Origin of the sequence: Microbacterium sp. (genome assembly GCF_011620715.1) — a bacterium.
Classification (GTDB): domain Bacteria; phylum Actinomycetota; class Actinomycetes; order Actinomycetales; family Microbacteriaceae; genus Microbacterium.
The window spans coordinates 1-56,125 of sequence record NZ_WOYP01000123.1; the positions used below are offsets into that span (position 1 = coordinate 1).

The 56,125-nt window shown below is 67.3% G+C and carries 56 protein-coding genes, 1 pseudogene and 1 riboswitch (1 of these 58 cut by a window edge); of the genes and pseudogenes, 14 read left to right on the top strand and 43 right to left on the bottom strand.

Annotation, left to right across the window (positions count from 1 at the left end; genetic code table 11):
* From QZV84_RS11130 to QZV84_RS11185, 13 genes and pseudogenes are all read right to left on the bottom strand, one after another.
* Positions 1-225: pseudogene (locus QZV84_RS11130) on the bottom strand (hypothetical protein); the annotation flags it as partial.
* Positions 226-368: 143 nt separating this feature from the next.
* Positions 369-1,595: an acetyl-CoA C-acetyltransferase gene (locus QZV84_RS11135; RefSeq protein WP_292829422.1), complete on the bottom strand. Its 1,227-nt coding sequence runs from the start codon at positions 1,593-1,595 to the stop codon at positions 369-371.
* A gap of 89 nt (positions 1,596-1,684) precedes the next feature.
* A complete protein-coding gene (locus QZV84_RS11140; RefSeq protein WP_292829424.1) occupies positions 1,685-2,662 on the bottom strand; it encodes an LLM class flavin-dependent oxidoreductase in 978 nt (325 codons plus the stop codon).
* 208 nt (positions 2,663-2,870) lie between these two features.
* Entirely contained in the window at positions 2,871-3,041 is a 171-nt protein-coding gene (locus QZV84_RS11495) for a hypothetical protein (protein ID WP_363331910.1), read from the bottom strand.
* A 17-nt stretch (positions 3,042-3,058) separates the two neighbouring features.
* Positions 3,059-4,504 (bottom strand): amidohydrolase family protein, encoded by a 1,446-nt coding sequence (locus QZV84_RS11145; RefSeq protein ID WP_363331911.1) that lies wholly within the window; start codon positions 4,502-4,504, stop codon positions 3,059-3,061.
* Complete coding sequence (locus QZV84_RS11150; protein WP_292829428.1) at positions 4,491-6,038, bottom strand: class I adenylate-forming enzyme family protein; 1,548 nt, start codon at positions 6,036-6,038, stop codon at positions 4,491-4,493. The genes QZV84_RS11145 and QZV84_RS11150 overlap by 14 nt, the downstream gene beginning before the upstream one ends.
* 33 nt (positions 6,039-6,071) lie before the next feature.
* Positions 6,072-7,376 (bottom strand): CoA transferase, encoded by a 1,305-nt coding sequence (locus QZV84_RS11155; protein WP_292829430.1) that lies wholly within the window; start codon positions 7,374-7,376, stop codon positions 6,072-6,074.
* A gap of 27 nt (positions 7,377-7,403) precedes the next feature.
* Positions 7,404-8,570, bottom strand: coding sequence for a CoA transferase (locus tag QZV84_RS11160; protein WP_292829432.1), 1,167 nt, complete (start codon positions 8,568-8,570; stop codon positions 7,404-7,406).
* Between the two features lie 101 nt (positions 8,571-8,671).
* Positions 8,672-9,925, bottom strand: a complete 1,254-nt coding sequence (locus tag QZV84_RS11165; RefSeq protein WP_292829434.1) for an acyl-CoA dehydrogenase family protein — start codon at positions 9,923-9,925, stop codon at positions 8,672-8,674.
* A gap of 31 nt (positions 9,926-9,956) precedes the next feature.
* Positions 9,957-10,604, bottom strand: a complete 648-nt coding sequence (locus QZV84_RS11170) for a PHP domain-containing protein (protein ID WP_292829436.1) — start codon at positions 10,602-10,604, stop codon at positions 9,957-9,959.
* Positions 10,605-10,691: 87 nt separating this feature from the next.
* Entirely contained in the window at positions 10,692-11,102 is a 411-nt protein-coding gene (locus QZV84_RS11175) for a Zn-ribbon domain-containing OB-fold protein (protein ID WP_292829438.1), read from the bottom strand.
* Positions 11,103-11,134: 32 nt separating this feature from the next.
* Positions 11,135-12,319 carry a thiolase domain-containing protein gene (locus QZV84_RS11180; RefSeq protein WP_292829440.1) on the bottom strand — a complete coding sequence of 395 codons (1,185 nt, stop codon included), beginning with the start codon at positions 12,317-12,319 and terminating at the stop codon, positions 11,135-11,137.
* A gap of 44 nt (positions 12,320-12,363) precedes the next feature.
* Complete coding sequence (locus QZV84_RS11185; protein ID WP_292829442.1) at positions 12,364-13,254, bottom strand: SDR family NAD(P)-dependent oxidoreductase; 891 nt, start codon at positions 13,252-13,254, stop codon at positions 12,364-12,366.
* 267 nt (positions 13,255-13,521) lie between these two features.
* On the opposite strand from QZV84_RS11185, the gene QZV84_RS11190 reads away from it, so the two are divergent.
* Positions 13,522-14,220 (top strand): TetR/AcrR family transcriptional regulator, encoded by a 699-nt coding sequence (locus QZV84_RS11190; protein WP_292829444.1) that lies wholly within the window; start codon positions 13,522-13,524, stop codon positions 14,218-14,220.
* Between the two features lie 4 nt (positions 14,221-14,224).
* Positions 14,225-15,241, top strand: a complete 1,017-nt coding sequence (locus tag QZV84_RS11195; protein WP_292829447.1) for an MBL fold metallo-hydrolase — start codon at positions 14,225-14,227, stop codon at positions 15,239-15,241.
* Positions 15,242-15,260: 19 nt separating this feature from the next.
* On the opposite strand, the gene QZV84_RS11200 is transcribed toward QZV84_RS11195, so the two are convergent.
* The 12 genes from QZV84_RS11200 to QZV84_RS11255 form a co-directional block, all read right to left on the bottom strand.
* Positions 15,261-16,010 carry a 3-oxoacyl-ACP reductase family protein gene (locus tag QZV84_RS11200; RefSeq protein WP_292829449.1) on the bottom strand — a complete coding sequence of 250 codons (750 nt, stop codon included), beginning with the start codon at positions 16,008-16,010 and terminating at the stop codon, positions 15,261-15,263.
* Positions 16,011-16,017: 7 nt separating this feature from the next.
* Positions 16,018-16,842, bottom strand: a complete 825-nt coding sequence (locus QZV84_RS11205; RefSeq protein WP_292829451.1) for an acyl-CoA thioesterase domain-containing protein — start codon at positions 16,840-16,842, stop codon at positions 16,018-16,020.
* Between the two features lie 64 nt (positions 16,843-16,906).
* The gene (locus tag QZV84_RS11210; protein ID WP_292829453.1) at positions 16,907-18,019 is read right to left on the bottom strand and encodes an acyl-CoA dehydrogenase family protein; all 1,113 of its coding nucleotides are present in this window, start codon (positions 18,017-18,019) and stop codon (positions 16,907-16,909) included.
* A 49-nt stretch (positions 18,020-18,068) separates the two neighbouring features.
* Positions 18,069-18,509, bottom strand: coding sequence for a MaoC/PaaZ C-terminal domain-containing protein (locus tag QZV84_RS11215; protein WP_292829455.1), 441 nt, complete (start codon positions 18,507-18,509; stop codon positions 18,069-18,071).
* Entirely contained in the window at positions 18,506-18,979 is a 474-nt protein-coding gene (locus QZV84_RS11220; protein WP_292829457.1) for a MaoC family dehydratase N-terminal domain-containing protein, read from the bottom strand. The genes QZV84_RS11215 and QZV84_RS11220 overlap by 4 nt, the downstream gene beginning before the upstream one ends.
* A 35-nt stretch (positions 18,980-19,014) precedes the next feature.
* On the bottom strand, positions 19,015-19,752 hold the full coding sequence (locus tag QZV84_RS11225) for an enoyl-CoA hydratase/isomerase family protein (protein ID WP_292829459.1): 738 nt from the start codon (positions 19,750-19,752) through the stop codon (positions 19,015-19,017).
* A gap of 29 nt (positions 19,753-19,781) precedes the next feature.
* Positions 19,782-20,930, bottom strand: a complete 1,149-nt coding sequence (locus QZV84_RS11230; protein ID WP_292829461.1) for a CoA transferase — start codon at positions 20,928-20,930, stop codon at positions 19,782-19,784.
* A gap of 269 nt (positions 20,931-21,199) precedes the next feature.
* The gene (locus tag QZV84_RS11235; RefSeq protein ID WP_292829463.1) at positions 21,200-21,934 is read right to left on the bottom strand and encodes an enoyl-CoA hydratase/isomerase family protein; all 735 of its coding nucleotides are present in this window, start codon (positions 21,932-21,934) and stop codon (positions 21,200-21,202) included.
* Between the two features lie 63 nt (positions 21,935-21,997).
* A complete protein-coding gene (locus QZV84_RS11240) occupies positions 21,998-22,978 on the bottom strand; it encodes an electron transfer flavoprotein subunit alpha/FixB family protein (protein ID WP_292829465.1) in 981 nt (326 codons plus the stop codon).
* 9 nt (positions 22,979-22,987) lie between these two features.
* Positions 22,988-23,764, bottom strand: a complete 777-nt coding sequence (locus QZV84_RS11245; protein ID WP_292829467.1) for an electron transfer flavoprotein subunit beta/FixA family protein — start codon at positions 23,762-23,764, stop codon at positions 22,988-22,990.
* 161 nt (positions 23,765-23,925) lie between these two features.
* Entirely contained in the window at positions 23,926-24,714 is a 789-nt protein-coding gene (locus tag QZV84_RS11250; protein WP_292829469.1) for a thioesterase family protein, read from the bottom strand.
* A gap of 77 nt (positions 24,715-24,791) precedes the next feature.
* A complete protein-coding gene (locus QZV84_RS11255) occupies positions 24,792-25,217 on the bottom strand; it encodes a nitroreductase/quinone reductase family protein (protein WP_292829471.1) in 426 nt (141 codons plus the stop codon).
* 243 nt (positions 25,218-25,460) lie between these two features.
* Here QZV84_RS11255 and QZV84_RS11260 point away from each other — a divergent pair, with 243 nt between their 5' ends.
* From QZV84_RS11260 to QZV84_RS11280, 5 genes are all read left to right on the top strand, one after another.
* Entirely contained in the window at positions 25,461-26,624 is a 1,164-nt protein-coding gene (locus QZV84_RS11260) for a thiolase domain-containing protein (protein WP_292829473.1), read from the top strand.
* Positions 26,621-27,037, top strand: a complete 417-nt coding sequence (locus QZV84_RS11265; protein ID WP_292829475.1) for an OB-fold domain-containing protein — start codon at positions 26,621-26,623, stop codon at positions 27,035-27,037. The genes QZV84_RS11260 and QZV84_RS11265 overlap by 4 nt, the downstream gene beginning before the upstream one ends.
* 127 nt (positions 27,038-27,164) lie before the next feature.
* Positions 27,165-28,046 (top strand): MoxR family ATPase, encoded by an 882-nt coding sequence (locus QZV84_RS11270; protein ID WP_292829477.1) that lies wholly within the window; start codon positions 27,165-27,167, stop codon positions 28,044-28,046.
* Positions 28,043-29,434, top strand: a complete 1,392-nt coding sequence (locus QZV84_RS11275; RefSeq protein WP_292829479.1) for a VWA domain-containing protein — start codon at positions 28,043-28,045, stop codon at positions 29,432-29,434. The genes QZV84_RS11270 and QZV84_RS11275 overlap by 4 nt, the downstream gene beginning before the upstream one ends.
* Positions 29,435-29,579: 145 nt before the next feature.
* The gene (locus tag QZV84_RS11280) at positions 29,580-30,785 is read left to right on the top strand and encodes an MFS transporter (RefSeq protein WP_292829481.1); all 1,206 of its coding nucleotides are present in this window, start codon (positions 29,580-29,582) and stop codon (positions 30,783-30,785) included.
* A gap of 190 nt (positions 30,786-30,975) precedes the next feature.
* Here QZV84_RS11280 and QZV84_RS11285 read toward each other — a convergent pair whose 3' ends face one another.
* Positions 30,976-31,989: an NAD(P)-dependent alcohol dehydrogenase gene (locus QZV84_RS11285; protein WP_292829483.1), complete on the bottom strand. Its 1,014-nt coding sequence runs from the start codon at positions 31,987-31,989 to the stop codon at positions 30,976-30,978.
* Positions 31,990-32,168: 179 nt separating this feature from the next.
* Here QZV84_RS11285 and QZV84_RS11290 point away from each other — a divergent pair, with 179 nt between their 5' ends.
* Positions 32,169-32,675, top strand: coding sequence for a GNAT family N-acetyltransferase (locus QZV84_RS11290; RefSeq protein WP_292829485.1), 507 nt, complete (start codon positions 32,169-32,171; stop codon positions 32,673-32,675).
* Positions 32,676-32,683: 8 nt separating this feature from the next.
* Positions 32,684-33,460, top strand: coding sequence for a coenzyme F420-0:L-glutamate ligase (gene cofE / locus QZV84_RS11295; protein ID WP_292829487.1), 777 nt, complete (start codon positions 32,684-32,686; stop codon positions 33,458-33,460).
* Here cofE and QZV84_RS11300 read toward each other — a convergent pair.
* From QZV84_RS11300 to QZV84_RS11310, 3 genes are all read right to left on the bottom strand, one after another.
* Positions 33,447-34,889, bottom strand: a complete 1,443-nt coding sequence (locus QZV84_RS11300; RefSeq protein ID WP_363331912.1) for a cytochrome b/b6 domain-containing protein — start codon at positions 34,887-34,889, stop codon at positions 33,447-33,449. The two genes, cofE and QZV84_RS11300, sit on opposite strands and share 14 nt — an antisense overlap.
* A 118-nt stretch (positions 34,890-35,007) precedes the next feature.
* Positions 35,008-35,133, bottom strand: coding sequence for a hypothetical protein (locus QZV84_RS11305; RefSeq protein WP_292829491.1), 126 nt, complete (start codon positions 35,131-35,133; stop codon positions 35,008-35,010).
* Positions 35,134-35,223: 90 nt separating this feature from the next.
* Entirely contained in the window at positions 35,224-36,000 is a 777-nt protein-coding gene (locus tag QZV84_RS11310; protein WP_292829493.1) for an enoyl-CoA hydratase-related protein, read from the bottom strand.
* Positions 36,001-36,216: 216 nt separating this feature from the next.
* On the opposite strand from QZV84_RS11310, the gene QZV84_RS11315 reads away from it, so the two are divergent.
* Positions 36,217-36,618, top strand: coding sequence for a hypothetical protein (locus QZV84_RS11315; protein WP_292829495.1), 402 nt, complete (start codon positions 36,217-36,219; stop codon positions 36,616-36,618).
* Positions 36,619-36,867: 249 nt separating this feature from the next.
* Here the strand turns inward: QZV84_RS11315 and QZV84_RS11320 are convergent, their stop codons facing one another.
* From QZV84_RS11320 to QZV84_RS11335, 4 genes are read right to left on the bottom strand one after another with little or no spacing between them, the layout of a single operon-like run.
* Positions 36,868-38,049: a bifunctional 2-methylcitrate synthase/citrate synthase gene (locus QZV84_RS11320; protein ID WP_292829497.1), complete on the bottom strand. Its 1,182-nt coding sequence runs from the start codon at positions 38,047-38,049 to the stop codon at positions 36,868-36,870.
* A 22-nt stretch (positions 38,050-38,071) separates the two neighbouring features.
* The gene (gene prpB, locus QZV84_RS11325; protein ID WP_292829499.1) at positions 38,072-38,971 is read right to left on the bottom strand and encodes a methylisocitrate lyase; all 900 of its coding nucleotides are present in this window, start codon (positions 38,969-38,971) and stop codon (positions 38,072-38,074) included.
* A gap of 40 nt (positions 38,972-39,011) precedes the next feature.
* Positions 39,012-40,553, bottom strand: coding sequence for an MmgE/PrpD family protein (locus QZV84_RS11330; protein ID WP_292829501.1), 1,542 nt, complete (start codon positions 40,551-40,553; stop codon positions 39,012-39,014).
* A gap of 10 nt (positions 40,554-40,563) precedes the next feature.
* Positions 40,564-41,256 carry a GntR family transcriptional regulator gene (locus tag QZV84_RS11335; RefSeq protein ID WP_292829503.1) on the bottom strand — a complete coding sequence of 231 codons (693 nt, stop codon included), beginning with the start codon at positions 41,254-41,256 and terminating at the stop codon, positions 40,564-40,566.
* 158 nt (positions 41,257-41,414) lie between these two features.
* Between QZV84_RS11335 and QZV84_RS11340 the strand changes: the two genes are divergently transcribed.
* Complete coding sequence (locus tag QZV84_RS11340; RefSeq protein WP_292829505.1) at positions 41,415-42,356, top strand: ABC transporter ATP-binding protein; 942 nt, start codon at positions 41,415-41,417, stop codon at positions 42,354-42,356.
* The gene (locus QZV84_RS11345; protein WP_292829507.1) at positions 42,353-43,975 is read left to right on the top strand and encodes a polyketide antibiotic transporter; all 1,623 of its coding nucleotides are present in this window, start codon (positions 42,353-42,355) and stop codon (positions 43,973-43,975) included. Before QZV84_RS11340 ends, QZV84_RS11345 begins: the two co-directional genes overlap by 4 nt.
* A gap of 13 nt (positions 43,976-43,988) precedes the next feature.
* Here the strand turns inward: QZV84_RS11345 and QZV84_RS11350 are convergent, their stop codons facing one another.
* The 4 genes from QZV84_RS11350 to rlmN form a co-directional block, all read right to left on the bottom strand.
* Positions 43,989-44,468, bottom strand: a complete 480-nt coding sequence (locus QZV84_RS11350) for an NUDIX domain-containing protein (protein WP_292829509.1) — start codon at positions 44,466-44,468, stop codon at positions 43,989-43,991.
* A 21-nt stretch (positions 44,469-44,489) separates the two neighbouring features.
* Positions 44,490-45,518: an aldo/keto reductase family protein gene (locus tag QZV84_RS11355; protein WP_292829511.1), complete on the bottom strand. Its 1,029-nt coding sequence runs from the start codon at positions 45,516-45,518 to the stop codon at positions 44,490-44,492.
* Between the two features lie 76 nt (positions 45,519-45,594).
* On the bottom strand, positions 45,595-47,571 hold the full coding sequence (locus QZV84_RS11360; protein ID WP_292829513.1) for an AarF/UbiB family protein: 1,977 nt from the start codon (positions 47,569-47,571) through the stop codon (positions 45,595-45,597).
* Positions 47,572-47,610: 39 nt separating this feature from the next.
* Entirely contained in the window at positions 47,611-48,864 is a 1,254-nt protein-coding gene (rlmN, locus tag QZV84_RS11365) for a 23S rRNA (adenine(2503)-C(2))-methyltransferase RlmN (protein ID WP_292829515.1), read from the bottom strand.
* A 128-nt stretch (positions 48,865-48,992) separates the two neighbouring features.
* Between rlmN and QZV84_RS11370 the strand changes: the two genes are divergently transcribed.
* Complete coding sequence (locus QZV84_RS11370) at positions 48,993-49,631, top strand: LysE family translocator (RefSeq protein WP_292829517.1); 639 nt, start codon at positions 48,993-48,995, stop codon at positions 49,629-49,631.
* A 92-nt stretch (positions 49,632-49,723) separates the two neighbouring features.
* Here the strand turns inward: QZV84_RS11370 and QZV84_RS11375 are convergent, their stop codons facing one another.
* The 5 genes from QZV84_RS11375 to QZV84_RS11395 form a co-directional block, all read right to left on the bottom strand.
* A complete protein-coding gene (locus QZV84_RS11375) occupies positions 49,724-50,515 on the bottom strand; it encodes an enoyl-CoA hydratase/isomerase family protein (protein WP_292829519.1) in 792 nt (263 codons plus the stop codon).
* 37 nt (positions 50,516-50,552) lie between these two features.
* The gene (locus tag QZV84_RS11380) at positions 50,553-51,317 is read right to left on the bottom strand and encodes an SDR family NAD(P)-dependent oxidoreductase (protein ID WP_292829521.1); all 765 of its coding nucleotides are present in this window, start codon (positions 51,315-51,317) and stop codon (positions 50,553-50,555) included.
* A gap of 172 nt (positions 51,318-51,489) precedes the next feature.
* Positions 51,490-52,278: an energy-coupling factor transporter transmembrane component T gene (locus tag QZV84_RS11385; protein WP_292829533.1), complete on the bottom strand. Its 789-nt coding sequence runs from the start codon at positions 52,276-52,278 to the stop codon at positions 51,490-51,492.
* Positions 52,272-53,738 carry an ABC transporter ATP-binding protein gene (locus QZV84_RS11390; RefSeq protein WP_292829535.1) on the bottom strand — a complete coding sequence of 489 codons (1,467 nt, stop codon included), beginning with the start codon at positions 53,736-53,738 and terminating at the stop codon, positions 52,272-52,274. The genes QZV84_RS11385 and QZV84_RS11390 overlap by 7 nt, the downstream gene beginning before the upstream one ends.
* 27 nt (positions 53,739-53,765) lie before the next feature.
* The gene (locus QZV84_RS11395) at positions 53,766-54,398 is read right to left on the bottom strand and encodes an ECF transporter S component (protein ID WP_292829523.1); all 633 of its coding nucleotides are present in this window, start codon (positions 54,396-54,398) and stop codon (positions 53,766-53,768) included.
* A riboswitch (TPP riboswitch) is annotated at positions 54,393-54,501 on the bottom strand. It overlaps the preceding gene by 6 nt.
* Before the next feature lie 94 nt (positions 54,502-54,595).
* Between QZV84_RS11395 and QZV84_RS11400 the strand changes: the two genes are divergently transcribed.
* A complete protein-coding gene (locus QZV84_RS11400) occupies positions 54,596-56,062 on the top strand; it encodes a D-alanyl-D-alanine carboxypeptidase (RefSeq protein WP_292829525.1) in 1,467 nt (488 codons plus the stop codon).
* On the opposite strand, the gene QZV84_RS11405 is transcribed toward QZV84_RS11400, so the two are convergent.
* Positions 56,055-56,125: the 3' end of a hypothetical protein gene (locus tag QZV84_RS11405; protein ID WP_292829527.1), read on the bottom strand. The gene runs 151 nt beyond the window's last position; only the last 71 of its 222 coding nucleotides appear in the window; the start codon falls outside the window, past its right edge; it ends in the stop codon at positions 56,055-56,057. The genes QZV84_RS11400 and QZV84_RS11405 overlap by 8 nt on opposite strands.

Here is a 56,125-nt window from a genome sequence, read left to right on the forward strand (position 1 = left end):
CTCCTTGGGCCACGTGATCCCCGCCCAGCCGGCATCGAACTTCTTCGCCTGCCACGCTCGGGACGTCGCCAGGTACTCGGCATCGTCATCACGCTCGGAGAAGAGGCTTCCTTCGTCATCGCGCCGCGGCGCCGCGTTGGCCTCTAGCCACTCACGCACCTCGCGGCGGAATTGAGCTTCTTCGGGGGAATCTTGAAAGTCCACATTGACCTCTGCAATCACCAATCGGCAAAACTAACCGGCTGGTTCACCAGGCTAGCGACAGCTCCCGGGGGTGTCAATGGGGGTCGCCAACTTATCGAACCAGTACCGACGCAGAACGACTGTTGAGGTGGATGCTCATCGACCTCAACAGCCGTTCGTCTCGCTCAGGAAAGGCGCTCGATCACCATGGCCATGCCCATGCCGCCGGCCACGCACATCGACTCGACGCCGAACTGCTTGTCGTGCCACTGCAGGGAGTTGATCAGGGTCGTCGTGATGCGTGCCCCGGTCATGCCGAACGGATGCCCGACGGCGATCGCGCCGCCGTTCACGTTGAGCTTGTCGACCGGGATGCCGAGGCGCTGAGCGGAGCCGAGGGCCTGCACGGCGAATGCCTCATTGATCTCGAACAGGTCGATGTCGTCCAGCGACAACCCCGCGTTGCGCAACGCGGCCGGAATCGCGTCGACGGGCGCAAGTCCCATGATCTCGGGTGACATCGCCGTCACCGACGTGGACACGATCCGGGCGAGCGGAGTCAGGCCCAGCTCCTTCGCCTTGACATCGCTCATCACGACGACGGCTGCCGCGCCGTCGTTGAGCGCGCAGGCATTGGCCGCGGTGACGGTCCCGTCAGGACGGAACACGGGCTGCAGCTGGCTGACGCCCTCCAGGGTGACACCCGGCCGTGGACCGTCGTCCCGAGAGACAACCGTTCCATCGGGGAGAGTCGTCGGGGTGATCTCGCGAGCCCAGAAACCCGACGCGATCTGCGCTTCTGCCAGATTCTGGCTGCGCACGGCAAAGATGTCCTGCTCTTCGCGCGACATCCCCAGCAGCTGCTGGACGTTCTCTGCCGTCTGACCCATCGCGATGTACGCATCGGGAAGCTCGCCGTCCTCGCGGGGGTCCCGCCACACCGGGGCACCGGCCCCGCTGCGCGCGGTTGTGCGCGCTTGCGCGTCGGCGAAGATCGGATTGGTCAGGTCCTGTCCGGGAATGAAGTCGGATGTTCCTTTGAAGAAGCGGCTCACTGCCTCTACACCCGCGGAAATGTACGCATCACCCTCACCTGCGCGAATCGCGTGGAATGCCATTCGAGTGGTCTGGAGAGACGAAGCGCAGTACCTCGTCACCGTGGTGCCGGGAAGGTGGTCGTAGCCCAGCATCACGGCCACGGTGCGGCCGAGGTTTGACCCCTGCTCGCCCCCGGGCAGTCCGCACCCGAGCATCAGATCCGTGATGTCCTTCGGGTCCAACTCCGGCACTTTGTCCAATGCTGCACGAACCATCTGGACCGCGAGGTCGTCGGGACGCATCTCCTTGAGCGATCCCTTGCCTGCGCGTCCAATGGGTGAACGGGCTGTCGAAACGATTACTGCCTCGGGCATTTCTCACACCTGATCTTCTGTTGACGTATGGCCTGGGCGGCCTCCCCGTCAGCGTATGAGACGCGAACTGGTTGTGACAACCCCTCGCCTCACTCGGCAAGCGCCGCCCAGGTACCGAACAGTGACGCCGCCGAGTCCGCGCCCACAGTGACGGGCGCGACAACCGGCTCGTCGACTCCTGCTTCGCGAAGGCGATCGAGACCGGCTTTCACCTCGTCCGCACTTCCGATCAGAGCGACCGCCTCGATGAGGCTTGCGCTGACAGCGCGCGCTGCATCCCGCCCGCTCCGCCGAGCCGCCCGCACCGCCTCGACATCGTCGGCGTAGCCGTCTTCCGCGAGCAGATCTCCGTACGCCGAAAGCTGGAGATATGACGAAAGCTGGCTGGCGACCTCACGGTATGCGTCTTCACGCTCCTGCGGTCCGTCCACGACGCAGACGGGCACGTACGCGGCTGTCGTGAAGTGCCGTTCACCTGTTCCAGCGGCAGCGACCTCGCAGAGCCGCGCCGCACGCTGCGAGGTCACCCAGTTGAGGAGCATCCCGTCGGCGACGCGCGCCGCCACGGTCACCATTCTCTCGCGCAGAGCCCCCACGAACAGCTCGGGCGGCGTCTGCACGTGCTGACCGCGCAACTGGAGAACCAGCGGTTCCCCAGTCGCGCCGCGGTGATGCAGGGTTGCGCTGTGCAACGCATCGCGGATCGCCACGACGGCCTCCCCGACAGCTTCAGGTGTCGACGACCCGCGCCATCCGAACTGGCTCTCCGCCGTTTCTCGGTGACCGGCTCCCAGACCGACCGCAATCCGGCCCGGTGCGCATTCCGTCAGTGCAGCAGTCGCCATCTCGAGTGCAGGCAGTGGTCGCGACGGCAAAGGCACCACTCCCAAGCCGACACCGATCGATCGCGTCTGGGTCGCGAGCACAGCCGCGGATACAAAGGAATCACGACCGGATATCTCCGGCAACCAGATTCGGTCGTACCCCAAACCCTCAACGAGCTTCGCCTGCTCGATCAGTTGAGCCAAAGGCGCCCGAGCGATGAGGGCCGTCCCGATTCGCGCCACGATGCGCGTCTCAGACTAATCCGAAGAAGCGAGTTGCTTCGGCTCCTCGATGGTGATCGGCGCCCCATGGCACTGGGGGTCCGCCTCACCGCCGGGCTTCGTGATGAGCACCTGCGTGCCGCATGTCTCGCACGTGTACCGCTTTCCGACCTTCAGCATCGCTCTTTGTCCTCTTGTAGTTCCAGGAAATCAGAAGAAATAGGGGATCCTACTTCAGTACCATCTCGACGTCGTCGCACAGCAGTGTGCCGTCGCCGCCCTTGGTAACGACCAGTTCAGCGCCACATACTTCGCACTTCATTCGCTTACCCGCTTGGTTCATGGTCTTCTTTACCTGCCCTTCATGCCGGTGACCATTTGACGCTTCATTGTTGCACATCGCAACCCGTGATGTAGCTACTCAGCGGGGTCCTCACCACCCCAGATTGCCCGCCCGCCCACGAAGGTCCCGAGCACTTCGCACTCCTCGGACAGCAGTCGAGGGTCCTCGCTGAGCACGACGAGGTCGGCGCTCAGGTGCAGGTCAGGCCACGCTGCACCGCGCCCGCGACCACGATCGAGCGCCGGACCATCGACCTGAGCCCTGTCGGTGACAAGAGCAAGAGCCTCGTCCGGCGCCACCCGCTCATGCCGGCTCAACGGCTCACCCTCACCGCTGCGCGGACGGCGGTGTACCGCGTCTGCCATGGTGCTGAGCGGTGTTGCCGCGGTGACGGGGCGATCGCTTGCGGCGGCGAGAGGGATACCGTGCGCCAGCACGCTGCGCACCGGGTAGAGCCAATCCTGTTCGACCGGACTCAGCGACTCACGGTACTTCTGTCCGCGCTCTGACAGAAAGGCGGGATTGGTCGTCACAGCGATTCCCGCGTCACGGATGCGCTCAAGATGGCCAGGCAGCGGAAGGCCGAGGTGCTCGATGCGGTCACGCCCCCACGCGGGAGGACCGCATTCGCTGATCGCTGTCAGCGCAGCTTCGATCTCGTCGGGCTCGGTGGCGTGGATCGCGACCGGCCAGCCGCATCCACGCACGTGTCGCACGCGTTCGGCGATCCCGTCAGCGGGCGCGGCGACTTTTGCGCCGAGCACCCGCACTCCGTCGTCGCTCGCCGAATCGCCCCTGAGTCCGCCTGTCGACGACACCTGATCAAAGGCGACAAGAGCGTTGACGCGTTGACGCACCACGCCACGACGTACCCAGTCGCGAAGGTGCTGGATATCGTCCCACGTGTTGGTCGCCGTCGCGTCCGTCACGCTTGTCACGCCGGCGGCCGCCAACTCACGGGAAAGGTCAGCCAGGGCGGACTCGAGCGTTCCCTCCGGCTGACGCGGCATGTCACGGAGGAAAGCTGCGTCCGCGCGAACCACCTCGTCGAGCGGAACCGGCGTCTGAGCGGAACGCGCCAGAACCCGCCTGGCGGCCGAATTGAGGATGACGAGCTTCCCGGTCCGATGATGCAGTGCGCACGGCCGACTCGCGGTGACCGAATCGATTTCGGCGACCGTAGGTGCGCGGCGCTCCTGGAGAGTGCTCTCATCCCACCCCCAGCCTCGAATCCAGCGGCCCTCGAGGTCCCCCGCCCCGGTGCGCAAGGATTCGAGGAGTGCGGGCACCGTGCTTACGGCGCTCAGATCAACCGAAAGTCTTGCCGCAGCCGCTGCACGCAGGTGCAGATGAGAGTCATGGAACCCGGGCAGGACCACCGATTCAACGGCATCCCGCCCGGGTTCCATCAACGCTCGGATCTGTTGGATCCGTCCGCCGATGACAGTGAGTTCGGCTGGAGCTTGGCGAAACCAGCCTCCACGTCGATGATGCAGTGGGGCGGCTTCAGCCCGCCACATCTGCCATCTGTGTGGGACCGAACTCCTTGCTCAGCTGTCGACGAAGGACCTTGCCCGTCGCGGTGCGTGGGAAGTCCTCAACGACATAGATGCGGTCGGGCCGCTTGGCTCCGGACAGAGACTCCTTGCACATCTCGATGAGATCCGCCTCGGTCACCGTGGCACCCTCCACCAGACGAACCGCCGCCTCCACGCGCTCACCCCAGTGATCGTCGACCACTGCAAATGCCGTCGCTTCTTCGACTTCGTGGTGGCGCTCCAGCACTTCCTCGATCTCGTTGGGCGAGATGTTCTCGCCACCGCGAATGATCAGGTCACTGGCCCGGCCGGTGAGAAACAGGTAGCCGTCCTCATCGAGGTGGCCCAGGTCACCCGTGTGAACCCAGTGCTCGGAGTCCAGAAGGACCCTCGCTCCGCCACCTTTGCCCCAGTAGCCGGCCATCGCGCGGTCAGTGCGCAGATACACTTCTCCGGTCACATTGGGAGCTGCCTGGTTCCCGTCCTCATCGATGATGCGAATCTCGACATCGGGCAGCGGCCGGCCCACCGAACTCAACCGGCGCCGCTTCAGTTCGATCTCCTCCGGCGTTCCTTCGAGGCGGTGATCCTCGGCGCCGAGCACTGCCACAGTGGAGTTGGTCTCGGTCTGTCCGTAGGCGCAGGAGAACGCGATGCTCTTCGGGAAACGCTCGAGCATCGCCTCACGAACAGCGGGCGGCATCGGCGCGGCGCCGTAGGTCACCATCTCCAGGCTGGACAGATCGTACTGATCGAAGTCCGGGTGCCGAAGCACCAACGACACCATGGACGGCACCAGGAACGCGTGAGTGATCTTGCGCTTCTGCACGGTCTCGAGCCACTTACCGGGCTCGAAGTCGATCAGGTAGGTCTCACGTCCGGAGAACAGCGACACCGTCATGGCGGTCAAACCGGCAACGTGGTACAGCGGCGCGGCCAGTGCCACCCTGCCGTGGAACTCGCCGTCGGCCGCCTCACCCTGGCCCATCACGTACTGAGTGAACCCGCCGTGAGTAAGCAGCACGCCCTTCGGCAGCGACGTGGTGCCACTCGTGTAGAGCATGATGGCCACGTCGGTGTCCTCGACGTCGGCCGACTCGTCCTTCGGTTCGAGGTCAGCCGCTCGGGAACTCGCCTCTTCGAGAGTGAGCACCCGGTCACGACTGATCCCGGCGCTGACGATGCTGTCGATGTAGCGGTCCTCGGTGATCACCAGCGTCACACCCGAGTCGCTCAGCAGGTGGCTCAGTTCGTTTCCGCGCGCACGATAGTTCATCGGCACGACCGTCGCACCGCACATCAATGCGCCGAAGAACGCCAGGAGTGTCCCCTCCTTGTTCGTCGCGAGCAGTCCGATGCGATCCCCCGGGTTCACCCCCAGCGACTCGAACAGCGTTGCCTGACGCGCCGAGTTATCCCGGATTTCCTGATACGTCGATTCGTGGTCTTCCCCGAAGAGCGCCGGCTCATCGGGCACGATCATCGCGGGTATATCTACGACCATTGACAGATTCATACAACCTCCATTGCGCTTTACGCGGGTGAACGATTAGAGCGGGTTACCAGCCGCATCCAGGTACATCGTAGAGATGTGGCCGTCGCGGTCCGCCTGTGCGTACTGCTCGTCGCTGAACCCGAGAATCTCTTTGTAGACGTACTCGTTGTCCATGCCCAGGCCGCTGATCGGTGCCCACTTCATCTCGGGACCGCTCCACTTCCACTGGTGTCCGGGATACAGGTGAGTACCGGTTGCGTACCCGGTGTTCTCACGAAGGAATCCGCGGGCCTTGACATGGGGATCGGCGAAGACGTCGTCTTCCAGCATGATCGGCCCCGCGGGAACGCCGACGCTCTGCAGCGCGGTGAAGACGTCCTGACGAGTCCGCGAACGCGTCCACTCTGCGATCGCCGCGTCGATCTCGTCCTGCGCGGCGAGCCGGCCCGCCTGGGTGGAGAATCGCTCGTCGGCGGCCCACTCGGGGTCACCCATCACTCCTACCGCGCTGCGCCACTCGGCATCCGTGCGGATCGTGATGCTCACGAATCGATCCTCTTCGCTCGTCGGATACGCGCCCTGCACGAAGTTCCGGTCGCGGTTGGTCAGCGGCGGGTTATCGTAACCATTGGCCGCGGCGTCGATGAACATCTCACCGATGTGGTTCATCTCGTTCTCGACCTGAGGGAGGACGATGAGCTCACCCTGCCCGGTCTTCTCGCGGCGGCGCAGCGCCGCCATGACTGCGAAGGCTCCGATGGATCCTGCAGCGGGGTCCATCTGGAACACGCTGGTTGTCGTCGCCGGCGCGCTTTCCGCGTAGCCGCGGACGGCGGTGACCCCCGAGAACGCCTCGAAGTGTGCGCCGAACCCCAGGTACGAGGAGTACGGAGCTCCGATGCCCGCCGGGGGCATGCGCAGCAGGATGAGCTTGGGGTTTGCCTCGTGCAGGGTCTCCCAATCAATACCCAGGTTTCCCAGCACAGACACGTTGTTGTTCTCGACGAACACGTCCGCCGTCTTGGCCAGTTCGATGAAGATCTCGCGACCGGACTGCTGGCGAAGATCGAGCGTCATGAACTTCTTGCCACGCGCGTGCCAGTTGAACATCGCGTGCCGGTCCTGCGGGCGCTCGTCGGGCTCGCCGTCGGGGTAGGCGCGCCCCATCGTCCCCATCATCTCCATCTGGGGAGGAGTGGGACGGACCACCATTCCGCGGGTGCTGCTCGGGAACAGCCAGGGGTTGTCGACGCGGATGACCTCCGCGCCGAGGTCGGACAACAGCATTGTGACGGTCGGACCGGACCAGACGACGGTGATGTCGAGGACGCGAAGACCCTCGAGAGGAAGATGAGCCATGATACTCCTTCGTAGTAGCTCGGTCGGTTACAGCGAGTCGACGGGCAGGGTGGACAGAACGGCCTCAGTGTGCTCACCGAGACGGGGAGCTGCGCCGGGTTCCCAGCCGCCCTCGATGTCAAACGGCGCGCCGGGGTGAACGACCGTCCCGATCGGATGCGTCACCTCGGTGAAGAACCCACGCTGCTTGTAGTGCGCGTCGTCGAGCACCTCGGTCGGCGTCTTGATGGCCGTGAGGGGCCACTTGTGACGTTGGGCATCCTCCATGGCCTGCTGCTTGGTGCGCGAAAGCAACCAGGGATACAGTGCCGCATCGATGGCTTCCTTGGTCTCGATCGTCGCGAACATCGCGGGGTTCTCCGCCACCTTCATGAAGTAGGCATTCAGGTCATCGTCAGCGAGCGCGGCCATCATTCGGGGCAACCATGCCTGCGTCACCACAGTCTGGACATACCCGTCATCGGTGGGGAATGCGCCGTTGGGAAGGATGCCGCCGAGCACGTTGCCACGGCCGGTGACCTCGCCGTTGTAGGCATGAGCGAGAAGGAACGTGGTGCGCCGGTCGGACGAACTCAATCCGACCTCGAACCCCGAGATGTCGATGTGAACCGGCTCGCCCTGGCCCTCGGCCACAAGCACGGCGGCCATGGTCGCCGTCGCCGCGGTGTTGCCGGTCTGGTAGATCGACATGTATCCGCCCAGCTTGACCGGGACGTCATCCTCGGAGCCGTTTCCGGCCATCGGGCCGCCCATACCGTAGTAGATGAGCTCGGAACCCTCGTACTGCGCGTACGGGCCGTCCTGCCCGAACGGAGTGATGCTGGTCATCACGAGCTTCGGCTGAACCTTCACGAGGTCGTCGAAGCCGAGTCCCATATCGGCGAGTGCGCCGGGCTTGAGCGACTCGACGACGATGTCGGCGGTGGCGGCAAGCTTCAGAAGAGCATCGCGGGCCGACTGCTCCTCGAGGTCGAGCACGACAGATTTCTTACTCGTGTTCGTGTGCAGGAAAACGGCCGAGCCGTTCTCATCCGGAGCATTCCCGATGAACGGCACCATGCCGCGAACCGGATCGCCCGTCGGCGGCTCGATCTTGATCACCTCGGCGCCGTAATCGGCGAAGAGCCTCGTCGCATAGTCCGCAGCGATCCCGCCGCCGATCTCGAGGACCCGGATACCTTCAAAAAGCCTCATTGCTTCTCCTTCTCAAGCTGGTTTTCATGCGCCGGCCGAAAGGCCATGCAGTGATTGTATGGGGCCGCGGCTGAAATGCCGCGGCCCCGAGCAGACATTCGTCAGGTGTTGACGAGATCCCGGAACGGGCCCCCGTCCATCTTCGGCTCTTTCGGCAGTCCGAGCAACTGCTCGCCGATGATGTTGCGCTGAACCTGCGAGCTCCCGGCGTAGATGGTGGCAGCTCGTGCCGACAAGGCAGTCTCCACCCAGGCCATCGATGTGTTGGGCGTTCCCACATCCGCAGTCTGAAGAGCACTTCCCGCGCCCGCACCGGAAGGGGCGACGGCGTCCATCCCCAGGATCTCGAGTGCCAGCTCGGTGTAGCGCTGGAAGTACTCGCTCCACACCAGCTTCGCGATCGCCGCGTCCGCTCCCGGGTTCTCGCCCTTGAGGAACTTCGTCAGCGTCTGGTAGCCACGGGCCTGCATGATCGCGACACGGCTGTAGCACCAGGCGAGAAGCTCGCGGACCTTGGGGTCCTTGTTCTTGCCCGTCGTCTTCGCGATCTCGAACAACCGGTCCAGGTCGTTCTTGAAGCGAATCGCGTCAGTGGTCGCGCCGGAGCCACGCTCGAATCCGAGCAAGGTCATGGCGACCATCCACCCCTGGTTCACGGGCCCGACGATGTCCTCTTCGGCTGCCCGCGCATCGGTGAAGAACACCTGGTTGAAGATGTGGTCGCCGGCCATGTTGAGGATCGGCTGCACTTCAACGCCCGGCTGATCCATCGGGATGAGCAGAAGGCTGATCCCGCGGTGCTTCGGGGCATCGGGGTCGGTGCGAACCAGGGTGAAGATGTGGTCCGCGAGGTGACCGGCCGAGGTCCAGATCTTCGAACCGTTGACGACCCATTCACCGTTCTCCAGCACAGCGCTCGTGCGCAGGCCGGCGAGGTCGGAACCCGCACCGGGCTCGGAGTATCCCTGGCACCACCTGTCCTCACCGGAGAGGATACGGGGCAGATAGTGCGCCTTCTGCTTGTCGGTTCCCCAGACCGTGAGCGTGTTTCCCAGGAGACTGATGCCGAACATGTCGTTCTCGTCTCCGGAGGGAACGCCGTACCGAGCGAATTCCTCGGCGATCACGACCTGCTCGATCGCACTCAGGCCCGGGCCGCCGAACTCCTTGGGCCATGACACGGCGAGAAGCTGCTCGTCAGCGAGCACCTTGCGCCAGTGCTTCTTGAATGCCGCGCGCTCGGCCTCGTCCGAAATCGCGCCGATACCCTTCCATCCGGGAGGCACGGCACCCTCGATAATCCCGCGAACGCGGGCGCGATACTCCTCTGCCTCAGGCGGGTACGTCAGATCCATTGTTGCGTCCTTTCATCGTTTCGACAGTTCCTCACGCGGATTCGCGTTCTATATCCGCGCGCGTTCGGAACCGTCTGCTGTGAGCATACCGGTGCCCCGTGATCGAGGCACCGCGGAGGGACGTGATATATCCGTCCCGGTCGGAGAACTCATCGAGTTCCATGAAGACGGCACCGATCCCCTCAGGATCGTGCGCGTCAGAGCCGGCACCGCCCGGCACGCCGAACTCGGCGGCGGCCGCTTGCGCCAATTCGTTGACAGACTCGTCGGGCACCTTGGCGTTGTAGACCTCGACGACATCGAGCAGACCGGCCCCGGCGAGCTGATCGAGCCCACGCCTGCCAAGCCCAGATCTGATGGGATCGAACGGATGGGGGACATAGACCACGCCTCCCTGATCCCGAACACGTGCGGCCGCTTCGGAAAGCGGCAGCACGTAGGGAACACGCTCGGTGAGGAACAGTCCGATGATCTCACCGAGAGGCGTGCGGATCTCCTCACCGACGACCACCTCAACGCCGTAACCGATCGCCATCTCCTGCATGCGCTTCGCCGCGTCCACGGCGTGGTGGTCGGTGACGGCGATGACGCCCAGACCAGCTGCGCGCGCGCCTTGAAGCATCTGTTCCGGGGTGGTGACGGCATCCCCGGAATGAACCGTGTGCAGATGGCAGTCCATACGGACGCGCCCCAACCCCGCTCCACCAGCCGTATGCGGATGCCGTCCGACGACAGTCGCTCGAGTCAGATCAGTGCCTTCCAAGGATCACTCGATGGGTTCGAATTCGGGCAGAGACACCGTCGACTGATCATTCCATGAGACCCGCACGCGGCTCCCGATGGAGACCGCGTCGACATCGACGTTGGTGAGTCTGGTCAGCATCCGGAACCCCTCGTCGAGATCGACGTATGCGACGGCGTAAGGGACCAGTTCCGCGAATCCGGGCATCCTGTTGTCGCGCACGACGCTATAGGTATAGAGCGTTCCCTCGCCGGCGGATTCACGCCACTCGAGATCGAGACTGAGACAATGAACGCAGTGCGCTCGCGGATAGAAGACGATGCCCTCGCACTTCGTGCAAACCTGGTACGTCAGCTTGTGCTCGACGGTCGACTTCCAGAACGGCGCGGTGTCCGGCTCGTCGAGGTTGGGCAGGAATGAGGGCGCTCCGCCCATGAGGTTATCCAACACGGTTCTCCCCGTTCCGATCAGTTGCCGAGGACAATGGTGCCGCCGGCATGGACGGCTCCGAGCCGCCCGCCGTTGCCGTGAGCAACCGCGAACTTGGCGCCTTCCCTCTGCGAGGTCGACTCACCCCGCAGCTGCCGAACCGCTTCGATGAGCAGGAAGATGCCGCGCATGCCGGGGTGGTTCGAGTACAGTCCACCACCATCCGTATTGAGCGCAGGGGCGCCGATTCGGTCCCACCGAAGCCGCCCTCCTTCCACGAATGCTCCGCCCTCGCCCTTCTTGCAGAAGCCGAGGTCTTCGAGGCAGGTCAGTACGGTGATCGTGAAGGAGTCGTAGATCATCGCCACATCCATCTGATCTGGCCTCAGTCCCGCCTCACCGAATGCCGCGGGGCCCGACTGGGCCGCGCCGGAGATCGTGATGTCGTTCTTGTTGTCGACGAATCCGATCCCTTCCCCGGCGCCGAGAATCCACACGGGCTTCTTGCGTGTGCTCTTGGCGACCTCCTCGGAGGCGATGACCACGGCACCACCGCCGTCCGAGATCATGCAGCACTCCAGGCGGTGCAGCGGGTCGGCGATCATCTTGCCGTTGATCACGTCATCGATCGTGATCTCGCCGATGTCACGAACTCTGAGATCGGTCATCGCCCGCACGGCGTCGGGGTTGCGCATCGCGTGGGCGCGAGTGGTGACCGAGATCTCCGCCAGCTGCTCAGAGGTTGTGCCGTACTGATGCATGTGACGGTTGGCGACCATCCCGTAGTTCGAGATCAGGGTCTGCCCCCACGGGATCTCCATGTTCGATGCCGGATCCTTCGCGCCGCCGATGGCACCGGCTCCGGTGCCGATCGCGAACGCCTGGCTCCGTGCCGTCGACCCGTAGGTGATGAGGGCCACATTGGCGCGGCCTGCGCGAATCGCGTCACGAGCGTGGCCGGCGTGGAACTCGAATGAGCTCCCGCCGACCGCCGTCGTGTCCGTGATGCGCGGATGCAGATCGAAGTACTCCTGGATGCCGAGCCCCGGGAAGCTGCTGGCGTCACCCGAATCGTAGACGGCATCCACGTCCTTCCAGGTGAGACCGGCGTCCTCCAGGGCGGCGGCCGCACTGGCCGCCTTGATCTGGAGTGCCGACTTTCCCGGCACCAATCGGTCTGGATACTCGTGGATACCCACGATGGAGGCGCTTCGGTCTGTCATGATCCTTGATTCAACCTTCGTTGGTCTCGCAGGACGGAAGGGTCTCAGGCGATGCCCGCAAGACCCTGCTTGTCGGGGTGGAACGCTCGGGGGAACGACTCGAAGATTCCGTCCATGGTCCAGGGGTCCTGAGAGACCAGCACCGATTCGGGGTGGTAGTTCTCGTAGAGCGTGACACGGCCGCCCTGTGCGCCGACGACACGGCCGTTCAGCCAACCCGACTCCTCGCTGGCAAGGTAGGCCACCGGGTAGGCGATCGCGGACGGAGCAAGGTCGGCGAGGTTGATGCCCATCTCGGCGGCGCGCTCCGGGGGAATGGTGCCGGTCATGCGTGTCGATGCCGCAGGTGCGATCGCGTTCGAGGTGACGCCGTAGCGGTCGAGAGCGTGTGCACACGAAAGGGTGAAGCCGACGATTCCCAGCTTCGCCGCTGCGTAGTTGGGCTGGCCGGCGGAACCGAAGAGCCCGGCGCCCGACGTGAAGTTGATGAGGCGATACTGACCTTCTCCACGGTGCTCGCGCCAGTACACGGCGGCGTGCTTGCTGGTGTTGAAGGTGCCCGTCAGGTGCACATTGAGCACCGCCTGCCAGTCTTCCGGGCTCAGGTTGACCAGCATCCGGTCACGCAGGATTCCGGCGACGTTCACCAGAATGTCCAGCTTGCCGAACTCGTCGATCGCGGACTGCACGATGCCGCCGGCGGAGTCGTAGTCGCTGACATCGCCGCCGTTGACGATCGCCTCACCGCCGTTCGCGATGATCTCGTTGACGACTGCCTGCGCGGGCCCGACGTCTGTGCCCGTCCCGTCGACCTGCGCACCCAGATCGTTGACCACGACCTTCGCACCCTCGCTCGCGAACAGCTTCGCGACCTCGGCGCCGATCCCCCCGCCCGCTCCGGTAACAACGGCGACACGGTTATCTAGACGTCCCACGACATTCCTCCATCGGAAATTTGCTTACAGGCGACGCTCCATTGCGGCGTCGAGATGCGATTGTCCGGCATCGTCGACGTGCTCGCTGAGGAGTCCATTCGCGAGTAATCTACCTCACGGGTACAATTCCCACAACCTGGCTACGGGAGCTCCCGCACTCGGCCGTATGACCGGCCACCACCGGGAAGACAGGCGCGACGCAGGGGTTCGGAGGCGAGGCGAGGCCGACGTTCGCCGTTATCTTTGGCCAGACCGGAGGGTGTGAACATGGCAGTTGGCGAAGACCGGAGCGCGAACCCGTTCGACATGGATGAGGCGCCGACGATGACCGCGCGCAGAGCCAAGACGCCAGACCTCGAGACGATCGTCAGTGTGGCCGCCAACCTCTTCCATGTGCACGGCTATCAGAACACCACCATGCAGCTGATTGCGACCGAGCTGGGCATTGCGAAGCCCACCCTGTACGCACACGCGCAGAGCAAAGGGTTTCTGCTCGGTCAGGTTTTCCAGCTGGTTCTTCGTCGCGCGAACATCGTCGTCACAGAGGCTCTTTCCAAGGTCGACCCACTCGAGGGAATCGCCTGCCTCATCGACGGGCAGATCCGATTGTCCATGACGTATCGCGATTACTACGGGGTCATCTACGGTGATCAGCGCGAGCTGCCGGCAGACCTGGACGACGCCTACCAGGCGTGGATGAAGCGCTTCGTGGCGAACGTGAGCGGACTCATCGAGCGGGGGCAGCGAACCGGAGCAGTGCGCGAGGACATCGCGCCCGTCGTGGCCGCCCAGGCGATCATCGGCATCACCGGGTGGTCGGCTCGGTGGCTTCGGCCGCACTCCGGTCTCACTCTGGACTCGGCGAGCCGCCAGATCACGGCGTTGGTACTGGGCGGACTCAGCACCGACAGTTCCGCCACCGACCCCGTCTGGACAGAGGGCGGGTCCGAGGCATCGCTAGGATGAGGCGGTGAGCGTACAGCCGAATCACAGTCAGTTCGAAGCGTGGACAGGTCATCACCTTCCCGACACCTTGCAGGTCGAAGAAGGTGTCTGGGCGGCACCGTTGCCACTGAAGGGTGACCAGTACGTCCGACACACCTACACCTATCTTGTCCTGGACGACCAGGGTGCGGTGCATGTGATCGATCCGGGATGGGACACGGCCGACAACAGGGCGAGGCTCGAATCGTCGTTCGGTCAGATCGGCAAGAGCCTGACGGACGTGAAGACGATCGTGGCGACCCACCTCCACCCTGATCACACCGGCCTCGCACCGTGGTTGAAGGAGCAGAGTGGGGCACCGCTCTTGATGCATCGCGCCGAAGCAGAAGCGGCGGAGAGCGGGGCCTCGCTGTCGATTGCGGTCGGCTTCTTCCGGCGACTTCGGTCCTGGGGCGCGCCGTGGGCCGATCGAACGAAGCTCTACACGGAGTTGTGGCGGCAGCGGCAGCTGGGCGAGGGCGTGAGCGTGCGCGCCGATGTGCGCGTCGAGACGGACGAGGTGCTTGACATCCCGGGCCGCCGCCTTCGCGTCGTCCACACTCCGGGACACACCGAGGGCAGCATCTGCCTGTATGACGAAGACACGAGATCCCTGTTCAGCGGCGATACGCTGCTGCCGATGGTGCACCCCGGAATCGGGCTGAGCGCCGGGACCGGATCGTCACGCCAGAACCCCCTCGAACGCTACTTCGACTCATTGGATGCGCTGACCCGCCTCGATGTCGACCTGGTGCACCCCGGACACGGCTACTCGTTCCAGGGACTGCTCGATCGCATCGAGGAAACCGTGGGGCACCATCGTCGGCGCTCCGACGAAGTACGGTCGATCATGCGCGCCGAGCCTGATACGACTGTGTGGCGAGTGGCTGAGAAGGTTCACTGGACGGCGGGCTGGGATCACCTGCATGGATACCTGCGCCTCTCCGCGGTCGCCCAGACAGCGATGCACATCGACTATCTGCGCGGGCGGCCTTCCGAGTGAGCGCCTCGGTGTAGCGCCGTCAGAGCGACAGCCCGCCATCGACGGGAATCACTGCACCGGTCACAAAGCGCGCAGCGGGCGAGACGAGCCACGTCACGACGGAGGCGATGTCTTCGGGTTCGCCGGGACGTGCCAGCGGAGTCGCGGCGATATTGGCCTCGATGATCTCCGCGGGGAGCGTCAACGTCATGTCGGTGAGCACGAATCCCGGCGCAACGGCGTTCACCGTGATGTCGTCCGGCGCGAACTCGCGGGCCAGCGATCTCGTCAACGACAAAAGGCCGCCTTTGGCCGCGGCGTAGTTGGCCTGCCCGACGTTTCCATTCATTCCGACAATCGAGGAGACGTTGACGATAGCGCCCGTCGGCGACTCGGCGAGCGCCGTGACTGCGGCGCGCGAGCAGCTGAAGGCCCCGCCGAGGTCCACGGCAAGGACATCGGTCCAGTCGGCGTCCGTCATACGCCGCACCCGGCGATCTCGGGCGATGCCGGCGTTGTTGACCAGTGCATCCAAGCGTCCGAATCGGTCGAGCGCTGCCTGCACGTACCTCTCTCCGGCGGCCAGGTCACGCAAATCAGCTCCGACCGAGACTGCTGATCCGCCGAACCCGACCACCTCCGCGGCGGTCGCCTCCGCTCCTTCGTGGTCCTCGTGATAGCCGATGACGACGTCGAAGCCCGCACGAGCGACCTCGCGGGCGATCGCCCTGCCGATACCTCGTGATGCGCCGGTGACCAACGCAACCGGGCGACGGTCTGGAGCACTCATTCAAGCCTCATGTCGTCGAGCGGATCATGCCTTCTTGAGCGGTGCTCGCGACGCGCCCGCGGTCTGCAGCGCTGATGCCGCCCATCGCGAAACCCCGTCCACGCGAGATGACAGGGGAATACTGGTCGTACAGCAGCCACTCGTCTACCGAGAACGGCCGGTGAAACCACACGGCATGATCGAGCGAGGTCGCACGGATCCCTCGCGACCACATGAAGGCACCATGAGGAAGCAGGACGGGCGTCAGAAAGGACAGATCCGAGACATAGGCGAGCACCGCCGCGTTGATGACAGGGTCAGCAGGCAGCTCCTTGTTGAACCGGAACCAGAACTGATTGTGTGGCGGAAGGCCCTCGGGCGCGCGACCCATGGGTGGCCAGGGGCCGCCCCATTGGATATCGAAGTCGTCCCACTCGGAATCGGTTCCCATCGTGGCCCGCATCCCCTCCATGAAGGAGGGAAGCTCCTCGGGCGGCAGACTGGGGGGCGATTCTTCGGCGCGCTCGAATCCCGTCTCACCCGTGTGGTAGGACAAGTCAGCGGTCCAGATCTGATGTCCGTCCTGCATCCCGACGACCCGGCGCGAACTGAAGGAGCGCCCGTCGCGAGTCCGCTGCACCTGGTACTCCACCGGACGACGACCATCCCCTGCATGCAGGAAATAGCCGTGCAGCGAGTTGATCTCTCTTCCCTCGACGGTCCTCCCCGCAGCGACCACCGACTGACCGAGGAGTTGACCGCCGAAGAGATGCTGGATCATCCCCGACGAAGAACCCGCGAATACATCGTCCCCCTGCGGCTCTACATCGAGGATGTCCAACAACGACGTCACGCCGTACCCCTGTTCCTTGTGGTCACTCGGTTCTCAGCGGACGACCCGCCGTGCGGGGTCCTGCTCAGACTCCGAGGCGGTCAGCCAGCTCCAGCCACGTGTCCGTCGTCGAGCCGAGCAGCAGCTCGGTGGACTTGGCCTTGCGGTAGTACAGCTGCGCGTCGTGATCCCACGTGAAGCCGATTCCACCGTGGACCTGCACGGTCCAGGATGCGGTGAATGCGAAGCCGGCTGCTGCGGTTGCCTTGGCCACGAGCGCGGCGGTCGGGAAGTCGTCCAGTCCCTCGGCGCCGGCGTATGCCGCGTACCAGGTGGCGGCGCGCGCGGTGTCGACTTCGACCGCCATTTCGGACAGGCGGTGCTTGATCCCCTGGAAGGAGCCGATCGCGCGGCTGAACTGGTTGCGGACCTTTGCGTACTCCACAGCCATGGTCATGGATGCTTCCATCGCACCGACCATCTCAGCAGCGAGAAGAGTCGCGGCCACGTCGAGCACGTGCGAGACGCGATCCCAGCTGCCGGGCTCGCCGAGAGCCGTGGCCGAGACACCAGCGAACTCGAGCGTCGCCATCGGGCGCGTCAGGTCGAGCGTCGTCTGCTTGGTGCGGGTCAGGCCCGACGCATCGCCGTCGACGATGTACAAGCCGTACTGATCGCCGGACTTGGCGACCACGATGATCTTGTCAGCGGTGTGGCCGTCGATGACGAACGACTTCGTCCCGGTCAGTGTGACGGAGTCGCCGCTGCCGGCAGCAACCATCTCAACGCCGTCGGGTCCCCAGTTGCCGGAGGGCTCGGTGAGTGCCGTCGTCACAGTGATCTCGCCCGCGGCGATGCTGGGAAGCAGCTCCTGCTTCTGCGCCTCTGAGCCGAACGTCAGAATCGGAACCACACCGAACGCCGTCGTCGCGAAGAAGGGCGACGGGACGATTCCACGGCCGATCTCCTCCATCGCGATCATGACCTCGACCAGAGTCGCCCCTGCACCGTCGTACTCTTCGGGCACCAGCAACGCGGGCAGCCCGGCCTGTTCGGCGAACTGCTGCCACAGACCCTCATCCCAGCCCGCCTCGGTCTTGACGACCTCGCGCACGCTCTTGACCGGGGACCGGTCAGAGATCATGCGCCTCAGGCTCTTCTGGAACTCAAGCTGCTCGTCACTAAGTTCAAACTGCATCGATAACTCTCTCTACTCGAATCGTTGCGGCCATGACCGGCCATTCTTGTCAGTTCGGGAGGATCCCAGTCGCCCACGCCTGGATCTTGACGTCGGTTCCGTCTTCATTGGTCACCGTGATCTTGGCCTTGACCGCCGTGCCGTCCGACCCGGCTTCCACCTCTGTCAATTCGCCCTGGATCTTGAGCACTTCCCCCGGCCACACCTGGCTGCGGAACCGCGTTCCGAAGCCCGTCAGGTTCTTGAGGCCGAGCCAGTCGGATGCCAGGCGGGACGACAGCCCGCCCTGGAACAGACCCATCGAGAACACCGAGGGGAGACCGATCGACACAGCCCAAGCCTCATCGTGATGAATGGGGTTGAAGTCACCGCCCGCGCCAGCGTACTTGACGATGTCCGTGCGGGTGATCGGTCCAACGGTGTAGACCGGAGAAGTCAGTCCGACCACTGCGTCAGAAGCGCTCAGCGTCTTCGCTGCCTCGTTACTCACTTCTCGCCCCCTCCGACGACCGCAGCCGTCTCGATGACCGTCGACTCCTCCGTGACAACGGGCAACCCGTTCTGGTCGAGGTACTCGGTCCCCAGCTTCACGAAGGTCATGACGCCACCGCGGCCACCAGGCTTCTGTTCTACGCTCACTACCTTAGTCTCACCGGTGAGGACGTCGCCGACAACGGGCGTCCGGTGGAACGTCCAGCTCTGCTCGCCGTGGAGCACCCTGGCCAGATCCAACCCCAGCGAAGAGAACGATCCTTCGCCCTCCTGGAAGTGCGCAGCGACAACCGAGTACGTCGGTGGCGCTGGGATCGCCGAAAAACCTGCCTGCACTGCCGCCTCGGGATCCCGGAAGACGGGATTGGGATCCTGGATGCTCTTCGCGAACTCGCGAACCTTACCCGCTTCGATCGGAAAGGTCACTGTTCCCAGGACTTTGCCGACCAGTTCGTTGCCATGCTCCATTTGAGCGTACCTCCACTCTGAGTGATGACTCCACGCTAGTCGTAGTTGAACTGGTCAGTCAAGTACGCCAGTCGGCGTTCGGCCGCCAGTCCCTCTCGAAGGGGAAGTTCGTGGGCGGCCTTGGCCGCGCTCAGTGCGGCGCGCACGGCGACCCGGGGAAGACCCGCCAAGCGACGCGCGTAGGCGAACGCCGTTTCATCGACGTCGACCCCTTCCGGAAGGACTTCATCGACGATGCCGAGAATCCTGGCGCTCTCCGCGTCGATGGGTTCGCCCGCCATGATGAAGGGAAGCGCTCTGGACGGTGCCATCCAAGCAGTGATCGAGCGCGTTCCACCCGCCGCCGGCAGCATTCCGAGCTTGGTCTCCGGGAGGCCGACCTTCGTCCCGTGAGCCGCGATCCGCACGTCACAGAGCATCGCCATTTCGAGCCCGGAGCCGAGGGCATAGCCATGGAGGGCGACGATCTTGGGCACCGGCAGTGTCCACAGGAGATGCCACGGATCGCGATCCCACCGAATACGACGAGCCTCGAAGATGGACTCCGCATTGCCGAACTCGCTGATGTCCGCGCCGGCCGAGAAGTGGGCGCCCTCCGCGCGAAGGACGAGCGCTCCGAGGTCCGGGAAATCGCGTACGGCTGTGAACGCCTCGATGAGCGCGTCGCGCATCCTCAGGTTCACCACGTTGAGCTTCTGCGGTCGGGACAGCACAACCTCGGCCACCCCGTCCTCCCCGAAGGCCACACGAACGACGTCATCGATTTCACCCATGGGCGGGAGCATACCCATTCCATTCCACCTCACGTCGACATGAAGGGTGAGCCGGGATGCCGCAGCGACGCACCGGCGACGCTCATGTGCACGGTGCGACCATTGTGCGCCTCCGCGAGCTCCGCCACCCGAGGCATCGGATCGGCCCGGAGCAGCGCCCCGCGATCACGATCGGCCGGAAGTGCGTCCACCGCGTCCATGAGGCTCGCCGTGAGCGTCGGGTCCGGCCCCTGCTGCGCCGCGGAATGCAACGCCACGACCGACGCCAGGGCGGCGGCTATGCCCCCGAGGCCGTCGACATACGCGGTGGCCGCGGGGATCGGCTCGTCGGCTCCGGCCGGCCACGCCAATCCGCTCATGGCGTGCACCTGCGTGCCGTAGGCCGCCCAGTCGCGCGAAGGCCCTCGCGAGAAGGCGGAAATGTGCACGATCGCGGGTCCGTCATCGAACCGGCTCGGGTCGGTGATCCCCAGGTTCGCCCGAGCGCGACGAGACAAGCTGTCCACTCGAAGATCCGCGTGCGCACAGGCGAGGTCGAACGCCGCCCGGTCCCGCTCGAGCCGGAGGTCGAGATTCACGCGCGCTTTCCCCGCCGCCAGAGAAGTGAACATCGCCGACCGATCTTTCGCACCCCGTTCGAGTCGTCCTCCCGGGTAGATCCCTCCGCCGTGCGGCGCGCGCATCCCATCCGGACGAGCGTCGGATTCCACGACCACGACTGAAGCACCGAGCTGGGCAAGCAGCCACGTGCAGAGGGGTCCCGCCCACATCGCCGTGACGTCGACCACATTCAGCCCCGCCAGAGCGGCCCGGGCGGCGGGCGACGACTGACCGGACCGACGAGCGGCGTCGTCGCGGCCGAACGGTTCTTGGATTCCCGGCCGGTGAGGGCTCTGATCCTGTGCGCGCCGCGCACGCCGGTACGGAACGACCGGCAGGCGCCACTGCTGTGCCGCCGCGCTGAGCTCTTCGGCATCCGTGAACGATTCCGTCTCGAGCAGCAACGCGAACAGCTCGGCGTCCCCGGGCGCCCCGAGTTCCGCCGCGGCCCACCCGTCGCCGATCCGCAGCGGCGTCACGCGGCCCGGCGGCGGCGCCGAGTACCAGTGCGCCAGCAGCAGCGGCTGCAAGAGCAGGATCGCCGCCGAGTCCGCGTCGACGACCAGAGTTCCGCCCACGCGGGCCGCTGCGAGCGCACTCAGCGCGAGAAGACCCGCTGCCGCCCGAGTCGGTGCGGCCGCGGGGAGGCCCGGACAGGGGGCCACCGGCCCACTCATCCGAGCGGTCGCGGGAACGCAGCCTCGCCCCGACACGGTCACGCTCGCGGGGCCGGAGACGGGGCCGGCGACCCGGGCAGACGCACCATACCGGGAGAGGAGGCGCGCGGCATCCGCGGCGACCGCCGGGTCACCCTCGACGCGGACATCCACGCCGTCGAGCGGCCCCATCAGGCGTTCCGGAAGTTCGCCGTTCGCTTGCCCAAGAACGCGGCTATGCCTTCGGCCCTGTCCTGAGACGTCTGAAGCAGGGTGTTGAGGTCGGCTTCGAGGGCAAGGCCCTCCCGCAGGCGCAGTTCGGAGCCGTCCCGAACCGCCTCCTTGGCGTACTCCAACGCGAGCGGCGCGCGGCTCAGCCATTGAGCCGTGTACTCCGCGGCCCGCTCGATGGGCGCATCGACGACCTCGTGGACGAGGCCCTGCTGAAGTGCGTCCGCGGCCGTCACGGGGTCTCCGAACAGGATCATCCGAAGCGCGGCGGCCTGACCGATCACGCGAGGCAACCGCTGGGTCCCCCCCCACGACGGAAGACTCCCCTGCGAAACCTCAGTGAACCGAAAGCTCGCATCCGGCGCCGCCAGCCGCACGTCGGCCGCGAGCGCCACCTCCAGTCCCGCAGACTCGACACGGCCGGTCAGGACCGCAACGACTGGGACACGCAACGCGGCCAGAAGATCGGCGGGCGACGGTCCGTTGGACCGTCGGCCGCGGACGTCATCATCGATCCCGACACAGAAGTCTGCGCACTCCGAGCGCACCAGCACAGCGCGCAACTCTCTGTCCTCGGCGCATTCGCCGAGCAGATCAGCCAGTTCAGCGGACTGTCGCGAGGTCATCGTCGCATCGCCGAGAGCGATGTCGAGAACACCGTCCCGCAGGTGCGTGCGGATCCGCTCTCTGCGCATTGCCCCTCCTCGTCCCTCCCCGCCCCGTCTCGTCACACGTGTCCCGACGAGGGGGCCGCCCGGCTACGCGTTCTTCTTCTGGATGGCTTCGATCAGCTGCGGGACGACCTTGAACACGTCACCCACGATGCCGAAGTCCGCGATGTCGAAGATCGGCGCGTCGCCGTCCTTGTTGATCGCGACGATCGTCTTCGCGGTCTGCATTCCCGCACGGTGCTGGATCGCCCCGGAGATACCCAGCGCGATGTAGAGCTGCGGTGAAACCGAGACACCGGTCTGGCCCACCTGGGAGGTCTGGGCCACATATCCGGCGTCGACAGCGGCTCGCGAGGCTCCGACGGCCGCGCCCAACGCGTCGGCGAGCTCGTCGACGAGCGAGAACTTATCGGCGGAGCCGAGCCCTCTCCCGCCCGAGACGACCTTCGTCGCACCACGCAGCTCGGGCCTCGAAGAGGTCGTGACCACCGCCTCCTGCGCGTCGATCTTCGCAGCGGGCTTTCCGGAATCCGGCACCTCGAGCGGAATGCTCACGAGAGGCTTCGACTCGGCGCGGGCCTCGATCGATCCCTGGCGCACGGTGATGACCGGTGCGCCGAAGGTCGCCGCGCTCACGACGTTGTACGCACCGCCGTAGACCGAGTGGCCAGCGACGATGCCTTCCGAATCACGGTTGACCTCGACGGCATCGATGCTCAGCGCAGCGCGCACACGGGCGGCGAATGCCCCCGCGATCGCACGTCCGTCTATCGAATGCGACACCAGCACCGCGTCCGGACGCACCAGGTCGGATGCGGCGGCGAGGGCGTCGACCGTCGGTGTGAACAGGTCAGGGCGATCGGTCGCGGCGACCAGGACCGTGGGGGCACCGGCGTCCGCTGCGGCTTGAGCGAGCGCGGGAGCGGCCGCACTGGGCGCGACGACGAGCGCAACAGGGGTCCCTACCGCGGCGGCGGCTCCGAGCAGCCCCGCCGTCGACTTGGCCAGCTCGCCGGCCTGAGTGACATCCACCAGAACCAGAATCGAATCTGAAGCAAAAGTTGACACGTCTGTTCCCTACGCCAATCTGTTCTTGATGAGGAATTCGGCCAGCTGCGAGCCCGCGTCGCCCTCGTCGACGATCTTCACACCGGCGGACCGCGGCGGCGCTGCGGCGATCGTGATCATGATCGACCGCGCCGCATCTGCATCCATCGGGTCCACCTCGAGGTCGGCGAGGGACAGCACCTCCAGCGGCTTCTTCTTGGCGGCAGTGATGCCCTTGAAGTTCGGGAAGCGCGCGTCGGGAAGCTGCTCTGTGATCGAGATGACAGCCGGGAGCGAGGCTGAAGCCGTCATCGTCCCACCCTCGAGCGTGCGCTCGCCGGACACCGAGTCGGCGGTGATCTGGACCGAATTGAGCGACGTGATCACGGGTACCGCGAGGAGCTCGCCCAGCATGGCGGGGATCACTCCGCCCACTCCGTCCGTGGACTGGTTGCCGGCCACGACGAGGTCGAAGCCGGTGCGCCTGAGCGCTGCCGCCAGCACCTCGGCGGTGAGGCTCAGATCGGCGCCCGCGAGCGCGTCATCGACGATCTGGACAGCGGAGCCCGCCCCCATCGCCAAACCCTTGCGGACAGTGGCGGTGGCGGTGGCAGGAGCCATCGACACCAGTACCACCTCGGTATCGGGGTTGCTGTCTGCGTACTTCAGCGCAACCTCGACGGCGCGCTCGCCCACCTCGTCCAGCACCTTCTCTGAGGCGGCGCGATCAGCGAGCCCCGTCTCGAGATCGAGCTTTCGATCCCCGTAGGTGTCCGGCACCTCCTTGACCAGCACAGCAATCTTCATCGGGAACTCCTCGTCTGTCATGAAGTCATCGGCGCCCACGACGGCACACCCTGTCACCGTTGCATAGGGACCACAATCATGCCAACTCTAGTAGACCCGCGGGTGAGTCACCTGTCCCGAGAAGCGCAGAGCGCTCCGGCGGGCCGCGGGTCGAAAGCGAGTCAGCGGGGTCGGACCGTGTTCATCTGCTGGATGCCGCCGAAGAGGCTGCCTTCTTCGTCGTAGAGGTTCGAACTGGTCAGGCCCATTCCGGTCGGTCCGAAGCTCGCCGTCGTCTCGAACCCGATCCAGTCGCCCTTCGGCTCTGCGAACACGTGCGCGGTCAGGTCGATGTTGGGGTATGTGGCGAGCCTCGGGTCGATCAGCGGGCCGATGCCGTTGGCCACATCCACCACTCCCAGTGCCCGTGCGGTCGGGCTGACGCGCTCCCCCTCGAGCAGCGGCAACTGGGGCCGCAACCACGCCCATCCGTGGCCAGGCTTGTCTGACTTCCGGTGCATGTCGATGGTGCTGACGAAGCCGAACGACTTGTCGCTCGCCATCGGGGACTCATCCCCGAGCGCCTCACGGCCCGGCATGGGCGCCGCGCCGCTGCCGGCCAGGTGAGCGGTGTCGAAGGGATGCATGAGCCATGCGTGAGCCAACACCGAGATCCGGTCACGGTGTGTGAGCGCCACCTCGACGAGCTCGATGGTGCGTCCGGCGCGAACGATGCGGACATCGGCGTCGAGGATCTCGCTGACCGTTGTGTCCATCGTCCCGAAGATGTCGAAGGCGATGCGGCCGATCTGGAGCCCGTCGCTCCGGCGACGATCGCGGTCGCTCTCGACGATGTGGGCGACGAGACCCAGGACGGGGGCGATATGGGCGTCATTCGGGCTCCATGAGCCGCGCACAGCATCTTCGATCCGAAAGCGCGCGTCGCTGAGCCGTTCAAAATATGCGGGCATGATCAAATGGTAAACGCACCGCACGGCCGGTCCGGAACCCGAACCGAGCGAGCGGGTTCAGCCGAAGCCCGCCGTGGTCACTCCGTGCGACGGCTCAGCCGGAGCACGGGGATCACGCGGGTCGTCTTCTCCTGGATGCCGTCGAGTCCGCCGAACGGCGCAAAAAGTGCCAGCGCGCGCTCCCGCGCCGCGCCCGCGAGTTCCTCGACGTGCACGGGCACCGCACCCTCATCGGGGACCTCGATGTCCACGTCGGGCTGGGCGCGGAGATTGTGGTACCAGGCCGGATTCTCGGGCGCCCCACCCTTGGCCGCCGCGATGATCCAGGCATCCGGCCCCTCCCGCACCGCCAGGACGGGCGCGATCCGCTCTTCACCGGTCTTCGCGCCGACATTGTGGACGAGCACGAGATTGCGCCCGTACCCGCGCGTGGTGACCGAACCGCCGGACGCGCGAAACTGTTCGATGATCGGCTGATTCCACTCTGCATGCGGTTTGGCCATTGCTGCTCCTCGACGTAGAACACGATCGGCGCGTACGGAAACGGCTGCGCACTTGCGAATGTATACCCGGTGGCCGAAAGGGAGAATGCGAAGTTCGCATGACCGGGTACGTTCCTTTGGAGGAGCCGGTGGCGTAGAGTTGAACCGTCTGGTTCAACTCAGGTCACTTCGGCTTGTGCTTCAGGGACCAGTCGAATCCCTCGTGCTGCGACGGCACGCCGGAAGAACCAAGAAAGGTAAGCAATGAGCATTCGCGGAGCTGCGTTCATCGCGGGCGCCTACGAGCATCCCCAGCGTGTCATACCCGACAAATCCCTCGGCCAGGTCCACGCGGAGGTTGCCGCCGGCGCCCTCGCCGATGCCGGTCTGAGCTTCTCGGACGTGGACGCGTACTACTGCGCGGGCGACGCGCCGGGGCTGGGCGGCATCTCCATGGCCGACTATATGGGCTTGAAGCTGCGTCACATCGACTCGACCGAGACCGGAGGGTCGTCCTACATCGCGCACATCGGACACGCCGCCGCCGCGATCAAGGCGGGCAAGGCTTCGGTCGCACTCATCACGCTCGCGGGCCTCCCGCGTCAGATGCGCGGCAACCTCGTCATGGAGGGCGGCGGAGCCCCCGAGGACGCGTTCGAGGGGCCGTTCGGTCCGACCGTGCACGGCCTCTACGCGCTGGCCGCGCGACGCCACATGTACGAGTTCGGCACCACGAGCGAGCAGCTGGCCGAGATCAAGGTCGCCGCGTCCATCCACGCGCAGTACAACCCGAACGCGATGCTGCCCAAGCCGGTCACCGTCGAGGAGGTGGTGAACTCGCCCATGGTGAGCGACCCGTTGCACCGGCTGGATTGCTGCGTGGTCACGGACGGCGGCGGGGCGCTGATCGTCGTCTCCCCCGAGATCGCTCGCGACCTCGACCGCTCCGTGGTCAAGGTACTCGGTCACGGCGAGGCGCCCAAGCACACGAACGGCGGCAAAGTAGACGTCACGTTCACCGGTGCGCGCTGGTCCGGCCCGGCCGCGTTCGCGGAAGCCGGAGTCACCCAGAAGGACATCGACTACGCGTCGATCTACGATTCCTTCACCATCACGGTGCTCGAAACTCTCGAGGACCTCGGCTTCTGCGAGAAGGGCAAGGGCGGCGAGTTCGTGCTGGACGGCGCGCTCCAGGCGCCGTTCGGCAAGCTCCCGTTCAACACCGACGGTGGCGGCCTGGCCAACAACCACCCCGCGAACCGCGGCGGGATGACCAAGGTGCTCGAAGCGGTGCGTCAGCTCCGTGACGAGGCACACCCTGCAGTGCAGGTGCCCAACACCCAGATCGCACTCGCACACGGCACCGGCGGAAGCCTGCCGACCCGCATGGGTGCGGCGACCGTCATTCTTGGAAGGGAAGACGCATGACCGAGTCAGCTGTGCTGCCGAACCCGGCGCCCTCGATCGACCCCGAGACCAAGCCCTACTGGGACGCGACCCTCGAGGGCAAGCTCATCATCCGCAGCTGCAACGCCTGCGGCGAGAACCACTGGTACCCGCGCACGATGTGCCCGTTCTGCGGATCGGTCGACACCCAGTGGCTCGAGACGGCCGGCAAGGGGACGATCTACACGTTCGCCATCACCCGCAAGGGCCTCGGCCACTACGGCGGCGTCGGACCCTACGTTCTCGCGTTCGTCACCCTCGACGAAGGCATCACCATGCTCACCAACATCGTCGAATGCGATGTTGACGCATTGCAGATCGGCGACCGGGTCGAAGTGGTGTTCCACAAGACTGAGGCCGACGCGGCACTCCCGCGGTTCCGCCCCGTCGCGTAAGAAGGTCGGCTGAGTCGGCGTCACCGCGCGCGGAACACTCCGCGCGCGGTGACGCCGTGCCAAGCTCGACCGCAGTATTCGCAGAAGTCCGCCCGTCAGCACGTCGCCGTTCCGAGGAAGCCATCACATGACCCGCACCATGCCCTTCACCTCCGTCGCCGACGTGTCCGAGCGCCTGTCCGCCGTCGGCTATCTTCCCTCCGACGCGATCGCCACCACGGTGTTCCTGGCGAGCGAATTGGGAAAGCCGCTGCTCATCGAAGGACCGGCCGGAGTGGGCAAGACGGCACTCGCGCAAGCCGTTTCCGACGCGACCGGTTCGCCGCTGGTCCGGCTGCAGTGCTACGAGGGCGTGGATGAGGCGCGTGCGCTCTATGAGTGGAACCACGCAAAGCAGCTGCTGCGCATCACCGCCTCGAAGGACTCGGACTGGGACGAGACGCGCGCCGACATCTTCAGCGAAGAGTTCCTGCTCGCCCGGCCGCTCTTGACCGCCATCCGCAACGAAGAACCGACGGTTCTGCTCATCGACGAGACCGACAAGGCCGACATCGAGATCGAAGGCCTGCTGCTGGAGGTGCTCGGGGACTTCCAGATCACGATTCCCGAAATGGGCACGGTCCGGGCTCTTCATCGCCCGTTCGTGGTCCTCACCTCGAACGCCAGTCGCGAACTGTCGGAAGCGCTGCGACGGCGCTGCATCTTCTTGCACGTGGACTACCCCGACAGCGATCTGGAAGAACGCATCGTCCAGGCCAAGGTGCCCGGTCTCGATCGCTCGCTCACCGAGTCCGTCGTGCGGGTGGTCAACGCCCTGCGCGGCTTTCCGCTGCGGAAGGCGCCTTCCGTCTCGGAGACGATCGACTGGGCCCAGACCCTCCTCGCCCTGGGCGCCGTCGAACTCGATGAGAACACGATGCGCGACTCGCTCGGAGTGATCCTCAAGCACCGCTCGGATCAGGAGAAGGCCCAGAAGCTTCTCGACCTGGAAAGCGCGCTCGCGCAATGACAGACGGGCCTGAAGCGGTCCCGATCCCGTATGGCCTGCAGGAACGGCTCGTCGACTTCGTCACAGCCCTCCGGACCAAGGGAATCATGGTCGGCACCGGCGAGACGGTCGACGCTGCAGATGCGATCACCCGAATCGGGCTCGACGAGAGAAGCATCCTGCGTGAAGGACTCGCGGGCACCCTGACCCGGAAGCACAGCCAGCGCCAAACGTTCGACGACGTCTTCGACATCTACTTCCCGGCACGCGTGGGCCGGCCCCGGTCCGCAGAACAGGTTCCGGCTGACCTCGGCGTCGAGACGTTGCGAGACATGCTCGTCGACTCGCTGGCCACGGCGGACGACAACGCTTTGCGTGAGCTCGCCGAGATCGCGGTCGACCGATTCGGAGAGATCGGCACCGATACCCCCGCGTGGTCTGCGAAGCAGACACTCGATCGAGTGGAACCGCAGAGTCTGCTCGCCCGCACCATGCGGCTCCGCGGTGACGACAACGCCGTGATCGAACTGGGGGGTATGTCACCCCGAGACGAGGTGCGCGAGCTGATCGGGCGGTTCCGCAGTCGCGTCGAAGACGAAGCGAAGCGGCGCACGAGCGAAACGCGCGGTCGCGAGCGCATGGTCCTCACCGCGGTGCACGCGCAGACCGAGCATGTCGACTTCCTCAGCGCCAACGCCGAACAGTTCGAAGAGATGCGACGCGGCGTGCGGCCGCTTGCCCGCCGGCTGGCGACGCGGCTCGCCATCAAGCGGCGCCGCACCTTCCGGAACACCATCGACATTCGACGGACGATGCGCAAGTCGATGGCGACCGGCGGGACGCCGATCGACCTCGTCTTCGCCAAGCCGCAGCCGAGCAGGCCCGACCTCGTCCTGCTGTGCGACGTGTCGAGCTCGGTGTCGGGCTTCTCCGGTTTCACGATGCTGCTGGTGCAAGCGATGAAGAATCAGTTCAAGAAGGTCAAGGTCTACGCATTCGTCAATGCCATGGCGGACGTCACCGAACTCATCTCCGTGGACGGGGACGAAGACGGAGAAGGGCTGCATGCCCGGATCGTCGAGCAGGCACGCGTCCATCGAGGGACCTCGAGCAGCGACTACGGTGCCGCCTTCGCCGATTTCGTGGCCCGTGACCTGGATTCGATAGGTCCGCGCAGTTCGGTGCTGATCCTCGGCGATGCGCGCACCAACTATCGGGATCCGGGCCTGGACGATGTGCGCGCGATCGCGGCGCGGTCGAAGCGGACGTTCTGGCTCAATCCTGAACGCGAGGAGGTCTGGGGAACGGGCGACTCGGCGGCGTTCGACTACGCAGACGCCGTGGAGATGCGCGAGTGTCGTTCGATCGAGCAGCTCGGCGAGTTCGTGAGCAGGCTGCTTCCCGTATGACCTCACCGGCGCCATTTCGCCCCCGGCCGATTTTGCTGTAGACATCATGGGGAGACGATGAAGTCTCTGCATCACCGGAGGGACACCTGATGTTGGAATTGCCGCTCCATGCCCATTTCATCGCGACGATCGGCGTGTTCACTCGATGACCCGGGATCACGAGCGTGAGCGGCTGCCCGGGGCCGTTTGGATTCTGTCCTCAGTCACATTCCTCACGACGATGGGATACGGGGTCGTGGGCCCCGCCCTCCCGGCACTGGCGGATCTGTTCCAGATTTCCGTCACCGCCGCCAGTATCGCCATCAGCGGGTTCGCCGCCTTCCGGCTGATCGCCAATGTCGGCTTCAGCGGCCTGCTCAAACGCTGGCGACTGCGCACCGTCCTGTTCGGTGGACTCATCCTGCAGTCGGTGAGCAGCGTGCTCGCCGGGCTCGCACCTGACGGCACGCTGTTCCTGATCTTCCGATCCATCGGCGGCCTGGGCAGCGCGGCCCTGACGGTATCGGCGACGGCGTTGCTGCTCGCGCTCGTTCCCGCCCACCTCCGGGGTCGCGGGATGAGCACCTACTTCGCGGCGAGCTCTCTCGGAGCGATCTCCGGCCCTGCCGTGGGCGGATTCCTCGCCATCGCGAACCCGCGCCTGCCGCTGATCTTCTATGGGATCGTCCTCCTCTGCGCCGCATCGGTCGCCTTTTTCGCCCTCCGGGCGGCCAAAGACATCCGAACAGCGGATGCTGCGGGCGAGGACGGTGCCGTCGTGAGGACGCGGACCGTGGCCGCCACCCTGCTGTCCAACCCGCTTTTCATCGCCGCGCTGTTCTGCCATTTCGCCGTGGGATGGGCGCTCTACGGCGTCCGCACGACGACTATTCCCCTCCATCTCGGCGCGCTGGGCTTCGCGACCGGGATCATCGGAGTGCTGCTCACGGTCGGCGCCGTCACACAGGTCGTCGGCTCCGCGGCGGCGGGCTCCGCATCCGACCGCTGGGGCCGTGGGCTGCCGCTCATCTCCGGCCTCATCGCCGGCATGATTGCCTTCGTCATCATCGCGCTGACGGGCGACTTCACCCTCCTCATCATCGCGTTCATTCTGATGGGCTTGGCAGGAGGCGCCCTCGCGGCGGTGCCGGCCGCGATGCTCGGCGATGTTCCGCTGGGTGGCAGCGGTCTCGGCGTCTCGCTGTACTGGATCGCCTTCGACGTCGCCGCCATCATCGGCCCGCTGGTCAGTGGCGTGATCGCCGACAGCGCGGGTTTCCAGCCCGCGCTGTTCAGTCCGCAGATCCCGCTCCTGCTCGCGATCATCGCCTCGATCTACGCTCTTCGCTGGCAGTCGAAGCGCGCATCCTGACCCGCTCAGCGATCCGAGCGAGCCAGCTGCCCGCGTGCGGTCGCCCCCACCGGTGCTGCACACGCCCGTCGAGGCGGCAACTGCCCGTCCGGCCGGATGAGCCGGGCTGCGACGCGCGCCACAACCTCGGCAGGCAGCTGAGGCGTGGGCTGGTGCTGGGGGACTGCGACAACGCCACGGGGAAATTCAGCTAGCCCGCGAGCACGACGACCTTGCCCGCAGCGTGACCGGCATCCATGTGCTCCATCGCGTCTCGCGCCCGGTCGAAGGGCCACGTGCGTTCGAGCACCGGGGTGATCCGGCCAGCGGCGGCGAGGGCGACGAGCTCGGTCAGCACATCGGGCCGCGAAACGGCAGCGATGGGGATCAGCCGCCGCTTCGAGCCCAGCGACAGGGCGTTGGCGCGGAGGATCCGCCCGACGGGGCCGAACAGCCGACCACCCTCGCCCGACACGAGTGCCACGACTCCCCCGTCGACGACGAGGCGCTGAAGGGTCCGCAGCGGAGCGGTACCGGCGATGTCGATGACGAGGTCGTACGACTCTGCGGGCAGGGTCGCCGCATCGTTTGCACGGTAGTCCCATGTGTGCACGGCGCCGATGCTCTCGACCAGAGCGCGATTGCGCTCGCCGCACAATGCGTGCACCTGCGCACCGCGCAGAGCGGCGAGCTGCACGGCGAACGTGCCGACCCCGCTGGATGCCCCGATCACCAGCACGCGACGGCCATCGAGGTCACCATGGCCGCCCATTCCCGCGCGCTCGAACGCCTGCCATGCCGTGCCGCCCGCGACGGGAAGCGTGGCCGCCGTCACTGCGTCAAGAGTGGCCGGACGCGTGACGAGACGGGATGCCGCAACCACGGCATACGGGGCGAGCGCGCCGCCCGGCAGCTCGCCGATCACCTCGTCGCCGACCGCGAGCGATTCGACCCCGGTCCCGACGGCCGCGACGGTGGCGGCGGCATCCATTCCTCGCACGGGGTTCTTCGGGCGGCACAGACCGAACGCGAGACGCACGAGCAGCGGTTCGCCGCGCATCACCCGCACGTCGCCGCTGTTGAGCCCCGTCGCGCGGATGCGCAGCAGCACCTCTTTCTTGCCCGGTGCGGGAACGGGCACCTCGGTCGGCTCGAGAGTATCGGCGCCACCGTAGCGAGTCTGTGCCCACACGGTCATCGTGAGCGGGAGGATCCCGGGATTCATTTCAGGCCTTTCGGGTGGTGAAAGGGGTCGACGAGGGTCTGGCGGCCGCTGCCGTTCGTGATGTCTTCATAGTCGCTCACGCGAGCGTGTTCCGCCCGCGCAGGGATCGCGCGCGCGCAGATCGCGCGCGGCAACCGCTCGATTTCGTGTCATCGTTTCGTCCGCGTAGAGTCACGGGCATGGAAGCCGAACTCCAGACCGACATCGTCGTCCGTCCGGTGCGCGACGTCGACGCCGAGGCGCTTGGGCGCGTGCACGCGATCTGCTGGCACGAGACATACGACCACCTCATCAGTACAGCCGCGCTGGAGAAGATCTCGCCGCGCCGCATGGCGGAATTGTGGACGCACTGGGCCGTTCAGGGTCCCGAGTTCAGGATGTTCGCCGCGCTCGTCGACGGTGAGATCGTCGGCTTCGCCGGATCCGGGCCCGCACGCGATAGAGATGCGCCGGCGGTGCGTGAGCTCTACTTCATCTATCTGCTCGACGCGTGGCACGGCACCGGTCTCGGCCAGCGACTGTTCGACGCGGTCGTGAGCCGTGAGGAGAACCTGTACCTCTGGGTCGCCGAAGACAACCCCCGCGCGCATCGCTTCTACGTGCGCAACGGCTTCGCTCTGGACGGAGCATCGCACGTCGAGCCCTTCCTCGGCGAAGCGCTCACCGAGGTGCGGTTCGTCCGCTGACCCGCGCTGTGCTGCAGGTCTGGGCTCTCGAAGGCATTCCCGAGATCGTGCCGGGTGACGACCTCGTCGAGGTCATGACCGCTGCCCGGGGCGATGCGCTGCAGGACGGCGACATCGTCGTGGTCACCTCGAAGATCGTCTCGAAGGCCGAAGGTCGCATCGTCGCGGCAGTGGATCGTGAAGAAGCGATCACCGCCGAGACCGTGCGGGTCGTGGCCACGCGCGAGTCGGCGCCGGGCCGGCGCACCCGCATCGTGCAGAACCGGCTCGGCATCGTCTCGGCCGCGGCGGGGGTCGACGCCTCGAACACCCCCGAGGGCACGATCCTGCTGCTGCCGGTGGATCCGGATGAGTCGGCCCGGGCGATCGCAGCGGGTCTGCGATCTCGGCTCGGAGTAGAGGTCGGTGTGATCATCACCGACACGCTCGGACGCGCGTGGCGCGAGGGGCAGACCGATGCGGCGATCGGAGCCGGCGGCGTGCACGTGTTCGAAGACCTGCGCGGCACGACCGACGCCGAGGCGCGTCCCCTCGTCGTGACCATGCCGTGCGTAGCCGACGAGATCGCCGCCGCCGCCGACCTCGTCAAGGGCAAGGCCGCGCGTCTGCCGGTCGCGGTCGTGCGGGGCCGCCCCGACCTCGTGGGCCCGCTCGACCTGCCCGGCGCGCGCTCGATCGTGCGCCCCTTGGATCGCGACATGTTCCGCCTCGGCACCGACGAAGCCTACGCCGAGGGATTCGACGCAGGCTTCGACGTGGGCCGCGGCAGCGTCAGCGCGCGCTGACGCTGCCGAACAGCTTGGCGATCGGCGCGAGCACGAGCGGGCGTGCGGCCACCCAGGCCGCCGCGATCACCACGAGCGACGCGACGAAGAACCAGAATCCCACCCAGTTGCCGGCGTAGGCGTTCGGATCGACCGATCCCTGCGCGGCGTACATGTGGTTCAGGTTGCGCAGGGCACCGGTGGCGAACACCAGGAACACGTGCACGGCGATGAAGGCCACGAAGTAGAGCATGACCGGGAAGTGCACGGCTCGTGCCCACTCGATCGGGTAGGCGTTGTTCAGGGCCTTCGCTTCCTTGGGCCAGATCCCCGACATGCGCACACCGGTGATCGCGGCGAGCGGGGCCGCGATGAACACCGTCGTGAAGTACGCGATCTGCTGCAGCGCGTTGTAGTTGACCCAGCCGTTCTCGGTGGGCCAATCCAGCGAGACGTACTGCAATGCGGTGCTCACCATATTCGGGAACACCTCCCATGAGGTGGGCACGATCCGCATCCACTGACCCGACACGAACAGCAGCACGACGAAGATCACACCGTTCGTCAGCCACAGCACGTCGAGGCTCTGGTGGAACCACAGGTTCAGGGTGATCTTCTTGGCGTTGGGCCTCTTCGACGTCCAGAACGCGCCCGGCCGCTTCTCGAGGCGCGACGTGAGACCCGAGCGGATGATGAGCACCATCAGGAAGACGTTGAAGAAGTGCTGCCACCCCAGCCAAGCAGGGAAACCCACCGGCGCCCCCTCGGGCAAGTGGTACTCGCCGGGATATGTCGTGATGAAGTCCTGCATGGGCTCGAGGCTCAAGAGCCAGCGCACGGCGAGGACGGCCATCGCCGCCGCGACGAGCAGTCCGCCGCCGCCGACGATCACCGCTCCCGCCCATTGCAGCTTCGTGAACGGGCCGATCCGCACCGGCTCGGGCGCGGTGGCCTTCACGCCCGCGCGGCGCCGAGCCGCATACGCACGTGCGGCCGGGCCCGGTCGCACGGTACGCACGAAGGGAAGCGGGGTCGACACGTCGGGTCCGGTCGACACGTCGAGCCCGGGAGCGGTGGATGCCTCGGACACCACAACCCCGGCATCCACTGCGCTTTCCTGCTCGACGATCACATCGGGCGCGAAGCCCGCGGGCGGCCACGGCTCGCCGCCCGCAACCCGCGGGAGTCCGCGTCGCAGCGCCGACCCGGCTGTGGCCACCGTGACCCGCTCGACCACGGCACCCTGCGGCTGGTCGGCGGCGGCAGCACCCGCCACATCCGCCACCGGTGCGACGCCCGACGGAATCGCCGCCGCCGGAGGCCACGGCTCGCCGCCGGGCACGCGCGGCAACCCGCGGCGCACCATGAGCGTCGTCGCGGCGGCAGAAGCCCCGGCCGGCGCCGCGGCATCGTGCACGGTTGCCGGAAGTGCGTCAGCAGTCTCCGACACGATCACCTCCGGCACAGCGCCGGCCGGCGCACTGCCGGCCGGGGGCCAAAGGTCGCCGCCGGATCGGCGTGGGAGCCCGCGTCGAAGCTGGGTACCGAACGTCGCCATCCCGAGGACCCTACTTGGCCTTGTTCGCTTCGAGCACGGCGTGGCCCGCGGCGCGAGCGGCCGGGCCCGTCTCGAGGGTCGACGTGCGATCCCCGAACGTGTCGGGGGCATCCTTGACAGGGGCGACGATCTTCATAGAAACTCCTTTGTCCCACCGAGTCTAGTCAGCCCGAGCGGCGCACGCAGAACGCGCGCGACCGCGTGACGCTGAAGGACACCGCGCGCTCTAGCGGTGCTCGAAGTTCGGCGTGCGCTTCTCACGGAAGGCGGCCATGCCCTCTTTCTGGTCGGCCGTGTCGAACAGGCTCGCAAACACGTGACGTTCCAGGCGAAGCCCCTCGGCGAGCGAGGTCTCCATGGCGGCGTCGAGCAACGCCTTGGCGGCGTAGACAGACGGCAGCGATCTCGAAGCGATCGTCTCGGCCACCCGGCGGGCCTCGTCCAGCAGGTCGGCGGCCGGGACGACCCGAGAGACGAGTCCGATGCGCTCGGCCTCCGCGGCATCCATCACCCGCCCCGTCAGCACGAGCTCGGCCGCCTTGTAGTAGCCGACGGCCCGGATCAGGCGCTGGGAGCCGCCGATGCCCGGAACGACGCCGAGGTTGATCTCGGGCTGGCCGAACTTCGCGGTGTCGGAAGCGAGGATGATGTCGCACATCATCGCGAGCTCGCACCCGCCCCCCAGGGCGTAGCCCGAGACCGCCGCGATCACCGGAGTGCGGACGGCCGCGAACATCCTCCATCCCCCGAAGGGATCGGACATGAGCATCTCGCCGCCGGTCTTCGGCTCCATCTCCTTGACGTCGGCGCCGGCGGCGAACGCGCGCTCAGAACCGGTGAGCACGATCGCGCCGATCTGCTCGTCGGCGTCGAAGACGGATGCCGCGGCGACCACGTCGTCCATCACCTGCGCGCTGAGGGCATTGAGCGCCTCGGGGCGGTCCAGGGTGATCCAGCCGACCCGACCGCGGGTCTCCACCAGGATGGTCTCGTACTCGGTCATCTCGCTCCTCGGGTCCGGCGTGGCGGTTCGTTTACATGATCCCCGAGAAATCCAGCCCCGTGCCGTCGCCGTCCGCCGCTGGGCACAGTTCAGGAAACGAGATGACACCGAGTACCTCGTCGCGCGTGCAGAACATGATTGCACGTCGCAGACCAAGCTGTCACAGCCTGGCGTGAATGGTCATCTGGGACTTGCGCCGCGGCATCGGCTTTGACGGTGGCGGGTCTTCCTCTTGCTGCTGTGAGCGGTGTGATCGCCGGAGTCCTCGGAGTGGGGATCGTGTTCTTGACGATCTGCAAAGACACGAGCAGCATTGGCGCCATCTACCTCAACGGTGGTATCCCCGGAGCAGTGCCCCCAGCTGCTGGGCACAATGAAGAACAGGCGAACCTGATGTCTACCGATAACCGTTTCATGACAGTTGCCATCATCCTCGGAGTACTCGGGATGGGGATCGGCGTAGGTCTGGTGATTGCGAGCTTCCTCGTCGGCCTTGGATCGGGTCAGAGTGCTTCTCTGTCTTCGTCTGGAACGACCACGATCGTTGCCTTCTTGGTGCTGACCCTTGTCCTGAGCGTCGTCACGCGACGGCAGAAGCAGGTCGGCGGGCAAGGCTGATCTGCGAGGCGACGTCGGGCACAGGAACGAGGGGACGCGGCCGGCCGACCGCCCTTCGACTTCGCGAGGGTTCCTCCGGCTCCGGCGGCGATCATCCGTCGAACCCGAGCCGAGCTCGACGGCGCGCAGGCGGATTTCAAGCAGACGCGAGGTCACCGATCTGGTCGCCCGCATCCGCCGTTTCGACCAAACCGCCGACCGGAGCGACGAGCACGCCACCGCGCAGGCCGCGCAGGCCGACGCGCCGGGTCAGCCGGCCGCTTCCGCGGGGCGGTCTGCCGTGGCCGCCACATCCGGCACGTAGCCCTCGATGTGACGCTCGTCGGGGCCGTTGTAGGCCGACAGCGGACGGATGAGGGCATTGGATGCCGCCTGCTCCATGATGTGCGCGGTCCAGCCGGTGATCCGCGACGCGACGAACAGCGGGGTGAAGGTCAGCGTGTCGAAGCCCATCAGGTTGTATGCCGGCCCGGACGGATAGTCGAGGTTCGGGTAGATGCCCTTGCGGGAGACGAACTCCGACTCGAGCGCGTCGTAGAGCGCCGCGAGCTCCACGGCGGTGTCACCCTCGGCCGAGTAGTGCTCGACAAGCGTGTCGAGCGCGGCTTTCATCGTCGGCACGCGCGAGTCTCCGTTCTTGTACACGCGGTGTCCGAACCCCATGATCTTGCGCTTTTCGGCGAGCGCGGTGTCGAGCCAGGGGCCGACGTTCGACGCGCTGCCGATCTCGTCGAAGATGTGCATGACCGCCTCGTTGGCGCCCCCGTGCAGCGGGCCCTTGAGCGCGCCGATGGCTCCGACGACGGCCGAGTAGAGGTCGGCCGTCGTGCTGGTGATGACGCGCGCCGTGAACGTCGACGCGTTGAACGAGTGCTCGGCGTACAGGATCATCGAGACGTTGAAAGCGCGCGCGACCACGGGGTCGGGCACGTCGCCGAACGTCATCCAGAGGAAGTTCTGCGCGTAGTCGAGGTCTTCGCGCGGGTCGACGATGCCCAGTCCGTGGCGACGGCGCTGGTCGTAAGCGACCATGGCCGGAAGCTTGGCGAACAGGCGCCGCGACTTCACGAGATCCGACTCGCGGGAGTTGTCGAACGCCGCCGGGTCCGACGCGCCGACCAGCGACACCGCGGTGCGCAGCACATCCATCGGGTGCGCATCGAGCGGCACCAGGTCGATCGCCTGTCGCACGTTGTCCTCGAGCGCGCGGTTCGCGCGCTCTTCGGCGGTGAAGTCGGCCAGCTGCTCGTCGGTGGGCAGTTCGCCGTACCAGAGCAGGTAGGCGACGGCCTCGAACGGCTGGGTGGCCGCGAGCTCCTGCACGGGATAGCCCCGGTAGAGCAGGCTGTTGGTCTCCGGGTTGACCTTCGACACCGCCGTGTAGTCGACGTAGACCCCCGCGAGGCCCTTCTTGATCTCGATCTCTGTCATGTCTCTTCTTCCTCGAGGAGGGTCACCGGGTGATCTGGAAGTTGAACACCGAAGTGTCGAAGCGGTTGTAGTCCTCATAGTCGATCAGGTCATACAGATCTGCGCGATGCTGCATCTCTGCGAGCTTCGAGGTGAGGTGTCCGTCGTCGATCAGCGTATCCAGAGCGCGGCCCGCCGCCCCCATCGCGATCCGCAGGAGCGAGACCGGCCAGATGACGATGTTCACTCCGACGTCGCGCAGCTGATCGACCGAGAACAGCTCGCTCTTGCCGAACTCGGTCATGTTGGCGAGAATCGGCACCTCGAGCGCGGCGCGCATGGCCGCGAACTCCTCGAGCGAGCGCATCGCCTCGGGGAAGATCGCGTCGGCCCCGGCATCCACCAGCGCTTTGGCCCGGTCGACGGCGGATTCCAGGCCTTCGACCGCGCGGATGTCGGTGCGCGCCATGACGAGGAAGTTGGGATCGCGGCGAGCGTCCACGGCCGCGCGGATGCGCTTGATCGCGGTGTTCTCATCGACGACCGCCTTGCCGTCGAGATGCCCGCAGCGCTTCGGGTTGACCTGGTCCTCGATGTGGGTGCCGGCAAGACCGGCATCTTCGAGCGTCTGGATCGTGCGGGCGACGTTCATCGGCTCGCCGAACCCGGTGTCGGCGTCGATGATGGCCGGCAGTTCGGTCATGCGTGCGATCTGCTGACCGCGACCGGCGACCTCGGTGAGGGTGGTGAGTCCGATGTCGGGGAGCCCGAGATCGGCGCTCAGCACGGCACCGGAGATGTAGACGCCCTCAAAGCCCTTCTGCTCGATGAGCTTCGCGCTCAGCGGATTGAAGGCTCCGGGGAATCGCAGCAGTTCACCCGAGGAGAGCCGCTCGCGGAACAGGCGCCTCTTCTCGGAGGCGGTGGTCATCGAATACAGCAACGGAAACCTCCCGTTCGTGCGAGCGCGTCGGATCGCCGCATCAGAAGAGCCCCTTCGGGGCCGGGGCGCCGGCCAGCACGCCGTGCTCCGCGACGATGGTGAGCTGTCCGACCTCAGCGGCGGTGAGCTCGGGCAGGCGCTGGGCCAGGTCGAGGAACCGCTCGATCTCCTCGGGCGCGAGCACGGGCTCGGCGAGAATGCGGAACTTGCGGATGTAGTCCTCGCGTGCGAACGGACGAGCCCCGAGGGGATGCGCGTCGGCGACAGCGATCTCGTCGACGATCTCGGTGCCGTCCGTGAAGCGGATGACCACCCTTCCGCCGAACGCCTTCTCGTTCGGGTCCTCGGAATGGTATCGGCGGGTCCACTCCGCATCTTCGGCGGTGGTGACCTTGTGCCAGAGGGCGACGGTGTCTTCGCGGCCCGCGCGCTCGGGGGCGTACGAGTCGACGTGGTGCCACGTGCCGTCCTGCAGGGCGACGGTGAAGATGTACGGGATCGAGTGGTCGAGCGTCTCGCGGGATGCGGTGGGGTCGTACTTCTGCGGATCGTTCGCGCCCGAGCCGATCACGTAGTGCGTGTGGTGGCTCGTGTGCAGCACGATCGACTCGATCTCCTGCCCGTCCGCCCCCTTGCCCTCGCGCAGCGACGGGTGCTCGGTGCCGAGCTTGCGGGCCAGGTCGATCCAGGCCTGTGCCTGGTATTCGGCCGAGTGCTCCTTCGTGTACGAATCCAGGATGCCGCGCTTGGCCTCGCCCTCGGCCGGAAGCGGCACGTCGTACGACGCGTCGGGTCCGTCCAGCATCCACGCGATCACGCCGTCTTCGCCTTCGTAGATCGGCGACGGGCTGGTCTCACCGCGCATGGCGCGGTCGACGGCCTCGACGGCCATCTTGCCGGCGAACGCCGGGGCGTGCGCCTTCCAGGTCGAGATCTCGCCCTTGCGCGACTGGCGGGTCGCGGTGGTCGTGTGCAGGGCCTGGCCGACGGCCTGGTAGATCGTCTCGACGGGAAGACCGAGGAGGGTGCCGATGCCGGCCGCGGCCGACGGGCCGAGGTGGGCGACGTGATCGATCTTGTGCTTGTGCAGCGAGATCGCACGCACCAGGTCGATCTGGATCTCGTAGCCGGTCGCGATGCCGCGCACCAGCGCCCGTCCGTCGGAGCCGACGTGCTGGGCGACGGCCACGATCGGAGGGATGTTGTCGCCCGGGTGCGAGTACTCGGCTGCCAGGAAAGTGTCGTGGTAGTCGAGTTCGCGCACGGCGACGCCGTTGGCCCATGCCGCCCATTCCGGGCTGGTGCGCCGCTCGATCGCGCAGCCGAACACGGTCGAGCCCTTGCCGCTGACCGAGACGGCGTGATCGAGAGCCTGCTGACGGGCGGCGCTGACGGGGGCGCGGGTGAGGGATGCCGCCGCCACGGCGGCATTGTCGATCACGCGGTTGATGATCATGTCGACCACGTCGGGCTCGACCTCGACAGGGTCGGCGGCCACCTCGGCGATGCGCCAGGCGAGCTGGCCCGAGCGTTCGAGGTGCTCGTCGCTGCGGTGGACGCGGAGGTGGTGGGTGACGGTCATGGCATGCCTTTCATGGTCGCGACCCTGAAACCAGCTCGGGGGTCTGCAGTGGGAGTTGTGTCTGCGCGCTCGTCGAAGCATCGACGGACGCGAGGATCGTGGCGAGCGCGTTGTGCAGGTGCACGTGCGTCGCGTGCGCGGCGAGGTCGGCATCCCGCTCGGCGATCGCCGTGGCGATCAGGCGGTGCTCCGCGACGGACGCGACGAGACGCTCGGGGATGTCGCGGGCGAGCCGCCGCACGCGCACGAGGTGGGTGCGCACCGTCCGCAACGCGGACGTGAGGTAGTCGTTGTCGACCGAGGCGTCGAGCTCGGCGTCGTAGCGGGCGATCAGCGCGTAATACGCGTCACGGCCGGCGTCGCCGCCGAGGCTGGAGCGCGCGAAGTCCTCGGCGAGTGCGGCGAATGCCGCGGAGTCGCCCCGGACCGCCGAAAGACGGGCGGCGGTCTCTTCGAGGGCACGTCGCAGCTCGAACAGCGCACGGATGTCGTCGACGTCGACATCGCTCACCACGGTCACCCGGGGCGATTGCTGCACGACGAGGCCGTCGGCGGCCAGCCGGCTGAGCGCTTCACGCAGCGGGGTGCGACTGACCCCGAGCCGGGCCGCCTGCTCGACCTCGCCGAGGACGGTCCCGGGAGCAAGAGCGCCGTTCTGAATCTGCGCAAGGAGCTCGGCGTACGCACGGTCACTCGCCCGCATCCTGCACCTCCTCGTCGGATCGCTGCCTATTGTATACACAAGTAGCGCTCCTGCTCAAAATTGCCGGATTCGGCACCGCGTGCGTATACACAACGGACAGGCACGCAGATTCTTCACAGGTATTCACAAACCTGTGAAATCGGCATACCCTCACGGGCATGTCCACGGTCATCCGTACGAGCGCCCTTACCAAGCACTACGGCCGTGTCCGCGCACTGGACGGTCTCGATCTCGAGGTGGAGTCCGGACAGGTCCACGGTTTCCTCGGACCCAACGGCTCCGGCAAGTCCACGACGATCCGCATCCTGCTCGGACTCGCCCGCGCCACCGCCGGCGAGGCGACCGTCTTCGGCGGCGACCCCTGGCGGGATTCGGTCGCCCTCCACCGGCGAATCGCAACCGTCCCGGGGGACGTCAGCGTGTGGCCGAATCTCTCAGGCGGCGAGACGGTCGATCTGCTGTCGCGAATGCGCGGAGCTGATCGCACAGACCCCGCCTTCCGCGACACCAAGGCTCGCCTGATGGAGGCTTTCCAGTTCGACCCGCGAAAGAAGGGCCGGGCGTATTCGAAGGGCAATCGGCAGAAGGTCGCCCTGATCGCGGCGTTCGCGGTGCCCGCCGAGCTGTACATCCTCGACGAGCCGACGAGCGGGCTCGATCCGCTCATGGAGGTCACGTTCCGGCGCGAGATCGCACGCGTTCGGGATGCCGGGGCAACGGTGCTGCTGTCCAGCCACATCCTCTCCGAAGTCGAGCAGCTGTGCGATCGCGTCAGCATCATCCGGGCGGGAAGGATCGTCGAGTCCGGCACACTCGCCGAGCTGCGGCACCTCACGCGCACCGAGGTGTCGTTCACCGTCACCGACGCGGCGGTCCTTACCGGCATCCCCGGTGCTCACGATGTGCGCGTCGCCGACGGACGCGCCCACCTGACCGTCGACAGCGACGCGATCGCGGGAACGCTACCCGCGCTTGGTGCTCTCGGCGTGCAGGGGCTGCGCATCGAACCGCCCTCGCTCGAAGACCTGTTCCTCCGCCACTACGGCGACGACCTGGGCGGCGGGGAGGAGACTGCCCAGCGCCGCACTCGGTCATCATGAACCGCTTCGCCGCACTGTACCGACAGCGCGTGCGCCGCGACGGCCTGCAGCTCGCGCTCTGGATCGGCGGCACGGCGCTTCTCGCCTTCGCCGCGTACGCGGGTGTCATGGACTCCTTCGAGACCGAGCGCGATCGGCGATCACTGCTGGTCGCCGCGATCGCCAACCCCGTGATCCTGCTCTTCCGCGGCCTGCCGTCGGGCGCGGGCGAAGGCGCGTTCATCGGCTTCCTGATCGTGCCGTTCCTGTGCATGCTGGCGGCCTTCATGAGCTTGTTCCTGGCCGTGCGCCACACCCGCATGGAAGAGGAGACCGGGCGCGCCGAGCTGGTCGGCGGCACGCCCGCCGGCAGGATGCTGCCCACCGTGGTCACGATCGTGCACGGACTCGTCGCCGATGTCGTTCTGTCCCTGGTCTCCGCGTTCGCGCTGATCGCCGCCGGGCTGGAGGCGACGGGATCGCTCGTGGTCGGTGCAGCCGCCGGCACGGTCGGCGTCTTCTTTCTCGGCGTCGGCCTGTGCGCGGCGCAGTTCATGCGCACGTCCCGCGGCGCGAACACCACGTCGGTAACCGTACTGCTCGTGACGTACCTGCTCGCCGGCATCGGCAATGCGTCCGGCGCTCCGAGCGATGACCTTCAGCGGATGGAGAGTTCGTGGCTGACGTGGCTCTCGCCGTTCGGCTGGGCCGAGAACTCGCGGCCGTACGCCGACGACAACCTCTGGCCTCTGCTGCTGTGCGCGCTCGCCGGTCTCGCGTTCGCCGGCACCGCGGTGGCGCTGCAGAGCCTCAGGGACGTGAACTCAAGCTTTATCGCGGAGCGCGCCGGCCGCGTCGACGCTCGTCCGGCCTTGCGCTCCACGACCGCTCTGGTCTGGCGGCTGTCGGCCGGCTCGATCATCGGGTGGGCGATCGGCGGCGCACTCTCGGGACTGCTCGCCACGACCCTCGGGACAGTGGTGCAGGAGGTGGGCGCCGACAACCCGGCGATCAAAGCGATCCTCGCCCAGATTGCGAGTCAGCAGGGGTCGATCGAGCAGGGCGTGCTCACGACGTTCTTCGTGATGATCGGCATCCTCGCCGCGTGCGCTGGAGTGCAGACGATCACGCGCGCACGGCAGGAGGAGTCGCATGGCACCGCCGAGATCGTGCTCGCGACCCCGACCGACCGGGTCCGCTGGCTCGCCGACTTCGTGATCGTCGGCTTCGCCGCGATCGTGATCATCCTCGCGGCGGGACTCGCCGCGGCATCCGTCGGCATCGCGATCAGCGACGGCGACTCAGGTCTGTACCGCGGCGCCGTGACCGTCGCCCTCGGTCAGGTGGCGGCAGCGAGCGTCTTCCTCGTCGTGACGGCCCTCGTCTTCGTGGTCGCGCCGCACGCGAGCACCGTCGTCGGGTGGACGCTCGTGGTGCTCGCTGCGGTCGTGGGTCTGTTCGGGCCGATCGTCGGGATGCCCGAAGCCGTCACGTGGCTGTCGCCGGTCGCAGCGGCGCCCGTTCCGGTGGCCGACGGAGTCGATGTGCGCGGGCTGTGGTGGCTGCTCGGGGTGATCGTCGTCACCGGCGCTGCCGCGCTCGGTCTCATGCGGCGTCGCGAACTGGCGGCGGGAGGATGAGCGGCGCTCCGCCTCACAGACCCGCTTTCGCGAGGTGCTCCTCGAGCGCATCGAGCGCGGGACGCTGACCCTTGACGAGGCGCTCGCGGGCGGCATCCGTCGTCGCCCACTCGACCCGGTCGATTTCGGGGAACGACTGCGCGTGGCCTGACCGCGGCGGCCATTCCAGTTCGAACTCACCGAAAACGAGGCCCTCGAGCGAGAAGTCCGCGCCGTCGGCGACGAAAACCGTGAGGCGCTTGCCGGACGAGTATTCGAAGGTGCCGAGCTGCGCGTACGGAAGGTCGGGTGCGCTCACTCCGAGCTCCTCCCTGAACTCGCGGCGGGCGGCGTCGAGCGCCGCTTCGGACTCGGGGTCGTACTCGCCCTTCGGGATCGACCACGCCGCGGCATCCTTGCCCGCCCAGTACGGACCGCCCATGTGCGCGATCAGCACCTCCGGCGCCCCTTTCCCCAGGCGGTAGAGAAGGATTCCGGCGCTGGTCACGGCCACGCGCAGTTCCCAGGGCTCGACTCAGGCGCGCAGGCGGTCGGTGAGGCGCGACTTCGGTGAGGCCGAGTACGTCTGTTCGGGGTCGGTCACCGCAACACCGCCGACGGCGTCGTCGATCGCGGCCATGGTGCCCTGGTCGAGGGTGACACCCGACGCCTTGACGGTGTCGTCGAGCTGTTCGGGGCGGGATGCTCCGACCAGCGCAGCGGCGACGTTCGGGTTCTGCAGCACCCATGCGATAGCGAGCTGGGGCATCGTGAGCCCCGCCTCGTCGGCGATGGGCTTGAGCTTCTGCACGGCCGCGAGCACGTCGTCGGCCAGCAGCCGCTTGATCACGTTCGCGCCGAACTTCTCGTCGGTCGCCCGCGATCCCGCCGGTGCGGGCCGGCCGGGCAGATACTTGCCGCTGAGCACGCCCTGCGCCATCGGCGACCAGACGACCTGCGAAATGCCCAGCTCCTCGGAGGCGGGCACGACCTTGCCCTCGATGACCCGCCACAGCATCGAGTACTGCGGCTGGTTGGAGATGAGCTGGAAGCCGAGGTCCTTCGCGAGCGCGTGACCCTCGCGCAGCTGCTCGGCCGTCCATTCCGAGACGCCGATGTACAGCGCCTTGCCCTGACGCACGAGGTCGGCGAAAGCCTGCATCGTCTCTTCGAGCGGGGTCTCGTAGTCGTAGCGGTGCGCCTGGTAGAGGTCGACGTGGTCGGTGCCGAGGCGCTTCAGCGATCCGTTGATCGCCTCGAAGATGTGCTTGCGGCTCAGGCCGCTGTCGTTGGGACCCTTGGGACCGGTGGGCAGGTAGACCTTCGTGAAGATCTCGAGCGATTCGCGCCGCTGCCCGGCGATCGCTTTGCCGAGGACGGTTTCGGCAGCGGTGTCGGCGTACACATCGGCCGTGTCGAAGGTGGTGATGCCCAGATCGAGGGCATGATGCACCGTGGCGATCGCGTCCGCGTCACCCACCTGAGAGCCGTGCGTCACCCAGTTCCCGTAGGTGATCTCCGAGACCTTGAGACCGCTGTTGCCCAGATATCGATAATTGACCATCCTTCAACGCTACCCGCGTGCGACGACACCGGACCCGGGGTTGACGCGTGCCGCGGCATCCGTCGTTCGTGGCTCCTCAGCGTCGCCGGAGCGCGGTGCGCAGGCTCCTCATCAGCAGCAGCAGCCCGCCGAGCCCGACGACGGCGCCGAGGAAGGAGAACGCCGAGACGTCACCGGTCACCATCGGGCCGCCGCCGGCGACACCGAGCATGATGCCGGCGATGACGAGCGTGATGCCGACCGCGGTCGTCGTGATGCGGCCCATGATGCCGTCGACCCACGTGCGCTCGTTCCTGCTCTCGAATGCGCGCAGCCTGAACTCGAGAGTGCCCTCTTCGAGCGAGCGGGTCAGACTTTCGATGCGTCGCGGAAGCCGGCGCGTCTGTTCGCTCAGCAGCGCCGACCAGGTCTGCGCCGTGAGTATGACCCCTCGCGGCGTGGTGAGGGAAAGCGCCATGCGCGGGGCGATCTCGAGCGCGCGCGCCACCATGTCGTAGTCGGGCACGAGTCTGCGCAGCGTGCCTTCGAGCGAGATGAGGGTGCGGAAGACGAGCAGCAGCGAGGGCGGCATCGCCATCCGGTTGCGGCGCAGCACGTCGACCAGGAGCCGGAAGATGTTCTCGTCGACCCGGGAGTTGTGCACGCGGGTGAGGATCATGCCGATATCGCGCTGCAGAGTCACGGCGCTGAAGGGCGTTGAGCCGGAGTCGCGTGCCGGGGCCCCGCAGATCAGCAGCACGGCATCGGTGACCGCGACGTCGTCCTCGTTGGCGACGCCGATCAGCAGCGGCACCAGCAGGCGACGCAGACTGCGCTCGATCACACCCACCGAGCCGAAATCGAGCAGAGTGACGGTGCGATCCTCGCCCAGGACGACGTTGCCGGCGTGCAGGTCGGCGTGGAAGATGCCGCGGACCCCGATCTGGTCGAAGACGGCTTGCAGCAGTGCGTCGGCGATGCGCTTGGCCTGTTCAGGGGGCATCGCTCCCGGGTCCAGCTTTCCGAACGGCGTTCCGTGGACACGCTCCTGCACGATCATCTGGGTCGTCGAGTACTCCTTGTACCCCGTGGGCACGTGCAGCCACGTCGCCGCACCCGACGCGGCGATCGCCCCGCGAAGCATCTCGGTGTTCGCCACCTCGACGCGGTAGTCGAGCTCATCGCGCAGCACGCGGGAGAACTCCGCGACGAGTGCGCGCGCACCGTACGCCTTCGCCCATTCGGTGCGCTTCTCGGCCTCCGTCGCCAGGCGCTCCAGGATGTCGAGATCGGTCGTGACCTGCGCGCGCGCCCGTGGCCGCTGGATCTTCACCACCACGTCGTCGCCGCTCACGAGTCGCGCGGCATGCACCTGCGCGACGGATGCCGCGGCGAGAGGTGTCTGATCGATCTCGGCGAAGACGTCGGCGAGGGGCCGGCCCAGCTGCGCCACGATGGCCGCCTCCGCCTCCGGCCAGGGGATCGGCGAGGAGTCCATCTGCAGCGTCGAGAAGGCTTCGATGAACGCCGGAGGCAGCACGTCCTCTCTCGAGGCGAGCACCTGGCCGAGCTTGACGAAGGTCACCCCGGCTTCGTTCATCGCCGACACGAGAGCCGTCGGCAGGTCGTCCTCTTCGCCTTCGCCGTGACGCCGGCTCTCGTAGAACGTCAGTCCGTGACGCGAGCCGATCGTGAGGATCTGCGCATAGCGGCGCCCGCGGTCACGCCGACGGAGCACGTCGCGCGCGACCGTGATCGGCTTGCGCCACCGGCGGGAGGGCCACAAGAACTCCAGCGACAGGACCGCGATGACGACCGCGGCGAGCATCCACCCCACCGTGAGCGCGACGAACGCGGTCGCGATGGGTGGGCTGGCCACGAAGCGGCCGTCGTCGTACACGCCCGCGTTGGTCAGCGACCATACCGCCACGGGCACCGCGAGGGCGAACACGACGATCGCAGTGACCCAGGCGCGCAGCCACCCCACCTCGACATCCAGCAGTCGGCGCACCACCCAGGTGGCGGCGACCGAGAACACGAGGGCGACGATCGCGAGAATGAGCCAGCTCGGCATGAGCCGATTCTGTCAGTCCGGCCGCTCGGCCGGGGAATCTCAGTGTTCGATGGGCGTGGCCGCTGCGGCGGCTTCGTCGTCGATCGTCGCGACGAGCTGACCGCACGCGCCGTCGATCTCCTTGCCGCGCGTGTCGCGGAGAGTCGTCGGAATGCCCGCGTCGTTGAGCCGGCGCACGAACTCGTTCTGCACCGAGACGTCGGATGCCGTCCAGATCGAGCCCGGCGTCGGGTTCAGCGGAATCGGGTTCACGTGCACCCAGCCGCGGCCACGCGCGTTGAGCTTCTCGGCGAGCAGATCGGCGCGCCAGCCGTGGTCGTTCATGTCCTTGATGAGCGCGTACTCGATCGAGACGCGGCGACCGGTCTTGTCGAAGTAGTTGCGCGCCGCATCGAGCGCCTCGTCGACCTTCCAGCGCGAGTTCACCGGAATGAGCTCGTCGCGCAGCGTGTCGTCGGGCGCGTGCAGCGAGAGGGCGAATGTCACCGGGACGTCCTCGTCCGCGAGCTTGAGGATCGCCGGCACGAGCCCGACGCTCGAGACCGTGATGCCGCGAGCGCTCATACCGAGGCCGCGCTTCTTGTCGGTCATCACGCGCACGGCCTGCATCACGCGCGCGTAGTTCGCGAGCGGCTCGCCCATCCCCATGAACACGATGTTGCTCACGCGCTCGGGTGCCTGGCCCGGTCCCTGAGCGGATCGACGGGACTTTCCCCCCAGCCCGCCGTCGGCGATGAGCCGGTTCGCGCGCACGATCTGCTCGATGATCTCGGCGGCCGACATATTGCGGGTGAGGCCGGCCTGGCCTGTGGCGCAGAACGGGCAGTTCATGCCGCATCCGGCCTGCGACGACACGCACAGCGTGATCCGCCCCGGGTAGCGCATCAGGACCGACTCGACCAGGGCTCCATCGTGGAGCTTCCAGACGAACTTGATCGTGTCGCCGCGATCGGTCGCGAGTCGTCGCACCTCGGTCAGCAGGGGCGGCAGCATCCCGTGTACGAACTCGTCGCGGCCGGCGGCCGGCAGGTCGCTCATCGCCGCGGGGTCATGCGTCCAGTGGGTGAAGTAGTGCTTCTCGAGCTGCTTCGCGCGGAAACCGGGCATGCCGAACTCGGTGACCTTCGCGACGCGCTCCTCGGGGGTGAGGTCGGCCAGATGCACGGGCGGCTTGCCCCGCTTCGGGCTTGCGAACTGCAGCAGAGGCCTGCCGTCGGCGTCCTTCTTCTGCTGCCAGCCTTCGGTCTTCGGGCGCACCTGTCGCACGGGTGTTCCCTCGGGCCTGGTCGTCATGCTCCCAGGCTAGGGGACGCACCTGCGTGAAGCCTGGCCCGCGCTCCTCCCGCGGCGTGGGCGCAGCGCGTCGAAACGGCGGACGCGGCATTCCAGTATCGTTCCTTCAGGTCGACGGAGGGAGATCGGTGGTTCCGCTCGAGAATCTGCTCGCCTTCGTGTTCGCGGCGCTCGTGCTGATCGTTATTCCGGGGCCGAGCGTACTGTTCACGATCGGCCGCGCGCTCGCACTCGGCCGCATCGGCGGGCTGCTGAGCGTGCTCGGCAACGCACTCGGGCTGCTGCCGGTCATCGGTCTCGTCGCGCTCGGCGTCGGCGGCATCGTGGCCCGGTCGGTCGTGCTGTTCACGATCGTGAAGGTCGCCGGCGCGCTGTATCTGATGTTCCTCGGCGTCCAGGCGATCCGGCACCGGAACCGTGCCGCCGCAGCCGCGATGGCCGGCGCCCTTCCGCGCTCGCACTGGCGGCAGCTCGGCGAGGGATTCGTCGTCGGCATCACGAACCCGAAGACGATCGCGTTCTTCGTCGCGGTGCTGCCGCAGTTCGTCGACCTCGATGCCGGGGCGGTGCCGCTGCAGATGGTCCAGCTCGGGCTCGTCTTCTTCGTCATCGCCCTGATCTCGGACGGCGCGTGGGCGCTGGTCGCGGCCGGCGCGCGCACGTGGTTCGGCAAGTCGCCTCGGCGCATCGCCGCACTGTCGGCGACCGGCGGGGGGCTGATGATCGGGCTCGGCGGCATCCTGCTGTTCACCGGCGGCAAGCACTGAGCTGCGCGTTACACGAAGATGTCGGGAAAGAGCCGGTCGTCCGAGGTTCTGGGGCGCTGCCGCCCGACATCAGGATCGTCTTGCCGGCAGGCTCACGGGTTCTCTGTCGAGGCGGCCTTCTTGCGGGAGGCCGCGGCGAAGGCCGCGACGCGCACCTTCGACTCATCGGCGTCCAGGCTCACGCCGATCGTCTTTGCCTCGTCGGCCAGGTTCTCCTCGAATGTGCGATGGGCCCCGACGCGGATGAGCCGCTTGGCCTGTCCGAACGCGGCGGTGGCGTTCTCGAGCCAGAACCGCGCGACCTGCTCGGCGCGCCCGGCGAGGTCGGAGAGCGGAACGACCTCGGCGACAAGGCCCCAGTCGAGTGCTTCTTGCGCGCCCAGGGTGCGGTCCTGCAGCAGCAGCTGCAGCGCGCGGCGCTGGCCGATCGCGGCCGGCAGCAGCGTGGAGACGCCGAGGTCGGGCGTGAGGCCGATGTTCGCGTACTTGCTCACGAACTTCGCCGAGTCCGACGCGACGATGTAGTCGGCGCTCAGCATGAGCCCCAGCCCGCCGCCGGCGACAGCGCCCTGCACGGCCGCGACGATCGGCTTGTCGCTGAGCACCCACGTTCGGATGCCGTCGTGGATGACCTCAGCGGTCGCCGAGACGCCGCCCCCGCCTCCGCCTGAACTCGCCATCATCATGACGTCGCCCCCGCCGCAGAACGCCCGGCCCGCGGCATCCAGGATCACGGCCCCCACGGAAGGGTCGGATGTGACCTCGCGGGCGATGTCGCGCCACCGCGTGCCCATCTCGAAGTTCACAGCGTTGAGGGACGCCGGGCGGTTGAGCGTGACGCGGGCCAGGCCGCCCTCGCGCGTGAGAAGGATCGAGTCGCTCATGAGTCTCCTTGATCGGATCCCGGCGCAGCCGCGCCGGTCATCTCGGGGCCATGCGGATCGCGCCGTCGAGGCGGACGGTCTCGCCGTTGAGGTAGCCGTTGTCGACAATCGACAGTACCAGTCGTGCGTACTCGTCGGGCCGGCCGAGGCGTGCCGGGTACGGCACCTGCTCGCCGAGCGAATCCTGCGCCGCCCGCGGCAGTCCGGCGAGCATGGGCGTCTCCATGATCCCGGGCGCGATCGTGACGACCCGGATGCCGTACCGGGCGAGTTCCCGCGCGATCGGCAGCGTCATCGCGTGCACGCCGCCCTTGCTCGCCGAGTAGGCGGGCTGCCCGATCTGACCGTCGAACGCGGCGACGCTCGCGGTGTTGACGATGACCCCGCGGTCCCCGCTCTCGGCGTCGGGATCGGTGTGCGACATGACGGCCGATGCCTGGGCGATCACGTTGTACGTGCCGATCAGGTTCACGCGGATGATGCGCTCGAACGCATCGAGCGGCGAGGGATTGCCGTCGCGGTCGAGCACTTTCGCCGGGGGCGCGATACCCGCGCAGTTGACGACGACGCGGAGGGGCCCGGATGCCGCTGCGGTCTGCACCGCCGCTGCGACCTGCTCAGGGCTGGTGACGTCGGCAGGCGCGAATGTGCCGCCCAACTCGGCGGCGACGTCAGAGCCGGCCGAAGCCGGCAGGTCGATGATCGTGACTGCCGCACCGGCTGCGGCGAGCCGGCGAGCCGTCGCGAGTCCGAGACCGCTCGCTCCGCCGGTGACCAGGGCAGAGGCTCCGGCGATGTCCATGTGCTCTCCTTCGAACGTGCGACTGCATTCCATTCTAGGCGGGACTCAATCTCACCGCTCACGGCCGGACGGGGTGTCGGTCTGGTGCAGGTCGGCCATCCGCCCCGTGATCGCGTCGGTGCGTGCACAACGCAGAGACTCTCGACCCGACCGCCGAACGCCGACCGAACGGCTACGCTGCGCCGCCGAGGATGAAGTTCCATGAGCCGGTCAGGACCGCGACCGTGATCGCGGTCGCCGAGATGGCGGCGCCGACGGCGAGCAGCATCCAGTCGCGCCAGCCGAAGCGCGACTCGCGGGCCCACGTGCGCGGCCCGCTGCCGCCGAACCCGCGCGCCTCCATCGCGGTGGCGAGGGTCGATCCGCGGCGGATGGACAGCACGAGCAGGGCGAACGCCATGCCGAGCGAGCGGCGCACCCGACCCGTGTCGGCGACCCCCCGCGCACGTCGCGCGAGCGCCAGAGCGCGCCAGTCGTGGGTCAGCAGCCCGAGCAGGCGCATGCCGGCCAGGCCGCCGAGCACGAAGCGCGCAGGCAGCCTGAGCAGCTGGGCGAGCCCGTCGGCCAGATCCGTCGGGTCGACCGTCACGAACAGCACCACCGCGGGCAGGCCGATCGCCAGCACGCGGAAGAACGTCGCGAGAGCCAGCGTGAGCGAGCCTTCGCTGATGCGCACAACGAACCACTCGGCGTACACCTCTCCGCTGGTCGCTCCGTAGAGCGCGATCGTCACTGCGGCCAGCGGCGCGGCGATCCAGATCGGCAGCGTGCGAACCCAGAACTCGCGCCGGTGCAGGCCCGCCGCAGCCAGCAGCGGCAGCTCGAGCAGCAGCGCGACCGCGGCCGAGACCGGATCGATCGTGAGCACCAGGGGCAGCGCGATCAGCAGCGCCGCTCCCAGCTTGGCCACCGGGTTCAGCGCCGCGATCGGGCCGCGCCGGGTCGCCGTCGCGCTCACGATCGTGCCCCGATCGCGAAGCGGCGCGCGCACAGGGCGTCGAGCACGGTCTCGTCGTGCGTGATCGCGACGACCGCAGCACCCGCGTCTTCGCCGGCGCCGTCGCGCAGCCGCGCGATGATGGCGACGAGCTCGGCCCAGGTGGCGGCATCCTGCCCGAACGTCGGCTCGTCGAGCACCATCACCCGCGGGCGCGTTGCGAGCATCGCGGCGACGGTCAGCCGCCGCTTCTCGCCGCCCGAGAGGGTGTAGGGGTTCGCCTCGGCGAGAGCTGACAGCCGCAGCCGCTCGAGCAGCTCCTCGACGCGCGCCGCGATCTCGGCCGGCGGGAGCCCGAGTGCACGCGGGCCGACCTCGAGCTCGGCCCGGACCGTCGTGGTCAGCAGCTGATGCTCCGGGTCCTGGAACACCGTTCCGATGCGGGTAAGCAGGGCCCGCGACGACCACGTGATCGGGTCGCCCTTCGCCCCGTCGGACAGCAGAGCGGATGCTGCGACCCGGCCCGCCTCGGGACGGACCAGGCCCGCCAGAGTCAAACCGAGCGTCGACTTGCCGGCGCCATTGGGCCCCACGATGCCGAGCACCTCGCCGGCGCGCACCTCCAGATCGACCGGTCCGGCGACCGCAGTGCCGCGCACGCGCGAGACCACCAGCGACTCCGCCCGCAGCAGCGTCTCGCCGGGCGCTCGAGCGGGCGGCGCCGGAGACGCCGGGGGGATGCCGGGAACCCACACTCCGCCGGCGGCGAGCTCAGCGCCGCGATCGCGCAGCACCGCCTCGGGCGACCCATCCGCGACAAGTCCGGATGCCCCGAGCACCAGCACCCGGTCCACGAGCGGCAGCCACACCTCCAGCCGATGCTCCACCACGATGAGCGTCGCGCCGGTGGCTTCGACGACCCGCCGCACGGCATCCCGCACCTCGATCACGCCTGCGGGGTCCAGGTTCGCGGTCGGCTCGTCGAGCAGGATGACCCCGGGGCGCATCGCGATCACGCCGGCCAGCGCGAGGCGCTGCTTCTGCCCTCCGGAGAGGGCCGACGTCGATCGGTCCAGCGCGACCGCGAGTCCGACCGCATCGAGCGCGGCGCGCACCCGCGGCCAGATCTCCTGCCGCGGCACTCCGAGGTTCTCGCACCCGAACGCGACGTCATCCCCCGCCCGCGCGAGGATCACCTGGCTGTCGGGGTCCTGCAGCACCATGCCGGCGCGGCCGCGCGCCTGCGCCGCCGGTTCGCCGTCGATCGTCAGGGCTCCGGTCTGCTCGCCCTCGTCGTCGCCCCCCAGCAGGCCCGCGAGGCCGGCCAGGAGGGTCGACTTGCCCGAACCCGACGCGCCGAGCAGCAGCACGCGCTCGCCCTGTTCGATGCGGAAGGACGCATCCTGCACCGCCCACTTCAGGCGCGTGGCGTAGCGCCACCCCCACCCGCGGGCCTCGACGCTCGCGGGCCGACCCGCACTCATCGCGGCGGTCACGGGCAGGGCGCCGCGCTAGACGCGCCGTGTCGCTTCGCGACCCGAGGCGAACCGGTTCAGCGCTCCGGTGGCCGCGAGCCCGCGTGCGACGAACCACGACCCGGCTCCGGCGATCAGGGCCCCGGAGATCGTCGTGGAGACGATGTACACGATCGTGAAGGTCGTGTCGGCTCCCGCGTACCAGAGGATGCGGTCGTTGATGCCGCACGCCAGCCCCGCGCCCGCACCGGCGAGGATCGCGACCGGCAGACGCCAGACTGCGTAGGCGAACAGCAGGAAGACGATCTCGGCGCCCAGCCCCTGCACGATTCCTGAAACGATCGTCAGCGGCCCCCACTGGCTGCCGACGAGCGCCGAGATGACCGCGGCGACGAGCTCGGTGTAGAGCGCGGCGCCGGGCTTGCGGATGATGAGTCCGCCGAGCACTCCCGCGACCAGCCATGGTCCGGCGAGCAGGCCCTGCAATCCGGGCAGCAACGGCCCCAGCAGCGCACTGGGTGCCTGGTAGCCGACGTTCCAGAGCAGGAAGACGACCGCGCATGCGACCGCGATGACACTGGCCACGACGATGTCGACGACCCGCCACCGCCATACCACGTGCGAAAGGCCACGACGGATGCCGGCGGATGAGGACGTGGAAACACTCACTGCAGATCTCCTTCCTGCGCTGGCATGACCCAGATCAGGTTCGACGGTCGAAGCGTTTTCGCTTCCTCTCAGCCCGGCACACCGGACTCCCGTGTTGACGGAATGATTATAGCCCGGCTGCGACGGGGTAATTTAGGCGAATGACTCCCGACGACGCTGTCGCGCCGGCGCCCACACGGCGTGCGCGCTCGAGGGGAGTGTCCTCGACCGTCGGTGTCGTGGATGCCGTCGCAGGGGCGTCTTCCGTCGAACCGACGACCACCCATCCGCCTGCCGCACCGCCACTGCCGACCGCACCGCCGCTCCCGACCGCACCGGCCCGTACCCGCCGCGTCGCGATCGCCTGGGTGGACGAGGAGGCTCTCGCGCATGCCAGGCCGGCCGCGGGCGGGCTCGACGCAGCGGCATCCCCCTACGTGCCCGTCGGTCCTGATCTGCTCAGCAGCCCGCCGCGGCGTTCGCCGCTGCGCGCCGGAGTCATCGTTCCGATCGTGATCATCGCCCTGCTGATCGGGGCGTACTCGGCCACGACGCTGCTGTGGCCCCTGCACGCGATCCCTCCGACGATCGACGCGACGCAGGTCGACCCGATTCCGGCTTCGCCCGCCGCGCTCACCTGGCCCGGCGTCGGCAGCGCGGCCGTCGCGGTCGCGGGGATCGACGGAGCGCCGGCATCCGCCGCCGACGCCGTGCAGATCGCGAGCATCACGAAGGTCGTGACCGCACTGCTCGTGCTTGATCGGATGCCGCTCGCCGCAGGCGAGCAGGGGCCCGAGTTCCGCTTCACCTCGCGGGACAGGGCGGCGTACTGGGATTACCTGGGCGAGAACGAGTCCGCGCTCGACGTGCCGGTGGGGGGCACCCTGACCCAGTACCAGCTCCTGGAGGGCATGCTGATGGGCTCGGCGAGCAACTACGCCGACCGCCTCGCCGGCAACCTCTGGCCGACGGATGCCGTGTTCGCGAGCGCCGCGAGCACGTGGCTCACCGCGCACGGCGTTCCCGGGGTGACGGTCGTCGAGCCGACCGGGATAGACCCGCGCAACACGGCCAGCCCGGAGGCGCTGATCACCCTCGCCGAGAAGGCGCTCGCCGAACCGGTGATTGCGGAGATCGTCGCGAAGCAGTCCGTCGAGCTGCCGGGGGCCGGCCTGGTCGCGAACACGAACGGCCTGCTCGTGGACCCCGGAGTGGTCGGCGTGAAGACCGGCTCGCTCGACTCGTACAACCTGCTCTCGGCCAAGGACATCGTCGTGGGCGATACGACGGTCCGCGTCTACAGCGCCGTCCTCGGCCAGCCCGACGATGCGGCCCGCCTCGCGGCCTCGCGCTCGCTGTACGCCGAAGTCGAAGCGGGCCTGCAGCCGCTGCCGTCGGTGACCGAAGGCACCGTCGTCGGACACGTCACCACGCGGTGGGGTGAAGAGGTCGCGATCGTGACGTCCGAGGATGCTGACGTCATCCTGTGGAACGGCGGGGCCGGAGCGGTCACGACGATGTTCTCGCTCGGCGACGCGCGCCAGAAGGGCGCCGGTGTGGGAACCCTCTCGGTCGCGGGGCCGCTCGATTCGACGAGCACGACCGTTGCGCTCGCCGCCGACATCGAGCCGCCGAGTGCCTGGTGGCGGCTGACCCACCCATTGGACCTGTTCGGCCTCAACTGACCGTTGTGACCGTCCGATGCCGGTAGTTCTGCACCAGGATCAGGATGCTGACGCCGAACACCC

Bases quoted from the DNA above. Each gene is read 5' to 3' on its own strand.
- QZV84_RS11170 (WP_292829436.1), bottom strand. From the start codon at position 10,604: ATGGACTGCCATCTGCACACGGTTCATTCCGGGGATGCCGTCACCACC.
- QZV84_RS11135 (WP_292829422.1), bottom strand. From the start codon at position 1,595: ATGCCCGAGGCAGTAATCGTTTCGACAGCCCGTTCACCCATTGGACGC.
- QZV84_RS11220 (WP_292829457.1), bottom strand. From the start codon at position 18,979: ATGGAGCATGGCAACGAACTGGTCGGCAAAGTCCTGGGAACAGTGACC.
- QZV84_RS11330 (WP_292829501.1), bottom strand. From the start codon at position 40,553: ATGACCGTCACCCACCACCTCCGCGTCCACCGCAGCGACGAGCACCTC.
- QZV84_RS11495 (WP_363331910.1), bottom strand. From the start codon at position 3,041: ATGTGCAACAATGAAGCGTCAAATGGTCACCGGCATGAAGGGCAGGTA.
- QZV84_RS11285 (WP_292829483.1), bottom strand. From the start codon at position 31,989: ATGAATCCCGGGATCCTCCCGCTCACGATGACCGTGTGGGCACAGACT.
- QZV84_RS11340 (WP_292829505.1), top strand. From the start codon at position 41,415: ATGTCCACGGTCATCCGTACGAGCGCCCTTACCAAGCACTACGGCCGT.
- QZV84_RS11210 (WP_292829453.1), bottom strand. From the start codon at position 18,019: ATGCAGTTTGAACTTAGTGACGAGCAGCTTGAGTTCCAGAAGAGCCTG.
- QZV84_RS11335 (WP_292829503.1), bottom strand. From the start codon at position 41,256: ATGCGGGCGAGTGACCGTGCGTACGCCGAGCTCCTTGCGCAGATTCAG.
- QZV84_RS11235 (WP_292829463.1), bottom strand. From the start codon at position 21,934: ATGCGCAGAGAGCGGATCCGCACGCACCTGCGGGACGGTGTTCTCGAC.
- QZV84_RS11360 (WP_292829513.1), bottom strand. From the start codon at position 47,571: ATGCCGAGCTGGCTCATTCTCGCGATCGTCGCCCTCGTGTTCTCGGTC.
- QZV84_RS11280 (WP_292829481.1), top strand. From the start codon at position 29,580: ATGACCCGGGATCACGAGCGTGAGCGGCTGCCCGGGGCCGTTTGGATT.
- QZV84_RS11320 (WP_292829497.1), bottom strand. From the start codon at position 38,049: ATGACAGAGATCGAGATCAAGAAGGGCCTCGCGGGGGTCTACGTCGAC.
- QZV84_RS11190 (WP_292829444.1), top strand. From the start codon at position 13,522: ATGGCAGTTGGCGAAGACCGGAGCGCGAACCCGTTCGACATGGATGAG.
- QZV84_RS11155 (WP_292829430.1), bottom strand. From the start codon at position 7,376: ATGGCTCATCTTCCTCTCGAGGGTCTTCGCGTCCTCGACATCACCGTC.
- QZV84_RS11200 (WP_292829449.1), bottom strand. From the start codon at position 16,010: ATGAGTGCTCCAGACCGTCGCCCGGTTGCGTTGGTCACCGGCGCATCA.
- QZV84_RS11180 (WP_292829440.1), bottom strand. From the start codon at position 12,319: ATGACAGACCGAAGCGCCTCCATCGTGGGTATCCACGAGTATCCAGAC.
- QZV84_RS11225 (WP_292829459.1), bottom strand. From the start codon at position 19,752: ATGGGTGAAATCGATGACGTCGTTCGTGTGGCCTTCGGGGAGGACGGG.
- QZV84_RS11375 (WP_292829519.1), bottom strand. From the start codon at position 50,515: ATGAGCGACTCGATCCTTCTCACGCGCGAGGGCGGCCTGGCCCGCGTC.
- QZV84_RS11355 (WP_292829511.1), bottom strand. From the start codon at position 45,518: ATGGTCAATTATCGATATCTGGGCAACAGCGGTCTCAAGGTCTCGGAG.
- QZV84_RS11305 (WP_292829491.1), bottom strand. From the start codon at position 35,133: ATGAAGATCGTCGCCCCTGTCAAGGATGCCCCCGACACGTTCGGGGAT.
- QZV84_RS11255 (WP_292829471.1), bottom strand. From the start codon at position 25,217: ATGGCCAAACCGCATGCAGAGTGGAATCAGCCGATCATCGAACAGTTT.
- QZV84_RS11160 (WP_292829432.1), bottom strand. From the start codon at position 8,570: ATGAGGCTTTTTGAAGGTATCCGGGTCCTCGAGATCGGCGGCGGGATC.
- QZV84_RS11275 (WP_292829479.1), top strand. From the start codon at position 28,043: ATGACAGACGGGCCTGAAGCGGTCCCGATCCCGTATGGCCTGCAGGAA.
- QZV84_RS11290 (WP_292829485.1), top strand. From the start codon at position 32,169: ATGGAAGCCGAACTCCAGACCGACATCGTCGTCCGTCCGGTGCGCGAC.
- QZV84_RS11310 (WP_292829493.1), bottom strand. From the start codon at position 36,000: ATGACCGAGTACGAGACCATCCTGGTGGAGACCCGCGGTCGGGTCGGC.
- QZV84_RS11245 (WP_292829467.1), bottom strand. From the start codon at position 23,764: ATGAAGATTGCTGTGCTGGTCAAGGAGGTGCCGGACACCTACGGGGAT.
- QZV84_RS11150 (WP_292829428.1), bottom strand. From the start codon at position 6,038: ATGAATCTGTCAATGGTCGTAGATATACCCGCGATGATCGTGCCCGAT.
- QZV84_RS11270 (WP_292829477.1), top strand. From the start codon at position 27,165: ATGACCCGCACCATGCCCTTCACCTCCGTCGCCGACGTGTCCGAGCGC.
- QZV84_RS11345 (WP_292829507.1), top strand. From the start codon at position 42,353: ATGAACCGCTTCGCCGCACTGTACCGACAGCGCGTGCGCCGCGACGGC.
- QZV84_RS11260 (WP_292829473.1), top strand. From the start codon at position 25,461: ATGAGCATTCGCGGAGCTGCGTTCATCGCGGGCGCCTACGAGCATCCC.
- QZV84_RS11380 (WP_292829521.1), bottom strand. From the start codon at position 51,317: ATGGACATCGCCGGAGCCTCTGCCCTGGTCACCGGCGGAGCGAGCGGT.
- rlmN (WP_292829515.1), bottom strand. From the start codon at position 48,864: ATGACGACCAGGCCCGAGGGAACACCCGTGCGACAGGTGCGCCCGAAG.
- QZV84_RS11165 (WP_292829434.1), bottom strand. From the start codon at position 9,925: ATGGATCTGACGTACCCGCCTGAGGCAGAGGAGTATCGCGCCCGCGTT.
- QZV84_RS11145 (WP_363331911.1), bottom strand. From the start codon at position 4,504: ATGTGGCGGGCTGAAGCCGCCCCACTGCATCATCGACGTGGAGGCTGG.
- QZV84_RS11175 (WP_292829438.1), bottom strand. From the start codon at position 11,102: ATGGGCGGAGCGCCCTCATTCCTGCCCAACCTCGACGAGCCGGACACC.
- QZV84_RS11265 (WP_292829475.1), top strand. From the start codon at position 26,621: ATGACCGAGTCAGCTGTGCTGCCGAACCCGGCGCCCTCGATCGACCCC.
- QZV84_RS11390 (WP_292829535.1), bottom strand. From the start codon at position 53,738: ATGAGTGCGGGTCGGCCCGCGAGCGTCGAGGCCCGCGGGTGGGGGTGG.
- QZV84_RS11250 (WP_292829469.1), bottom strand. From the start codon at position 24,714: ATGCCCGCATATTTTGAACGGCTCAGCGACGCGCGCTTTCGGATCGAA.